Origin of the sequence: Enterococcus xiangfangensis (genome assembly GCF_005405365.1) — a bacterium.
Lineage (GTDB): Bacteria > Bacillota > Bacilli > Lactobacillales > Enterococcaceae > Enterococcus_A > Enterococcus_A xiangfangensis.
In genome coordinates this window covers 115343-165034 of the sequence record NZ_BJDX01000007.1, presented here as the reverse complement: position 1 = coordinate 165034, position 49692 = coordinate 115343, and the positions used below count along the sequence as shown (strand labels likewise).

41 protein-coding genes and 1 other annotated feature (1 of these 42 running past the window's edge) are annotated in these 49692 nt (G+C 39.5%); of the genes, 22 read left to right on the top strand and 19 right to left on the bottom strand.

The genetic code is table 11. The features are described 5' to 3' along the window. The first annotated feature begins 371 nt into the window (after positions 1 to 371). From FFM68_RS09940 to FFM68_RS09915, 6 genes are all read left to right on the top strand, one after another. Complete coding sequence (locus FFM68_RS09940) at positions 372 to 818, top strand: MarR family winged helix-turn-helix transcriptional regulator (RefSeq protein ID WP_137619181.1); 447 nt, start codon at positions 372 to 374, stop codon at positions 816 to 818. Then, on the top strand, positions 818 to 3202 hold the full coding sequence (locus FFM68_RS09935) for an ABC transporter ATP-binding protein (protein WP_137619180.1): 2385 nt from the start codon (positions 818 to 820) through the stop codon (positions 3200 to 3202). The genes FFM68_RS09940 and FFM68_RS09935 overlap by 1 nt, the downstream gene beginning before the upstream one ends. 16 nt (positions 3203 to 3218) lie before the next feature. Further along, on the top strand, positions 3219 to 5063 hold the full coding sequence (locus FFM68_RS09930; protein WP_137619179.1) for an ABC transporter ATP-binding protein: 1845 nt from the start codon (positions 3219 to 3221) through the stop codon (positions 5061 to 5063). Between the two features lie 245 nt (positions 5064 to 5308). Beyond that, positions 5309 to 7183 carry a BglG family transcription antiterminator gene (locus tag FFM68_RS09925; RefSeq protein WP_167483476.1) on the top strand — a complete coding sequence of 625 codons (1875 nt, stop codon included), beginning with the start codon at positions 5309 to 5311 and terminating at the stop codon, positions 7181 to 7183. Further along, complete coding sequence (locus FFM68_RS09920; RefSeq protein WP_137619177.1) at positions 7180 to 9114, top strand: PTS fructose transporter subunit IIABC; 1935 nt, start codon at positions 7180 to 7182, stop codon at positions 9112 to 9114. Before FFM68_RS09925 ends, FFM68_RS09920 begins: the two co-directional genes overlap by 4 nt. Further along, positions 9086 to 9925 carry a class II fructose-bisphosphate aldolase gene (locus FFM68_RS09915; protein ID WP_137619176.1) on the top strand — a complete coding sequence of 280 codons (840 nt, stop codon included), beginning with the start codon at positions 9086 to 9088 and terminating at the stop codon, positions 9923 to 9925. Before FFM68_RS09920 ends, FFM68_RS09915 begins: the two co-directional genes overlap by 29 nt. Before the next feature lie 201 nt (positions 9926 to 10126). On the opposite strand, the gene FFM68_RS09910 is transcribed toward FFM68_RS09915, so the two are convergent. From FFM68_RS09910 to FFM68_RS09880, 7 genes are all read right to left on the bottom strand, one after another. After that, positions 10127 to 10726: a hypothetical protein gene (locus FFM68_RS09910; protein ID WP_137619175.1), complete on the bottom strand. Its 600-nt coding sequence runs from the start codon at positions 10724 to 10726 to the stop codon at positions 10127 to 10129. Further along, positions 10716 to 11711: a DUF4947 domain-containing protein gene (locus tag FFM68_RS09905; RefSeq protein ID WP_137619174.1), complete on the bottom strand. Its 996-nt coding sequence runs from the start codon at positions 11709 to 11711 to the stop codon at positions 10716 to 10718. Before FFM68_RS09905 ends, FFM68_RS09910 begins: the two co-directional genes overlap by 11 nt. 177 nt (positions 11712 to 11888) lie before the next feature. Further along, positions 11889 to 12551 carry an ABC transporter permease gene (locus FFM68_RS09900; RefSeq protein ID WP_137619173.1) on the bottom strand — a complete coding sequence of 221 codons (663 nt, stop codon included), beginning with the start codon at positions 12549 to 12551 and terminating at the stop codon, positions 11889 to 11891. 8 nt (positions 12552 to 12559) lie between these two features. After that, positions 12560 to 13477 carry an osmoprotectant ABC transporter substrate-binding protein gene (locus FFM68_RS09895; protein WP_137619172.1) on the bottom strand — a complete coding sequence of 306 codons (918 nt, stop codon included), beginning with the start codon at positions 13475 to 13477 and terminating at the stop codon, positions 12560 to 12562. A gap of 3 nt (positions 13478 to 13480) precedes the next feature. Continuing rightward, on the bottom strand, positions 13481 to 14116 hold the full coding sequence (locus FFM68_RS09890; protein WP_137619171.1) for an ABC transporter permease: 636 nt from the start codon (positions 14114 to 14116) through the stop codon (positions 13481 to 13483). A 2-nt stretch (positions 14117 to 14118) separates the two neighbouring features. Beyond that, positions 14119 to 15291, bottom strand: coding sequence for a betaine/proline/choline family ABC transporter ATP-binding protein (locus tag FFM68_RS09885; RefSeq protein WP_137619170.1), 1173 nt, complete (start codon positions 15289 to 15291; stop codon positions 14119 to 14121). Between the two features lie 241 nt (positions 15292 to 15532). Continuing rightward, positions 15533 to 16420, bottom strand: coding sequence for a VOC family protein (locus FFM68_RS09880; protein ID WP_137619169.1), 888 nt, complete (start codon positions 16418 to 16420; stop codon positions 15533 to 15535). Positions 16421 to 16546: 126 nt separating this feature from the next. Here FFM68_RS09880 and queA point away from each other — a divergent pair, with 126 nt between their 5' ends. From queA to FFM68_RS09850, 6 genes are all read left to right on the top strand, one after another. Continuing rightward, a complete protein-coding gene (queA, locus tag FFM68_RS09875) occupies positions 16547 to 17578 on the top strand; it encodes a tRNA preQ1(34) S-adenosylmethionine ribosyltransferase-isomerase QueA (RefSeq protein ID WP_137619168.1) in 1032 nt (343 codons plus the stop codon). A 333-nt stretch (positions 17579 to 17911) separates the two neighbouring features. Continuing rightward, on the top strand, positions 17912 to 18676 hold the full coding sequence (locus FFM68_RS09870) for an IclR family transcriptional regulator (RefSeq protein ID WP_137619167.1): 765 nt from the start codon (positions 17912 to 17914) through the stop codon (positions 18674 to 18676). Between the two features lie 469 nt (positions 18677 to 19145). After that, complete coding sequence (locus FFM68_RS09865) at positions 19146 to 19952, top strand: gluconate 5-dehydrogenase (protein ID WP_218023621.1); 807 nt, start codon at positions 19146 to 19148, stop codon at positions 19950 to 19952. A gap of 102 nt (positions 19953 to 20054) precedes the next feature. Beyond that, the gene (locus tag FFM68_RS09860) at positions 20055 to 21404 is read left to right on the top strand and encodes a PTS galactitol transporter subunit IIC (RefSeq protein WP_137619166.1); all 1350 of its coding nucleotides are present in this window, start codon (positions 20055 to 20057) and stop codon (positions 21402 to 21404) included. A 26-nt stretch (positions 21405 to 21430) separates the two neighbouring features. Then, positions 21431 to 22081 carry a bifunctional 4-hydroxy-2-oxoglutarate aldolase/2-dehydro-3-deoxy-phosphogluconate aldolase gene (locus FFM68_RS09855; protein ID WP_137619165.1) on the top strand — a complete coding sequence of 217 codons (651 nt, stop codon included), beginning with the start codon at positions 21431 to 21433 and terminating at the stop codon, positions 22079 to 22081. A 3-nt stretch (positions 22082 to 22084) separates the two neighbouring features. After that, positions 22085 to 23107 carry a sugar kinase gene (locus FFM68_RS09850; protein WP_137619164.1) on the top strand — a complete coding sequence of 341 codons (1023 nt, stop codon included), beginning with the start codon at positions 22085 to 22087 and terminating at the stop codon, positions 23105 to 23107. Between the two features lie 115 nt (positions 23108 to 23222). Here the strand turns inward: FFM68_RS09850 and FFM68_RS09845 are convergent, their stop codons facing one another. From FFM68_RS09845 to FFM68_RS09835, 3 genes are read right to left on the bottom strand one after another with little or no spacing between them, the layout of a single operon-like run. After that, positions 23223 to 23882 carry a potassium channel family protein gene (locus FFM68_RS09845; RefSeq protein ID WP_137619163.1) on the bottom strand — a complete coding sequence of 220 codons (660 nt, stop codon included), beginning with the start codon at positions 23880 to 23882 and terminating at the stop codon, positions 23223 to 23225. 14 nt (positions 23883 to 23896) lie between these two features. Beyond that, on the bottom strand, positions 23897 to 24544 hold the full coding sequence (locus tag FFM68_RS09840; protein WP_137619162.1) for a potassium channel family protein: 648 nt from the start codon (positions 24542 to 24544) through the stop codon (positions 23897 to 23899). 14 nt (positions 24545 to 24558) lie between these two features. Then, a complete protein-coding gene (locus FFM68_RS09835; protein WP_137619161.1) occupies positions 24559 to 27354 on the bottom strand; it encodes a cation-translocating P-type ATPase in 2796 nt (931 codons plus the stop codon). Positions 27355 to 28203: 849 nt separating this feature from the next. Between FFM68_RS09835 and FFM68_RS09830 the strand changes: the two genes are divergently transcribed. The 3 genes from FFM68_RS09830 (at position 28204) to FFM68_RS09820 (ending at position 31670) form a co-directional block, all read left to right on the top strand. After that, on the top strand, positions 28204 to 30846 hold the full coding sequence (locus FFM68_RS09830; protein WP_137619160.1) for a cation-translocating P-type ATPase: 2643 nt from the start codon (positions 28204 to 28206) through the stop codon (positions 30844 to 30846). Positions 30847 to 30985: 139 nt separating this feature from the next. Further along, positions 30986 to 31450 carry a DUF2975 domain-containing protein gene (locus FFM68_RS09825; protein ID WP_137619159.1) on the top strand — a complete coding sequence of 155 codons (465 nt, stop codon included), beginning with the start codon at positions 30986 to 30988 and terminating at the stop codon, positions 31448 to 31450. 10 nt (positions 31451 to 31460) lie between these two features. Beyond that, a complete protein-coding gene (locus tag FFM68_RS09820; protein WP_137619158.1) occupies positions 31461 to 31670 on the top strand; it encodes a helix-turn-helix domain-containing protein in 210 nt (69 codons plus the stop codon). A gap of 47 nt (positions 31671 to 31717) precedes the next feature. On the opposite strand, the gene adhE (FFM68_RS09815) is transcribed toward FFM68_RS09820, so the two are convergent. Further along, a complete protein-coding gene (gene adhE, locus FFM68_RS09815) occupies positions 31718 to 34318 on the bottom strand; it encodes a bifunctional acetaldehyde-CoA/alcohol dehydrogenase (protein WP_137619157.1) in 2601 nt (866 codons plus the stop codon). 401 nt (positions 34319 to 34719) lie between these two features. Between adhE (FFM68_RS09815) and tgt the strand changes: the two genes are divergently transcribed. The 4 genes from tgt (at position 34720) to FFM68_RS09795 (ending at position 39945) form a co-directional block, all read left to right on the top strand. After that, positions 34720 to 35865, top strand: a complete 1146-nt coding sequence (gene tgt, locus FFM68_RS09810) for a tRNA guanosine(34) transglycosylase Tgt (protein WP_137609932.1) — start codon at positions 34720 to 34722, stop codon at positions 35863 to 35865. A gap of 84 nt (positions 35866 to 35949) precedes the next feature. Beyond that, complete coding sequence (gene yajC, locus FFM68_RS09805; RefSeq protein ID WP_167483475.1) at positions 35950 to 36303, top strand: preprotein translocase subunit YajC; 354 nt, start codon at positions 35950 to 35952, stop codon at positions 36301 to 36303. A 307-nt stretch (positions 36304 to 36610) separates the two neighbouring features. Further along, entirely contained in the window at positions 36611 to 39211 is a 2601-nt protein-coding gene (gene adhE, locus FFM68_RS09800; protein WP_137619156.1) for a bifunctional acetaldehyde-CoA/alcohol dehydrogenase, read from the top strand. Between the two features lie 266 nt (positions 39212 to 39477). Then, positions 39478 to 39945 carry a hypothetical protein gene (locus FFM68_RS09795; RefSeq protein ID WP_137619155.1) on the top strand — a complete coding sequence of 156 codons (468 nt, stop codon included), beginning with the start codon at positions 39478 to 39480 and terminating at the stop codon, positions 39943 to 39945. Between the two features lie 80 nt (positions 39946 to 40025). Here FFM68_RS09795 and fni read toward each other — a convergent pair whose 3' ends face one another. From fni to mvk, 4 genes are read right to left on the bottom strand one after another with little or no spacing between them, the layout of a single operon-like run. Then, on the bottom strand, positions 40026 to 41069 hold the full coding sequence (gene fni / locus FFM68_RS09790; protein WP_137619154.1) for a type 2 isopentenyl-diphosphate Delta-isomerase: 1044 nt from the start codon (positions 41067 to 41069) through the stop codon (positions 40026 to 40028). Continuing rightward, positions 41059 to 42147 (bottom strand): phosphomevalonate kinase, encoded by a 1089-nt coding sequence (locus FFM68_RS09785; protein WP_137619153.1) that lies wholly within the window; start codon positions 42145 to 42147, stop codon positions 41059 to 41061. Before FFM68_RS09785 ends, fni begins: the two co-directional genes overlap by 11 nt. 41 nt (positions 42148 to 42188) lie before the next feature. Further along, positions 42189 to 43190: a diphosphomevalonate decarboxylase gene (mvaD, locus tag FFM68_RS09780; RefSeq protein ID WP_137619152.1), complete on the bottom strand. Its 1002-nt coding sequence runs from the start codon at positions 43188 to 43190 to the stop codon at positions 42189 to 42191. Further along, a complete protein-coding gene (mvk, locus tag FFM68_RS09775; protein WP_137619151.1) occupies positions 43183 to 44124 on the bottom strand; it encodes a mevalonate kinase in 942 nt (313 codons plus the stop codon). The genes mvaD and mvk overlap by 8 nt, the downstream gene beginning before the upstream one ends. A 354-nt stretch (positions 44125 to 44478) precedes the next feature. On the opposite strand from mvk, the gene FFM68_RS09770 reads away from it, so the two are divergent. Beyond that, complete coding sequence (locus tag FFM68_RS09770; protein WP_167483478.1) at positions 44479 to 45135, top strand: deoxynucleoside kinase; 657 nt, start codon at positions 44479 to 44481, stop codon at positions 45133 to 45135. Between the two features lie 127 nt (positions 45136 to 45262). Here FFM68_RS09770 and FFM68_RS09765 read toward each other — a convergent pair whose 3' ends face one another. After that, positions 45263 to 45814 carry a hypothetical protein gene (locus FFM68_RS09765; protein WP_137619149.1) on the bottom strand — a complete coding sequence of 184 codons (552 nt, stop codon included), beginning with the start codon at positions 45812 to 45814 and terminating at the stop codon, positions 45263 to 45265. Further along, positions 45814 to 46146: a PadR family transcriptional regulator gene (locus FFM68_RS09760; RefSeq protein WP_137609940.1), complete on the bottom strand. Its 333-nt coding sequence runs from the start codon at positions 46144 to 46146 to the stop codon at positions 45814 to 45816. Before FFM68_RS09760 ends, FFM68_RS09765 begins: the two co-directional genes overlap by 1 nt. Before the next feature lie 153 nt (positions 46147 to 46299). Between FFM68_RS09760 and FFM68_RS09755 the strand changes: the two genes are divergently transcribed. Further along, complete coding sequence (locus FFM68_RS09755) at positions 46300 to 47205, top strand: magnesium transporter CorA family protein (protein ID WP_137619148.1); 906 nt, start codon at positions 46300 to 46302, stop codon at positions 47203 to 47205. A 79-nt stretch (positions 47206 to 47284) separates the two neighbouring features. On the opposite strand, the gene FFM68_RS09750 is transcribed toward FFM68_RS09755, so the two are convergent. Then, positions 47285 to 48094: a Cof-type HAD-IIB family hydrolase gene (locus tag FFM68_RS09750; protein WP_137619147.1), complete on the bottom strand. Its 810-nt coding sequence runs from the start codon at positions 48092 to 48094 to the stop codon at positions 47285 to 47287. A 125-nt stretch (positions 48095 to 48219) separates the two neighbouring features. Continuing rightward, positions 48220 to 49257: an FUSC family protein gene (locus FFM68_RS09745; RefSeq protein WP_137619146.1), complete on the bottom strand. Its 1038-nt coding sequence runs from the start codon at positions 49255 to 49257 to the stop codon at positions 48220 to 48222. 135 nt (positions 49258 to 49392) lie between these two features. Then, positions 49393 to 49521: a sequence feature (ribosomal protein L20 leader region), on the top strand. 27 nt (positions 49522 to 49548) lie between these two features. Between FFM68_RS09745 and infC the strand changes: the two genes are divergently transcribed. After that, a protein-coding gene (gene infC, locus FFM68_RS09740) for a translation initiation factor IF-3 (RefSeq protein WP_137609944.1) crosses the window boundary here: on the top strand, positions 49549 to 49692 show its start. 381 nt of this gene lie beyond the right edge of the window; only the first 144 of its 525 coding nucleotides appear in the window; its start codon is at positions 49549 to 49551; the stop codon falls past the right edge of the window.

Genomic DNA, 49692 nt, shown 5'->3' with positions numbered 1-49692 from the left:
CCCAAAAAGCACTAGAAAAGGACGTTTTCACGTCGTTTCTAGTGCTTTTTTTTTTGAGACTTATGTCACAGCCTCTTCTTTTTTATTTGCAAGGATTAAAACTGCCGGTTTGATCTGCTGCATTTGCACGGTGAATAAAATGCGAAAAAGCATTTTTTTCCGTTTGAAGAAATAATTTTTAAATCGTCATATCGAGCGATTTAATCTTTGTTTTTAAGAAAAAAACAAGAAATTTTAATGTGAAACGCATTCATTTTTTTTTTGATCCAAAAAGGTTGATTTTCACTTCTATTAGCAGTAATATCAAACAGCATTAATTACTAATACTATTAGGTATTATGTGGCGTATGTTTTTTGAAAGGAGGAAATTGATGACTTTTGCAGAAGATGCTGAGCACGAATTAACACAGATGATGGTCAAAAATCGTCATGGTGCATTCAGCAAGATCGAAAAAAGCAGTAAAGGCGCAAATATCGTCATTAAAGTGCTTGATCGATTAGAGGAGCCTACCAATCCAAAGTATCTGGCTGAGGCGCTTAATTTATCGACGGCTCGAATCGCTGCTGTGCTTGGAAATTTAGAAAAGCGCGGATTGATTCTCCGAACGATGGATCCAGATGATCGGCGACGAATCAATGTCAGCTTGACAGAAAGCGGGAAAAAGATCGCAAAAGCTGAAAAGCAGGAGATGCGAAACAAAGTTGTTCGAGTATTTGAAATGATGGGCGAAGAAGATACTAGAAAATACCTCGAATTGACTGCGAAGTTTATTAGCTACTCTAAGAAAATATCCATGGAAGGGGAAAGTGATCAATAGTGAAGATTTTTAAATATCTTGGTAAATACTGGTATGCGATTATTGCCGTGTTATTACTATTAATTGTACAAGCGTCGAGTGATTTGAGCTTGCCAGGCTTAACGTCGGATATTGTCGACGTCGGTATTCAACAAGGAGGACTTGAACGGTCAACTCCAGATAAAATCAGGAAATCAACGCTTCAAGGAATCGAGTTGTTTATGACCGATGAAGAGAAGCAGATCGTCAATGATAATTATAAAGAAGCAACCCGAACCGTTGACGGGAAAAAAGTTGCTATTTATGAATTGGATCTTCAAAAAGGCATGACTAAAGATAAATTGGCTAAAATCTTTAATTTGCCGATGCTGATGATTGCTTCCACTCAAGCAGAAGATTCAAGTAATACGAATAAAGAAATAAAAGATGTTGTCACCAGCTACACCGTACTTTCAAAAGATGCTAAAAAAGCGCAAGCACTAGGCAAAGAAGCTAAAACGCTGGGCGAACAAGCACAAGCTGCAGGCAAAGAAGCCGCTGCAGCAACGAATGCGGCAACTGCCGCTGCTAAAGGGGCCGAAGCACAGAAATTAGCAGCTGAAGCACAAGCAAAAGGCGCCGAAGCTCAAAAACTTGGTGCATCAGTCAAAGAAACCAATGCTGCAATGCCTGAAAAAGTTGCAACCGCACGTGAAGCGACAAAAGAAGGTTTAGGCAGTGTCGGCGAAGACACTTTGAAATCAGTCGGGATCCAACTGACATTAGCTGAGTACAAAGATCTGGATATGAATACGAAAAAAATTCAAACAGATTATATCATTAAAACCGGCGCTAAAATGGTCGGTTTGACCTTGGTATCTGCAGTTGCCGCGATTATTGTCGGCTTGATCGGTTCATTGGTCGCCGCGACAGTTGGGAAAAACTTGCGGGTCGGTCAGTACGAACAGACATTAGCCTTTTCAAATAATGAAATGGAAAAATTCTCACCCGCTTCATTGATTACTCGAAATACCAACGATATCCAACAAATTCAAATGGGACTTGTTATGATCATGCGAATCGTTTTATACGCACCGATCTTAGGGATTGGTGGTATTTACAGGGTATATCAAACCGGAACTGGCATGGGCTGGATCGTCGGAGTTGCGGTGGCGGCAGTCTTAGTTTTAGTTTTGACGTTGTTGCTGACAACGATGCCGAAATTCAAAGCTTTGCAAAACTTAGTTGACCGTGTGAACTTGGTTTCTCGTGAAATCATTACCGGTCTACCTGTTATTCGAGCGTTCTCTCGGGAAAAATATGAAAACGAACGTTTTGATGTTGCAAACACTAAATTGATGAAAACACAAATGTTTGTCAATCGTGCGATGTCACTATTGATGCCAATCATGATGTTGTTAATGAACGGTATTTCAGTCTTGATCGTGTGGGTCGGTGGACAAAACATGAGCAATGGTCAAATGCAAGTCGGAGACATGATGGCTTTCATTACTTACACGATGCAAATCGTCATGGCTTTCATGATGCTATCGATGGTTTCGATCATTTTACCGCGGGCAAATGTTGCAGCCGCTCGTGTCGATGAAGTATTGAACACTGAACCAACGATTAAAGATCCTGAAAATCCAGAAGATAATCATGACTTTAAAGGCGAAGTGAAATTTGAAGGGGTCCAATTCCGTTATGGCGATGCCGATGCCGATGTTTTACATCACATCAATTTCACGGCGAAGCCTGGTGAAACGACTGCCTTGATCGGTTCGACTGGTTCAGGAAAATCAACAATCGTTAATTTGATTCCGCGGCTGTTTGATGTAACTGGCGGACGGATCACGATCGATGGAGTCGATATTCGCAAAATGAGCATGCACAAACTGCATGAGATCATGGGCTTTGTACCGCAAAAAGGCGTCTTATTCTCTGGCGATATCGCTTCGAATATCAAATTTGGCGATGCGGATATATCTGATGAACAAATGAAAAAAGCTGCTGAGATTGCACAAGCAACGGAATTTATCAACGCCAATGAAAAAGGCTTTGACCGAGAAATCTCACAAGGCGGAACAAATGTCTCTGGTGGACAAAAACAACGGTTGTCGATTGCTCGAGCGTTAGCGAAAAATCCTAAGATCTTGATTTTCGATGATTCATTCTCAGCACTTGATAATAAGACAGATGTTACATTGCGCCGAGCATTGGCAGAAAGTGTCAAAGATGTGACTCAAATCATCGTTGCACAAAAAATCTCAACGATCTTGCATGCAGATAACATCATCGTCTTAGATGAAGGCCGTGTCGTTGCCCAAGGTCGTCATGAAGAATTGATGAAATCATCAGCGGTTTATCAAGAAATCGCTCAGTCACAATTAAGTAATGCTGAACTAGGCATAGAAGAAGCGGATTAAGGAGGAGCGAAAAAGAATGGCAGATAAACAACAAAATCGCCCTCGTGGTGGCGGACATGGACATATGGGCGCGGCACCAGTAGAAAAAGCCAAAGATTTCAAAGGAACGATCAAAAAATTAATTTCCTATCTTGGCGCATATAAAATTGCAGTTTTTCTAGTAATGATTTTTGCGATTGCCTCAACGATCTTCAATATTTGGGGACCAAAAATCTTATCAAAAGCAATTACTGAACTGTTTACTGGTTTAACTAAGAAGTATGAAGGAACCGGCGATATCAACTTTGAAAAAATCGGCGGCGTCTTGCTCTTTATGCTTGGACTATATGTCTTGTCCTCTCTATTTGGAGTCATCCAAGGGTGGATCATGTCGACGATTTCTCAAAAAATCACGTATCGGATGCGGAAAGAAATTTCTGAAAAAATCAATCGGATGCCGATGAATTATTTTGAAAGCCGTACGACAGGTGAAGTGTTATCACGGATCACTAACGATGTGGATACTTTGGGACAATCCTTGAACCAAAGTTTGACGCAATTGATCACCTCGACATTTACGATCGTCGGGGTCATCGTCATGATGCTTTCAATCTCAGTACAAATGACAGGGATCGCAATTTTGATCGTACCGATTTCATTAGTACTGATTATGGTCGTCGTAAAAAATTCACAAAAATATTTCCAGACACAACAAGAATATCTTGGTGTCATCAACGGGAAAGTCGAAGAAACAATCGGCGGCTATACGATCGTCCGTTTATTTAACGAAGAAGAGAATTCATTGAATGAATTTAAAAAACAAAACGATGTCTTGTTCAAATCAGCTTGGAAGTCACAATTCCTTTCTGGTTTGATGCAGCCAATCATGAACTTCATCGGTAACTTAGGTTATGTCGGTGTAGCGATTGCCGGTGGGATCATGGCTTATAATGGAGCCATCACTGTTGGGGATATTCAAGCGTTCATCCAATATGTTCGTAATTTGACTCAACCAATCGCCCAACTTGCACAAGTATCAAATATGTTGCAATCAATGGCGGCTGCCGCTGAACGGGTCTTTGAATTCTTGAACGAAGAGGAAGAAGATCAACTAGCTGAACATCCAGTTCAAATTGACAAAGCCGCAGGAATGGTCGACTTTGATCATGTTCAATTCGGTTATACACCGGATAAAATTATCATCCAAGACTTTACTTCCCATGTTGATCCCGGTCAAACGGTCGCTATCGTTGGACCGACAGGCGCCGGAAAAACAACGATGGTTAAGTTGTTGATGCGTTTTTATGACGTCAATTCTGGAGCAATCAAGATCGACGGACATAACATCCAAGATTTCAATCGTGCTGATCTGCGCAAAAATATCGGGATGGTCTTGCAAGATACATGGTTGTTCAAAGGAACGATCATGGACAACCTTCGTTATGGCCGATTGGATGCGACTGATGAAGAAGTCTATGCAGCTGCGAAAGCTGCACGTGTCGACCACTTCATCAAAACATTGCCGGGCGGTTATGAGATGGAATTGAACGAAGAATCATCTAACATCTCACAAGGTCAAAAACAATTATTGACAATTGCGCGTGCAATCTTAGCTGATAAACCAATTTTGATCTTAGATGAAGCAACTTCATCCGTTGATACACGGACCGAAGAATTGATCCAAGAAGCCATGAATAATCTAATGGATGGACGAACTTCATTTGTTATCGCACATCGCCTATCAACGATCAAAGATGCAGATAAGATTTTGTACATGCAAGATGGCGATATTAAAGAACAAGGGACCCATGAAGAATTAGTCGCTAAACATGGACTCTATGCATCATTATATAATTCTCAATTTGAAGAATTAGCAGAATAAACATTAAACATGAAAAGCTGTACTAGTTGAAAAATTTAACTAGTACAGCTTTTTTATTTATTTTTTTACAGGAATCGATCGATAGCTTTTGTCTTTAAATAACTAAAGGTATCGTATCAGAGTATAAATTGATATAAAGTATTTATATACTACTCTAATCATTTTCCTAACGAAAGGGTATATATATATGTTTGTTAGGAAATTAGAAAGCGTTTACTATAAATGTATAAAGGATGTGATTCTTTTTGAAAGAGAAATATCTAAGATTGATTGCCATGTTGCAAGAAGAACACAAGTATCTTAAAGGAAAGGAGATCGCAAAAAGATTAGGAATTTCTGATAGAAGTGTTCGTAATTATGTAAAAGATTTAAATGAAAATTATTTGATTGATTCAAAGATACTTACCAATAAAAATAAAGGATACATTCTTAGCGGAGCTGTTGAAGATATAAAAGTTAGTGAGCATTTTGAATTTGAAGAGAGAATGTTTTTCATAGTTAAATTTTTACTTGACGCTCATGATTGGATCACATATGAAGAGATAGCAGAATCCTTATATTTTTCTAATCAAACAATCCGATTAGATGTAATTAAAATCCAGGGCATGATAGAGAATCAGTACCAGCACTTGAGGATTGAAAGCGTCATATTTAAAGGCGTGAGACTAATAGGAAGTGAAATTGAAAAAAGGCTTCTTCTAGAAAGTTTATCAAAAATTACTACACTTAATAAAACCAATTTTATTGATTCTTTAGCCTATCATTTTAAAAATTGGATAGAACGAGACTCTTTGGAATCATTGATGGCTTTTTTTCAAAATAAATCTGCTAATTTACAGATTCCAGAGAACTCCGAAACGACATTGTCAATTTTATCCTATTTGATTATCTCGATGCGAAGAATATCTCAAGACCATATTTGTGACTATAGTTTTGACTCTTTAGATTTAGTAGAGATTGAGAGTACTAAAGAATTTGAAGTTGCTAAATCAATTATGTATGACTATGGCAGCCAATTAAGAATAATCATTCCAGACGTAGAGATTATTTATTTTAGTTTTTACTTGATTAGTCAACGGCTGATGTTTTCAGCAAAAGATGATCATATGTTTACTATCCCGCAAGAATTAAGTAACGGGGTAAAAAGGTCATTAAAAGTTCTGGATCAAATGTACTCAATGAATCTCTCTGAGGACGAACAGTTATATTCGGGATTATTGATGCATCTAGCAAGGGATATGTACCCATTGATGTTTAATTTTTATATTGAGAATTCTTTTATTACAACAATTAAGAAAGAATTTATTCAAGGATATTATATGGCGATTAGTTTTGCCAATGACTTAAAAAAATCTATTTACTTACAGCTGCCAGAAAATGAAATTGGATATATCGCCATTCATTTTTCTTCTTTTTTAGAAAGATATAAAACGAAGAATGTAAGCATTGTTGTTTTATTAGGACGGCATCAGTCAGTAGGCTATCTATTAAAAAAAGAGTTAGAACGAAGATATTCAAATGTTTCAATAAAGACGGTGATTAGCCAAACGAGTGACAGTGATAATATTTCTAAATTTGATTTGATTATATCATTTGGATCAATAGCAATTAGTCAATCTAATGTGATAGTGATGAACGGTATGCCGACTGAAGAAGATTATCGAAAAATCGATCGATTTATGCGGAAAATGAATTATGTTTTTGGAATAAAGATTGATTATTTTACAAGAAAAAGTTTTCAGGATAAAGAAAAACTTCTATTAGAGCTGTTATCTGGAACGGGAACACCAGAGATGTTTGAAAGTATTTTAGAGCGAGAAAATTTCTCGACAACTGATATTAGTGATGGTATCGCTATACCTCACCCGCTATTGACAAGTAAGCTAGAAAAAACAAAGATAGCAGTCGCTATACAAGATAAACCAATTTATTGGGGAAGCCAATTTGTAGATCTAATAATCATGATTATTCCCGGAAAAAATGATCAGAAAATCACTAGTCGAGTGATGGAGGAGATTTACAACATTATTAAAGATCCAGAATTATTGATTGAAGTAAAAAAAGCAAATAGTTTAGAAGAATTTAATTCTACTATAGAGAATAGGGAGATGAGAACATGAAAATATCCGAGCTGATTACTGAACAGAATATAATTCTTCATTTAGATGCAAAAAATAAAGAAGAAATTATTGATTCCTTAGCCAATCGTTTAGAAGAGAATGGGTTTTTAGAGAATTTAGAAGAATTTAAAAAAGATATTTGGGAAAGGGAAGAAGCTGTATCAACAGAAGTTGGTTATGGGATTGCTATGCCACACACAAAGTCTGCTCATGTCAATCAACCAGCCGTTATTTTTGGAAGGAACCTTGAGGGGATTACGTATGATAAAGAGAAGTGTAACTTGTTCTTTATGATTGCTGCTCAGGCGGATGCAACAGATGAACATCTAAAAACTTTATCTAGATTATCCACATATCTAATGGATGAATTATTCCGGGCAAGACTGATTTTAGCTCAAACAGTAGATGACGTTATTTCTGTTATCAATGATAAGGAACAAGAGGAGGTAGAAGAAGAAAAAATCGAAGAATCAATTAGTAATGAGTTGGACACTCCTTCATTAGTTGGGGTAACAGCGTGTACAGCTGGGATTGCTCATACTTATATGTCCGCTCAATCCTTGAGAGATGCAGCTGAAAAACGTGGAATTAAAATGAAAGTCCAAACGGATGGTTCAAGCGGTACTGAAAACCGGCTAACGGATGAAGAAATTGCTCAAGCTGATGGAGTTATTATTGCGGCAGATCGAACTGTAGATATGAGTCGTTTTGATGGTAAAAAGGTTGTGGAAACATCAACAAAACGTGGAATCAATAATGCAGATGAGTTAATTTCAGAAGTTTTATCTAAGAAAGAGTTATACAAAGCAACAGACTCAGTGAAATCTGATAGTAATTCTAATGATGCTAAAAAAAGTGGTGTGTTTGATATCTATAAGCATTTAATGAATGGTGTATCATTTATGCTTCCTTTTGTAGTTTCTGGTGGAATTTTGATTGCTATTTCATTTATGTTTGGCGTTAATTCTGCTAATCCAGATTCAAGTCAATATAATGAATTCGCAGCTTTTTTAAATTCGGTTGGAGGCAGTGCAGCTTTCGGATTAATGGTTCCAATTTTTGCGGGTTATGTAGCATTTAGTATTGCGGACCGACCAGGACTAGCACCAGGCGCAATTGGTGGCATGATCGCATCTACTGGTGGATCAGGATTTCTTGGTGGTTTAATTGCAGGGTTTGTTGCAGGATACAGTATTTTACTATTGAAAAAAATCTTAATCAAATTACCTAAGTCTTTACATGGATTGAATCCTGTTTTGCTTTATCCAGTGCTGGGAACATTAATAACTACGATTATTATTCAATATGTAATCAATACACCTATTAGTTCATTTAATGATACTTTAGTAAGATGGTTAACAGACATGAATGGGTCAAATGCAATTTTAGTTGGTGCTTTATTAGGCGGTATTTTAGTAAGTGATATGGGGGGCCCATTAAATAAAATTGCCTATGCTTTTGGTATTCAAATGATTACAGCTGGTGTTTATGAACCTATGGCAGCATTAATGTGTGGGGGAATGATTCCTCCTATTGGATTAGGTTTAGCGACGACATTCTTTAGAAATAAATTTACAGAACAAGACCGTGAAACTGGAAAAATTGCCTATGTATTGGGTTCTTGCTTTATTACTGAAGGGGTAATTCCTTTTGCAGCAGCAGATCCAATCCGGGTCATTCCAGCAAATATTATTGGAGCAGCTGTTGGTGGGGCATTATCTATGGCATTTGGCATTGAGTTGACTGCACCACATGGTGGGATATTTGTTATTCCAATTGCGATAAATCGGCCATTTCTATACATTGCTTGTGTATTAGCTGGAAGTGCAGTAACGATGCTGATAGTTGGACTTACAAAAAAATCTATTGTTCCGAATAAAAAAACTAGTGGAGGGATTACAAATGTTAGTGACGTCGAAGGAGCTATTTAAAGTTAGTAGAGAGAAAGGATTTGCAATTCCTGCACCAAATTTTATTGATGCTCAGTCAATGAAAGATTATGTTGCAGTTGCGGAAGAATTGAATCTTCCGGTAATTTTAGCATTAGCAGAAGTACACTTAGAGTTCATTTCTTTAGAGGAGGCTGCTTATTTTGGAAAATTCTATGCCGAAAATGCAAAAGTTCCGGTAGTTCTTCACTTAGATCACGGAATGACTCCAAGTATTATCAAAAAAGCAATTGATGTAGGATTTACTTCTGTTATGATTGATGCTTCTCAGGATAGTTTTGAAACAAATGTGAAAAAAACAAAAGAAATTATTGATTATGCTCACCCTAAAGGTGTAGTTGTTGAAGCAGAGATTGGTCATGTGGGTTCAGGCGTAAATTATGAAAATCATGAAGAAACCGATTCGCGGTATACAACAGTTGAAGATGCAATTCAATTTGTTAAAGAGACTCAAGTAGATTCGCTAGCAGTTTCAATCGGCACTGCTCATGGCATGTATAAAGGTGTTCCAGAAATTAATTTTGATAGACTTCATGAAATTGCCGAAGCTGTGGATACACCATTAGTTTTACATGGAGGTTCATCGTCAGGGGATAGTAACTTGAATCGATGTGGCTTAGAGGGGATCAGTAAGATTAATATTTTTTCTGACCTTGTTAATGCTGCTCAAAATGGCATAAATAGTGAGAAGCCTGAAAACTATTTAGATTTGAAGCATGTTGTTTCAACTAATATGAAAAATTGCTTGAGACACTATTACGAAGTTTTTTGTACAAATAGAATCAATGAATAGTATTTGTATCTACTTTCTAGATAGTTAGACTAGATTAAAGACTATACGTTAAGGTGCTAATAGAAAAAGAAATTGAGCTTTGGAAGTCAATAGATGATTTCTGAAGCTCAAATTTTTGTTGATCAGGTGGTATTTTTTTATATTCAAAAGATAGTTGTTCTCGTTCTCATAGCTTGTCTATCGTATCACTCGAAGCGACAGTTAATAGCTGTCTTTATCAACGATCATCATTGTATTTTTTTCATAGGTCACGCTAATTGAATTTTCAGTGTATCCACCGTCGCTTGTCTTATCCCAAGTTGCTTGAGTTCGCGGCGGCATGCCGTAATCTTCTTTTTCCCAACTGATAACTGTATCAGGTTTGCCGACTAATTTTTCTAATTCTTCATAGCTTGAGCCGCCTTCAAAAGTATATTTCTCAGTGTCGTCATGGTAATGTTCTGTTGCGACTTTTACTGATTCATAAATACTTTGTGTCCATTTCCCTGGAAAGTTTTTTGGGGTTGAAGAGTCGGTCACCTCAGGATCGAGGGGTTCATACGAAACGGCATCTCCGCTATCAGAGGTATCGGATTTAAATACAAAGTAACTCAAAGACAAACCGACCAAAATAATGACAACGGCAACGAGTCCGTTAATGCGCCGTTTTTTATGTTGGTGCGGCTGATAGAGAGGCTGTTTTTGTTGCGGTGTAATAGTTTCAGAATCTAAGTAGAGTGTCCCGCAGTAATCACATTTCCAACCATTTTCTACTTGATGAAATTCGGTACTGCCACAGTTTACACATTCTCTATTTCTCATGATAAAAGCCATCCGATCCATAATTTTCTGGGAAGTCGTCGGGGTATTTTCCTAGCCCAGTGCGCGGATATTTTTCAGGCTGCCGAGTAAACGAAAGGTATCGTAATATCGGTGTCGTGTACCCAACATGTCCATCTGTAAAATAAACGTTTGGTTTTCCTTGTTTTTCGTAAACAAATTCTTTCGAGTAGCTGCCAGAAGCACTGTCTTGATTTATCGCAAGAAAAGCTCTAACTTCTCGCCAAGTCAACTGACCGTGCATCCACTGATCTTGAAGTACTTTTGCTTCATAGTTTAGCGGATTGCCTTTTTCATCTTGTTTCAGCAACATATTTTCTTTGATCTGGTCAGCATCGGTAACAATCTTATCCGGCTGTCCCCAAATTCGTAAAATATCTGAGACAGAGTATTGGGTAAAGTCGGGTCCATAAGCTAAAAAGAGACCAGCTTCACGATAATAAGTCACAACACCAAAATCAGTATCTGGATTTTCGATGAGCATATCAGCTTTAGGCGCGACTTTTAAGCGGTTTTGTTTCAGCGAATCATGTTTTGCCTGCGCATCCTTTACTCGTTTCTTTAACTTTTTAGTATTTTCCCCACCATATTCTTTAACAGAAGCCGCCGCTTGATCAAGATCTGCTTGATTTAAAGACAATTCTGCAATTCGAACATTTTGTTCCGGATTGTTTAATTGTTCGTTAGAATAGTCAGAATTGCTTGAACCGTTTAATTCTTCAGTCAACGGATTTTGCGTCAGCAATTCATCTTTATGAGCGTATCCCACCAAAAAAGCACCGCTTAAAATCAATACTGGAACAGCAATCAGTGCAATCCGAGCCGCACGTGTTTTATTCAGCGATCGTTTACTTTTTTCCGCGACCGGCTCAAGTTCATAGACAGCGTGACAATATGTGCACTTATAGCCTTTTTCTGTTTTATCAAACTGGTTTCCGCCACAATACTTGCAAACCAACTCTTGCATTTTTTCACCAACTTCAATCTTCCTAAAAGTACTTAACTAAATCAATTGTTTGATAACACTAACTTTCAATAAATAATACCACAGAGATAAGCGAAGATTAAGATATAGATGGCTGTAATACAAAATTCTTTCAAGAAAAAAAGTCCCTCCAGCTAGATCAGCAGGAAGGACGAAAGTTTATTTACTTGTTTTAGTCGCTGGATCTAATTTGCGTTCAACGATACTTAGAATCCAGTCGGTCAAGATAGCCATCAAGGCAGTCGGCAAGGCGCCGGCTAAAATCAGGGACGTCCCGTTAGTAGCATTGGTTCCCCGGATAATGATATCACCCAAGCCGCCAGCGCCGACAAAGGCACCGATTGCCGTGATCCCGATTGCGACAACCAATGCGTTTCGAATTCCCGCCATAATAACTGAAACTGAAAGCGGAAGTTCAATCATGTGTAGGCGTTGCCAGGCAGTCATGCCCATTCCGGTTCCAACGTCCAAAGCATTTTTATCCACTTGCCGCATGCCGGTATAAGTATTTTTGATGATCGGCAGTAATGAATATAAAAAGACGGTCAAGATGACGACGTTCACACCAAGGCCTAAACCAATCATTAAAATCGAGATCATGGCTAGTGAAGGGATCGTTTGGATTACATTAGCGATCCGAATCACCCAGTTAGCTAATTTGTAATGTTTCGAGATGAAGATCCCAATTGGAATCCCAACGATCGCCGCAAAAAGCACGCCGTAGATCGAAATCAGGAAGTGACGAACAAACTGACTGAAAACATAGGCGCCATTAGTTTGGAAATAGGTGATGAATTGTTGAAGGGTATTCATGTCTTCCATTGTTAACCTCACTCCTCTTCGAAATAATTGTGCTGTTTCAAGAAGTCTTCTGCGATAACAGAAGGTTCTACTAAATCATTGTCGGCACGATAGTTTAATTTTTGCATTTCTCTTGTATTGATCGTTCCTGCTAATCGTTTCAATGCTGTCTGAATCTTTGGATTTTCTTTTAGAGCTTTGTCTGAAGCAATCGGAGCCGCATCATAAGGCGGGAAGAAGCTTAGATCGTCTTCTAACATGACCAAGTCATAGCTGGCGATCCGTCCGTCTGTCGAGTAACCTAAAACGATATCCATCTTTCCTGCATTGACCGCGTCGTAGACCAGTCCGATCTGCATTGGTAAGATTGAAGAAAACTCAAAGTCGTATGTTTCTTTAAAGCCGTCATAACCATCCCCTTCACGAGTAATCCAAGCAGTATCGACACCGGCACTTAATTCATCCGCATGTTCTTTTAAATCGCTCACTTTTTTCAAGTTATATTTTTCAGCAGTCTCTTTACGGACTAAGAAAACATAGGTGTTATCAAATCCGTAGGAAGCAAACCAAGTTTGATTATAGCGTTTTTCGAATTCATTTTTGACGATATTAAAGGCCTTTTTCGGATCTTTTTCCGCTGGCAGACCTAGAGTAGTCGTTAAGTCCGTTCCGGTGTAACGAGCGGCAGAGATCGAGGCATCTTGGTTCATCATTGCTTGATGATTGATCGTTGTTGTCGCCAAATTATTAATGATCGTCGTATCTAGATCAGTATAATGTTTGATCATCCCAGAGACTATGCTGGCTAAAATCTGTGTCTCCGAAGTGATACCGCCGGTGATCCCAATCGTGTCTTCGCTGTCGTTTGACGCTAGTCCGGGAAAGGAACAACTACTTAAAAAAAGTAATGAAAGACTGAGTAAAGTCAAAATTTTTAATTTTTTCATTGGTTATTCCTCCTTCCTTAGTGCGGATGACGTCATGTGATCTTCTAAAAAGCCTAACAACAAATCGACGATCAGCGCCATCAAAATGACAGGAACCGTTCCTGCAACGATCAACGGCGGTTGGAAATTATTCAACCCACTAAAAATCAAGTCGCCCAATCCGCCGGCACCAATATAAGAAGCCAGCGTTGCCCAAGCGATGACATAGACAGCGGCTAAACGAATTCCTGCCATGATCGTTGGAATAGCAATCGGCAATTCTACCGTAAAGATAGATTGGAGATTCGTCATTCCCATTCCTTTGGCAACATCGCGATAGTTACTGTCGACATTTTTCATCCCAACGAAAGTGTTTCGCAAGATTGGTAGTAAAGAATAGATGAACAGCGCGATGATCGCCGGGAATTTTCCTACACCGAAGAAAGGGATCATCAGTGCTAAAAGAGCTAGTGAAGGAACCGTTTGTAAAACGCTGGCGATCCCGATCACAAAGCTTGATATTTTTGGCAGGCGGGTCAGTACAACGCCTAAAGGAACGGCGACTAAGATACCTAGACCTAATGCGATGGCCGAGATATATAAATGTTCGGCGCTTTTTGTCAGCATTTGCCCACCATATTCATTGATGAATGCTTGCATGCTCACGCCTCCTCGCTTGTAATATTTTCCGCCGCATCTCCGAAGGTTTCTTCTTCGCCCCAAAGAACATCATAAATGATATCTACTAGTGAGACTCTCGTTAAGATACCGACAAGATGGTTTTTATCATCTACGACGGGAACATATTTTACGCCGCGTTTTAAGATCCGTTGTAAGCTGTCTCGCACTAAAGCAGACTCTTTTACATAAAAAACTTTTGGATTTACGATATCGCCAATGCTCGTTGCTTTTCCATGGCGACGTTCGCGATCAATCGTTTCGACATCAACGAATCCTTTTAAGACCGCATCTTCGTCAACGACTAATAACGTATCCACACGTTTTTCCCGCATCAAACGAATCGCGCTTTGTAAACTTTTTTCCGGAGTAATGGATACAGCCGTTTTCGACATGATCTCACCAACAGTCGTAGTATCCGGTTTTGCTTGCAACAAGCGGTCCTCGCCTAGTAGTTCTTCTACGAACTCATTAGCTGGTTGTTGCAAAATATTTTCTGGTGTATCGTACTGGATTACTTTTCCGTCATCCATGATTGCGATTCGATTCGCTAATTTTAGTGCTTCATCCATATCATGAGTTACAAAGACGATCGTTTTACCTAACCGCTCTTGTAGATCTTTCACAAGATCTTGCAGGGAATCGCGAGTGATCGGGTCTAAGGCACCAAACGGTTCATCCATCAAAATGACATCTTGATCTGCTGCAAGCGCACGAACAACACCGATCCGTTGTTGTTGTCCGCCAGATAATTCATGGGGATAACGATCCAACATTTCGCGCGGTAATTCAACGAGGTCGATCATTTTTTCCGCTGTTTTGTTTTGCTCTTCTTTGCTTACCTTCAATAAACGCTGGACGAGGGTGATATTTTCTCGGATCGTCATATGCGGCATAAGTCCGATATTTTGAATGACGTAGCCGATTTGGCGGCGCAATTCAACGGGATTTTTCTTTTGGATATCTTCGCCATTAATGGTGATCGTTCCTTTGGTTGGGTCGATCATCCGATTGATCATCCGCATCGTTGTTGTTTTTCCGCTACCACTGGTTCCAATCAAACAAACAAATTCGCCTTTATTGATCGTAAGGGTGACATCTTCTGCTGCCACTTTGTTTCCAGGGTATATTTTAGAGACATGGTCAAATTCAATCATTTTCTCACTCCTAAATGTCAATAATTTAACATAGTTATAATTTTAGTATGCTACAAATAGTGATAAAAAAGCAAATGACAGGCTCGTAAAAGGTACTAAATAACTGACACAAGCAGAAAAATAAAAAATAAAAATAACATATTAATATTTTTTATAACTATTTTATCTCTAATAATCGATCAATTAGCGGCCGTAAAAAAAACAACTTCTCAAATATATTTGAGAAGTTGCAGAGAATTGATCATTTTTCGGGATAGAGATTCTTTTCGATATCCGCACGTTGCGCAGCTAGGAACGGCGGGAGGGCTAACTGTTCGCCTAAGTGTTCCAAAGGTTCATCGATCGTAAAACCAGGAGCGACTGTAGCAAATTCAACGCGATTTCCGCCAGGTTCGCGAATGTAAAGACTTTTGAAATAGCCGCGTGAAATCATTTTCTCAATCTGCCATTTTTGGCGACGAGCTTTTTCACGGAGCTGTTCTAACGCTTCGTCGCTCTCAACAGCAAAGGCAACGTGATCGATACTGCCGCGACCCATTCGAGTCTTTGTTAGCGAATCGCTAGCAGTAAGAGTAATCGCTTCTGTAGGGCTTAATTGGATATGGTTGTCGTCACCAGTCCAGCCTAATAATTTTTCAAAAAAATCAGCAGTTTTTACAGGATCAGCAACTTGAAAATTGATTGCGGCTAACCCTAAGATTTGTTTTTCAGCAGGAATATCATTTTTGACAATGTTGGCACGTTCCGGAGTTGAAATATTTGTTTCGTTAAAGATCAAAGTAACCTGGTCCGGATCTTGAACGATCAATTGATCTGCGGTTCGTTCTACAGGAACGGAAAATTTTTCAAACCGTTGTTGCCAAAAATCTAAACTATGTTTTGGGACGTTCAACCCGATCTCTGATAAAAATTGCGACTCATCACGACGCTGACCTAAGTGAGGGACAATAAAAAAAGTAATGACAGAACCGGGACTGCCTTGATAATCGCCATAATAATAATGAAGCATCCGAGTATTTTCTTGATTGACCGTATTTTTTACAAAACGCAAGCCTAAAATTTCTGTGTAAAAAGTTAAATTTTCTTGCCGCTGTGAAGTCAATAAAGAAACGTGATGAAAATAAGACATAGAAAAAGCCTCCAGTGTTTTTACTAATTTTAAGTAAGCATAAAGGATTTTTTGTTTTTAAGCTAGTACTTGGCTTTTCAAGAAAAGTCTCACATGTTAGAATAGCCGAGGAAAAGAGGAGAAGCTATGTTAACTACAGAAGATTTTGATTTTGATTTACCAGAAGAATTAATTGCCCAAACCCCTCTAGAAAAGCGCGACAGTTCACGTTTATTAGTGCTGGATCGGGAAACTGGCGAAATTGAAGATAAACATTTTGATGAAATAATTGAAGAACTGAACCCAGGAGATGCCTTAGTGATGAATGACACTCGGGTTTTACCTGCTCGATTGTACGGTGAGAAGCCTGAAACTGGTGGGCATCTAGAAGTATTGTTACTAAACAATACGCAAGGAGACGAGTGGGAAACTTTGATCAAACCTGCCCGTCGTGCCAAAGTCGGTACCCAGATCATTTTTGGTGACGGCCGTTTGCGGGCAGAAGTAAAAACTGAATTAGAACACGGTGGACGGATTGTAGAATTTTCTTATGAAGGAATCTTTTTAGAAAATCTAGAATCACTAGGCGAAATGCCGCTGCCTCCTTATATAAAGGAACGACTAGAAGATCCGGAGCGTTATCAGACCGTTTATGCCAAAGAAAATGGTTCGGCGGCGGCACCGACTGCCGGATTGCATTTCACTCCTGAATTGTTGAAAAAAATTGCGGAAAAAGGTGTGAAACTTGTTTATTTGACTTTGCATGTAGGATTGGGAACGTTCCGACCAGTCAGTGTGGAAAATATTGCTGAACACCAAATGCACAGCGAGTTTTATCGTTTGACAGAAGACGCTGCCGCTCAATTAAATAAAGTTCGCGCTAACGGCGGAAAAATCGTTGCTGTTGGAACAACATCGATCCGAACTTTAGAAACGATTGGGACCAAATTCAATGGTGAACTTAAAGCTGACAGCGGTTGGACAGATATTTTTATCACACCGGGCTATGAATTTAAAGTTGTTCAAGCCTTTTCGACAAATTTCCACTTACCAAAATCAACACTCGTAATGTTGGTGAGTGCCTTTGCTGGACGGGAAAAAACGTTAGCCGCCTATCATCATGCGATTGAAGAGCGCTATCGCTTCTTCAGTTTCGGCGATGCGATGTTCGTTAAGTAATTAGTAGAAAGAATAGTTTCTTCTATAATAGTGAAAGGGGGATGGCAAAAATTTTGTCATGCTCCTTTTTTTGCATAAATGGTATCCTGGTTTCTTTGGGAATAAGTCGAAATTTCTGGAAGCCGTCTGATTTTGTCGCAATTTTTTTTGTTAAGAACAGATAGTTATCACAAGAAAATTAAATGAGCAGATTTGTGAGACTTGTCGTGGACTTTTCTCAGCTACAAAAAGACTTAGTTTTTTTTGCGGCGGCTCGTGCTATACTGTTAAACGATAAAAGCCGTCGATCAAAAATATTGAATCTAGACAATCGTTTAATTCGGAGGGAACAAGTTGGAAAAAAATACGGAAAAGAAACTATACGGCAGTGTACTGTTGAAAGCAGCTACAATTTTAGATACTCTTGCTGAAGATGGAGGAGAAACGATTCAAACGCTATCAAAAAAGACAGGGATCACGCCTTCAAATCTTTCAAAAATCCTAGAGACGTTGATTTATATCGGCTATGTCATTCGCGATGAGTCAAAATTGTATTACTTAGGGACTAAGTTTATGGAATATAATACGCAAAACATCGAAGCAGAACGTTTGCTGGCTATCAGTAAACCGTATCTGGAAGAGCTGCGAGTAGCATTGAATGAGACGATTCACTTATCGGTTTTAGAAAATAATAAAGTCGTATACATTGATAAACTAGAACCGCAAAATCAAGGAATATATATGACTTCACGAATCGGCTTGTCGCGTCCTTTATATAGTTCAGGGATGGGAAAAGCTATTTTGAGCACATTTACGAAACAGCAGTTAGATGCTTATCTTGATCAGACGGAGTTGGTTCAATTAGCAAGAAATACCATTACTGATCCAGCAGTTTTAAAAGCAGATTTAGTTGAGATTCGTAAAAGAGGTTTTTCAATCGATGATGAGGAACAAGAAGATGACGGTTATTGTGTAGCCGTTACGATTGAAAAAAATCGTAAGGTTGTTGGCGCCATGAGTGTCAGCTTCCCAAAATTCAGATTTTCCACGGATTATCGGCAAAAAGTTGTAACTGAATTGCAAGTTACGAAAGAAAAAATAGAAAAACGATTACGATAAGCTTGTTGTCATCAGATTTAAGACCAGAGAAGGGAAGACTCTCTGGTCTTTTTTTATCGCTTTTTTTAAATAGGCAACTGCAAGACAACAAAATAAAAAAATCGCTTTTTTTATTTTGTTATTGTAAAACTTTGTTTTAGAAAAAAAGATCGTAACTCTTTGTGATTTATTTCATATGATCAATGAATGTTTTGAAAACCATTTTTCAAAAAAACATTTATTTGATACTGCTAAATTAACATTGACTAAATAATTTCACTGTGTTTTCCAAAATGAGCACCAAAAAATTCGTTCTGCACAATTTGCGAAAAAAGAGAATTTTTGATAAATAAATAAGTTATTTCAAGCTGGAACCGAATACATTTTTTGTCGAAAACGCTTGATTTTTTATTTCTAAGCGCCTATACTCACAAATGTAAAATACTTTATTTGGAAAACGTAATTTCCAAATAGGAAAAGAGGGAATGAGATGTCAGATTTTTCAATGGATTCATTTAGTTTAAAAGGAAAAGTTGCACTTGTGACTGGAGCGTCTTACGGAATTGGTTTTAGTATTGCCTCTGCATTTGCTAAAGCTGGTGCAACAGTTGTATTTAATGATATTAAACAAGAATTAGTAGATAAAGGCATTGCCGCATATAAAGAAGAAGGAATCGATGCTAAAGGATATGTCTGCGATGTTACGAACGAACAAGAAGTAAATGATTTCGTTGCTCAAGTAGAAAAAGAAGTTGGTACGATCGATGTTTTAGTAAACAATGCAGGGATCATCAAACGTGTTCCAATGTTAGAAATGTCTGCAGAATCTTTCCGTCAAGTTATTGACGTAGACTTGAATGCACCATTTATCGTATCAAAAGCAGTAATTCCAGGCATGATCAAAAAAGGTCATGGAAAAATCATCAATATCTGTTCAATGATGAGTGAATTAGGAAGAGAAACTGTTTCTGCTTATGCGGCTGCAAAAGGCGGATTAAAAATGTTGACACGGAATATTTGTGCAGAGTTTGGTGAAGCAAATATCCAATGTAATGGAATCGGACCTGGTTACATCGCAACACCACAAACAGCACCATTGCGCGAAAAACAACCAGATGGTTCTCGTCATCCATTTGACCAATTTATTATTGCTAAAACACCAGCTGCACGTTGGGGAACAACAGCAGATTTACAAGGACCAGCAGTTTTCTTAGCATCTGATGCTTCTGACTTTGTAAATGGACATGTGTTGTATGTTGATGGCGGAATCTTAGCTTACATCGGTAAACAACCATAATTTGTTGAAATTTTGTAAGGCTGGTTTAAGCCAGCCTTACTCTAACTTGTACATTGTGAATTTATGAATTAATCGATTGGGATGTTTAAGGAGGAAAAGGCCATGGTAGTTATCAATTATGTCATGAGTTTGGGCGCTAGTGTTATGATGCCGATTATCTTTACAATTTTTGGAATTATTTTAGGGTTAGGTGTCGCTAAATCTTTACGAGCTGGGATCTCTGTTGGGATTGGTTTTGTTGGATTAAGTGTAATCACGAAATTATTAGCAGATAATTTAGGACCAGCCGTCAGCAAGATGGTTGAACTGTATGGATTAAATTTAAAAACATTGGATATCGGCTGGCCAGCAGCTGCGGCCGTTGCTTACGGTACCGAAGTTGGTGCGATCGTCATTCCGTTAGGCTTGTTGGTCAACATTATTATGCTCTTTACTAGAACAACGAATACTGTCAATATTGATTTGTGGAATTATTGGCATTTTGCATTTATCGGATCGATTGTTTCGATCGCTACCGACAGTTTCTTATGGGGACTTTTTGCAGTTGTTGTAACCGTAGCTATCACATTGATCGGTGCGGATCGTTCACAGAAAAAAATGGAAGCTTTTTATGGCAAAGATCTCGAGGGAATCTCGATTCCGCAAGCGTTTTGTGTAGGGTTCATTCCGTTTGCGATTGTTACTGATTGGATTATTGAAAAAATCCCTGGATTGAATAAAGTGGATCTTGATGCTAAAAAAATGCAAGACAAATTTGGTGTTTTCGGCGAACCACTTTTCTTAGGAGTCATCGTTGGGATCTTGCTAGGGTTGATTGCTCAATACACAGTTGCTCAAATGTTGACATTAGGAATCACAATGGCAGCAGTAATGGTCTTGATTCCTAAAATTACTGGTCAATTTATCGAAGGATTAAATCCTATTTCTCAAAGATCACAAGAGTTGATCGGTTCTAGATTAAAAGGCGGACGGAAACTAAATATCGGTATGACACCAGCCTTAGTCATCGGTCATCCAGTAACTTTAGTTTGTTCATTGTTATTAGTTCCAATTATTTTATTCTTATCAGTAATCATTCCGGGAAATAAATTTTTACCATTGGCATCATTATCTGGTTTGATCTATATTTTCCCATTAGTATTGCCTTATACTAAAGGAAATGTGTTGCGTTCATTGATAACTGGAATCTTAACTCTTGTTACCGGTGTATTATTTGCAACTTCATTGTCAACAATCTTTACTAAAGCGGTTCAAATCGTTGACAGTTCACTTATTCCAAAAGGAACTGAATCAGTAGCATCAATTGATTTTGCAGCAAGTCCATTCTCTTGGATCACATATCAATTAACTGCTAATATTGGAGTAGTAGGAGCGATCATCTTAGGTGTAGTAACGATTGCTTTTGCGCTATTCAATAGAAAGAAAATAACTACAGAATTATCAAACAGTTAATATCGTAGTTGAAAGGGACAGATGAAATGAAAAAAATGAATATTTTGAATAAACTAGAAAATGCCGGTGTGATTGCCGTTGTTCGAGGAAAAAATAAAGAAGAGGCGTTCAAAGCGACAGATGCGATTATTGAAGGCGGGATCAAAGGAATCGAATTGACCTTTACTGTTCCTAATGCGGAAGAATTAATCGGAGAATTAGTTGAAAAATATTCAGCACGCGAAGATGTCGTGATTGGAGCAGGAACCGTTTTAGATGCCGTTACAGCAAGAATCGCGATTATGGCTGGTGCAGAGTATGTCGTTAGCCCATGTTTTGATGCTGAAACAGCAGAGATTTGTAACTTATACCAAATCCCTTATTTACCAGGCTGCATGACGATCACTGAAATGAAGGAAGCTTTAAAATCAGGCGTTGACATCGTCAAATTATTCCCAGGCAGTGCGTTTGGTCCAAGCATCATCAAAGCGTTCAAAGCACCGTTGCCGCAATTGAATATTATGCCAACAGGCGGTGTCGGATTAGAAAATTTAGCAGATTGGTTCAAAGCTGGAGTCATTTGTGTCGGTGTCGGTGGGAATTTATTAGCACCAGCTGCCAAAGGTGATTTCGCGGCTGTTACTGAAGTAGCAAAAGAATACGCAGCGAAACTTGAGTTGATCAAAAGCGAGGTGTAAGCGATGAAAGTTTTATCTTTTGGTGAGATGTTGTTGCGGCTGAAGACACCTGGGAATGAACGAATTATCCAAGCACAAGCGTTTGAAGCAACGTATGGCGGGGCAGAAGCAAATGTAGCTGTATCGTTAGCTCTATTAGGAAATGAAGTCAGCTATTTAAGCAAACTTCCTAACAATCCGCTAGGGCAAGGGGCAAAAAGTACTTTGCGAAAATATGGCGTGGATACATCAGAATTATTGATTGGTGGAGATCGGTTAGGCATTTACTTTTTTGAAAAAGGTGCTAGCGTTCGTTCAACTAATGTAGTATACGATCGTGCTTATAGTGCTTTTTCACAAGTTGAACGCAACGAATTTGATTGGCCGACTATTTTTAAAGATGTTGATTATTTCTATTTTTCTGGGATCACGCCAGCGATCTCATCTGATTTGGAACAAGCCGTTTTAGATGCATGCGAGTACTGCAAGCAACAAGGGATTCCCGTCGTTTGCGACTTGAATTATCGCGCGAAAATGTGGAGTCCAGAACAAGCCCAAAAAGTGATTTCTAAAATCATGAATTATGTGACGATTTGTATCGCGCACGACGAAGATTTTGAAGCAACTCTAGGGATCAAAGCTTTTGACGGCGACAGTTCACGCGGAATCGAACAAAAAGAATCATTCAAAGCGGCGATGAAACAAGTTCAAACTGATTACCCAAACTGTAAAATGGTGGCAAGTATTTTGCGAAACATCTATTCAGTCGAGTCGAGTCAATGGACTGCGTTGCTGTTAAAAGATGGAACATTCCATGAAACAGCGGCTTATGACATGCATGTCATGGAAGGCGTTGCAGCAGGCGATGCTTTTGGAGCAGGCTTGCTTCATGGGTTACTGCATGACTATCCAACAGACAAATTAGTAAAATTCGCACTAGCAGCTAGCGTTTTAAAATTAACTGTCACAGGAGATCTAAACTTAGTTTCAGAAGCAGAAATCAATCAAGTTATGGAGACTACCGGCGGTTCACGCTTAGCACGTTAATGAGAGATTAAAAGAACCTAAATAAAACGTGGCACAGAAAAATCAAAAGCTGATTTTTCTGTGCCACGTTTTTTATCATCTTAAGCTAGAAGTTGATGTCTGTTTACTACAAGTTTTAACGCAATAATTTCAGCAAATCTTTTTCGCCCTGTTCGCCGGTATACAGCAACAAGCGATCACCAGAAAGCAATTGCGTATCGCCTTTAGGAATGAGGGCCTCTTTGTTTCGAGTGACAGCGATGATAACAGTATCAAGGGGGATCTCAAGGTCCTTGATGAAAGAGTGATCTGCTTGAGCATTTTCGCGAATCGTCATTTCAACGATCGCATTGTTTCCTTGATTCAAGTGAGCCAAGGTCACCATATCTTCCAGGCTGATTTGATCGATGATAACGCTGGACAAGATGTCTGCTTGACTGACTTTTATATCGACGCCCATCTCATCATTGAACAGCCACTCATTTTTGGGGCTGTTGACGCGGGCGACTACTTTTGCAACGCCAAATTCAAATTTGGCGATTGTTGCACCGACGACGTTTGTCTCGTCTGCACCGGTCACAAACGCGACAACATCGGAATTATTTATTTCAGCATATTCCAATATTTTTGGATCGGTTCCATCGCCTTCGATCACATCCGTTGCTGGAAAAAGATCTCTTAGCCGGGCTACATTTTTTGAACGTTTTTCAATGATTTTTACTTGGTTGTGGGAGTCTCGCAATTTCTTGCCAACGTATGTCCCGACCTGTCCACCACCGACGATCAATACTTTCATAAGAAATTCTCCTCTCACAGTTCCATGATTTGTCTAATTCTGTTCAGTGATTCCGGCATAGCCGATACATATAATTGATCGCCTTGCTTCAAGATAGTTCCATTCGAAGGGATGAACGCCTCGTTTTCACGCGCTAGCGCAACGACATGGATCTCGTTTAGCGGAAAGGCATCAATCAAGCGGGAATTGTCTAGTAAACTTGGAATGACCAGTCGCAAAATCTCTACGGGTGTATTGCCGATTGTCATGACACTGTCTAGTCTGCTGAATGTCAGCAATTCTTTTGTTCTGGCAATTGACCATTTCGTCGTAGCAATCACTTGGATCCCTAGGGCATTGTAAACATCGACTTTTCGTTGATCGTATAAGCGGGCGATTGCTTTGGGAACGCGATACTTATTTTTGGCGATTCGAGCAACCAAGGCATTGATGTCATCACTTTCGGTACAGCCAATCAAACTATCTGTTTTTTCAATCCCAGCTTTTTCGAGCAGCTCTTTATCGAATTCGATCCCTGTCAGTGTTTCTCCGGTAAAATCAGCATCTAGCTTTTTGAACAACTCTGGTTTTGAACTGATCACCGTCACGTCGTTACCATCTCGAGACAGCTCAGAAGCTAAGCCGGAACCTAAGCGGCCACAGCCGACAACAATAATTTTCATCTTATTTCCTCCTTCTAAATACTTTTTTTTCGTAGCCAAGCTTTTCTAATTTCTTCCAAGCCGATAATCGGGATCGGACAAAGGATCAAATAAATCCATTCAGCCAATGCGATGGGTGCGGTATTGAACAATGAGTGGAAGATCGGAACATAGGCTAATAGACAAAATAGAAAAATTTCAAACAGCAAACCAAAGTTGATCGTTCGATTTGAAAATAATTTTGTTTTGAAAATCGATTGTTTTTCGGTCCGACAGTTCATTGCGGCACCAATCTGGCAAAAGATGATCGCCCCTAGCGTCATGGTTGTTGCTTGGCGATAGATCAATCCGGAAGCTGCAAGTTCTTGACCAAACCCGCCGTTGAGCCAATAAGAAAAGAAGAAGGCCCCCATCGCAACCGTTGCTTCTAACAATCCGTACCAAATGAACGACTTAACTAGCAGTTTTTTGTTTAATAATGGTGCTTTTCTTGAACGAGGCGGGCGCGACATGATTCCTTCTTCAGGAGATTCGATTCCAAGACCTAAAGCAGGTACCATATCTGTTCCAAGGTCGACAGCTAAAATCTGCATCACCGTTAATGGCAATGGAACAACACCACGAGAAAATAAAAATGCGGCAGAAGGGACGGCTTCTGATGTATTGCTGTTAAAAATGTATGCTAAAAATTTTTGAATATTAGTATAAACAGCTCTGCCTTCTTCTACTGCACGAACGATCGAGGCGAAATTATCATCGGTCAAAATCATATCAGCAGATTCTTTAGCAACATCGGTTCCGGTTATTCCCATCGCAACCCCGATATCTGCTTTTTTAAGTGCAGGAGCATCGTTTACTCCGTCACCGGTAACGGCAACGACATTACCCATCTCCTGTAAATTTGTGACTACACGGAATTTTTGTTCCGGAGCAACTCGAGCAAAGACGATTTCATCGGATAACGCTTTTTTCAATTCTTCATCGGTCATCGATTCTAACTCAATCCCAGTAACTACACGAGGATTTTCTTCTTTAACGATCCCGATACGTTTTGCAATGCTGACGGCAGTCAAGCCGTAATCACCTGTGATCATGATGATACGAATACTTGCACGGTGACATTTTTCAACAGCTGCTGAAACCTCCACTCTAGGCGGATCAGCCATTACAACTAGCCCAAGAAAAATCATATCTTGTTCGATCATTTCCGGTGTGTAGCTAGTCAGCCCTTTAGGCAAGCCATCAACTTGATCCAACAGGCGGCAAGCAACTGCTAAGACCCGCAACCCTTGACGTGCATATTGGTCGTTGGCTTCCATGATTTTATCGCGGTCTGCCTGGGTGATTTCTTGGAGCTCTCCGTTTGTCAACGTGTATTTGCATAAATCAACGGTTTCCATTGGTGCGCCTTTAGTGAAAGAAACTTGTTTGCTGCCAAGAAAGTTTTTCTTCATGGCATGGATCGTTGTCATTCGTTTTCTATTTGAATCAAAAGGCAATTCGCGAACTCGTTTAGCAATCGCTTCATTATCGGTCAAATCGATGCCTGCTTTTTCAGCGACAACGTTTAAACAGGCTTCGGTAGGATCGCCCAATACAGTGTAGCGGAGGTTTTCATCGTCTGGCGGCAAGACACGAGCGTTGCTGCACAAACTTCCACCACGAATGACCCATTCTAATGTTTCATTATCAAAGGCCGTGATCGGCTGATCATTTTTTAGTAGTTTTCCTTTTGGCGCATAGCCTAATCCAGTCACTTCATATTCTTGGTCTAACAGCCAGACGTGATTGACGGTCATTTCATTTTGTGTCAGCGTGCCGGTCTTATCGGAACAAATAACGGAGGTGGCACCCAAAGTTTCAACTGAAGATAATTTTTTTACTAGGGCATGTTCTTTCGCCATTTTTTGAACGGCCATCGCTAGCGACAATGTAACGGTTGGCAATAATCCTTCTGGAATAAACGCCACGATCATACCAAGCGAGAAAATGAAGGCTTTCGCAACTGGTTGATGGACGAAAAAGACCGCAGCCACTAAGAAAAAGAGACCTACAGAAATAGCAATCAGCGAGATTTGTTTCGTTAGCCGATCCAGTTCAAGTTGCAAAGGACTTTTTTCTTCACCAAGTGATTGGGTCAATCCAGCGATTTTACCAAATTCTGTATTCATACCGATTGTCGAAACAACAACTTTTCCGCTGCCGTTTGAGACACTCGTTCCTGCAAAAATGATATTCTTAAATTCTAATTTGGTAGCATGGGAATTAATAATGGCTTCGCTGTTTTTTCTTACGGGATTTGATTCACCGGTTAATGCCGATTGATTGACTTGAAGATCCGTTGCCTGGATCAGGCGCCCATCAGCAGAAATTCGATCGCCTTCTTCAATCAATAAAACATCTCCAGGAACAAGATCTTCTGTTAAGATTTGTTCCTCTTTGCCGTTACGAATCACACGAGCATAGGAGGGAAGCATCTTTTTTAAAGCTTCCGTTGCTTTGCTTGCTCGATTTTCTTGAAAGAAACTAAACAAACCGTTGATAATATTTACCAACCAAATTGCGACTCCGAGTTGCGGAGTATCAGTGAAAAATAGCGCAACCGCACCGCCAACCCACAATAAGATCGCCATTAGACTGATAAAATTTTTGATAAACTTGATAAAAATCGACTCACCCTTTGCTTCCTCGATTCTATTGATACCAAATTCCGTTCTCTTTGCTAATACTTCTTTATCTGTCAGACCTTCAGGACGACTCTCAAGTTTTTGATAGACTGCGTCTACTTGCAGACTTTCGATCCCTCTAGAAGTTTGTTCTTTTTCATTCATTTAAATCCCTCCTTCTTTATAAAAGCCAATGTTTTTGAATTCGATTACAAGCCAATCAAACAAAAGACTTATATGCTGTTAGTATAGGACTTATCACAGAAACTTCAAGTAAGAGCAATGAAATCAAAGGTAAAGATTTGAACGGCTTGAATTGATCTAAGTAGAAGAAGCCACTCGCTTTTGATAAATGCTAATTGGACGGCATGTGAAAAAGAGGATATGGAGCACATGGCAATCAATAAAAATCAAACTGAACCATTCACTAGCAATAAGAAATACTGAAAAGTGATCCAAACTTAAACACAAAAAAAGCCGGGCTCTCGACGGCCCGGCTCTTAGAATATCGGAAGGATTAGTTCATTCGAATTTATATTACTTTATGGTACATGCAAAGTACTACACGAATTTCTAGACTATAAACATAAATATTTGTTTTTACTACGTTTTCACTTCTATTCAGTTTTAAAAAACTATTTTTCATTTACGTATCATTTTACTTGTGTGTTTGATGAACTACTCAATCTCGGATACGCATTCACTATTTTAAAAGGAAATACTTCACACATACTGCTTGACGATTTTCTGTGAATCTTGTATTACTAACAACTTTATTGTTTACTTTTTTCTACTTTCTTATCGAGAAATCCTTCGAATGATCTAAGTTCCTCCTTCATTGTATCTATAATATAGCACAGATCCGCCTGTTTTGGAAGCGTTTTACGCTATTTATTTTAACTTTTTTATTTATTTATTTTTGATCAAAAAACGAGATGTATACTTTGGAAACCATATCTTTTCTATGTTATAGTAATAATATAAGCAGTTTTTTATAACATTAGGAGGAATAGGATGGATCCATACAAAGAGAAGGTAGATCGTGTAATAAATGAATATGATGCTGATATAACTAATGGTCTGACAAGTGATGAAATCGAAAAGAAAATAAAAAATAACGGTAGAAATAAATTTGAGGAAGCACCGAAAGAATCATTAGCAAAAAAATTCTTTCACAGCTTAACGGACTTTACGACGATCATTTTATTAGCTGCCGCAGTGATCTCATTATATACTGCAATCGCTACAGATCATGGGGACTATTTTGAAAGTTTTTTGATTATCGCAATTGTAGTGATCAATTCTGTTTTAGCAATTGTTCAAGAAGGAAATGCTGAAAAAGCGTTATCTGCATTACAAGATATGAACAAACAGACGGCTACAGTTATGCGCGACGGGAAGCAAAAAGAAATCGACGCTGAAGAATTAGTTCCTGGTGATACGTTGTTGTTGGAGTCAGGTTCGATGATCACGGCTGACGCACGAATCGTTGAAGCTTCGCAACTGCGGGTGGAGGAATCGGCATTGACTGGCGAGAGTGAGCCGGTGATCAAAGATCCTGAATACTTGGGCGAAGACGGGGCGGCTTTAGGTGACCGGTTGAATATGCTTTATAAAGGATCGACTGTAGTGAATGGCCGTGGAAGAGCGGTTGTTACGGCAACAGGTATGAAGACTGAGATGGGGAAAATCGCGGGTCTGTTAAACAGCGATGAAAACCAAAAAACACCTCTGCAAAAACGATTAAATCAATTAGGCAAACGAATTAGTTTGATCGCTTTGGCAGCTGCGGCTTTTGTGTTTTTCATTGGAGAAATGCAAGGCGAACCAAAATTAGAAATGTTCATTATCGCTATTTCCTTAGCAGTTGCTGCGGTACCAGAAACGCTGATGGTCATCGTGACGTTGACCTTAGCTTTTGGCGTGCAAAAAATGGCGAAAAAACATGCGATCATCCGAAAGTTGCCGGCTGTTGAAACTTTGGGTTCTGCAAATGTCATTTGTTCAGATAAAACCGGCACACTGACACAAAATAAAATGCGCGTTCGTCGAGTCTGGGCGCATGGCGATTCGGTAATAGATACGGAAGAGGGCATGACCGAAGAAGCAATGGAGGTTTTGAGTATCGCTGCGTTGTGTACCGATGTCGTAGTAGAAAACGATGACAATGAGTTAGTGATTAAAGGCAATCCGACAGAGGCGGCAATCGTTCGTGCGGTAGAAGAAAATTATCATACAAAAGCAGAACTAGAAGAAAAATATCCGCGTATTGGTGAGATACCATTTGATTCGGAACGGAAGATGATGACGACTGTACATAAACGCGGAAAAAAATTCATCTCGATCACTAAAGGTGCGTTCGATGTCTTACTACCTAAATTTTATTATGGAGACGTGGATCAAGCCGCGATCGTCAATGATCGATTTGGTAAAAAAGCGTTGCGAGTGATTGCTGTAGGCTATGCGATCCATGAAGAAGAACCTACCGAGTTTACTTCGGAAGCATTAGAGAAAAAACTCCGTTTGATGGGCTTGATCGGGATGATTGATCCCCCGCGGCCTGAATCAAAAGGAGCAATCGCCCGCGCTAAAAAAGCTGGGATCAAAACTGTGATGATCACTGGAGATCACGTTGTGACAGCTGGAGCGATTGCAAAAGAGTTAGGCATCATGAAGTCGCGCAAAGAGGCGTTGTCAGGTGCTGAACTGCATAAAATGAGTGATGATGAACTAGATGCTCGTGTTAAAGAATTATCTGTCTATGCTCGAGTGACCCCAGAAGATAAGATCAGAATCGTTAAATCATGGCAGCGTACTGGTGCAGTCGTTGCGATGACTGGTGATGGTGTCAATGATGCGCCGGCATTAAAAGCCAGTGATGTTGGTTGTGCGATGGGGATTGCCGGAACCGATGTCGCTAAAGGAGCTGCCGATATGATCTTGACAGATGACAATTTTGCGACGATCGTTGATGCGGTTGCGCGGGGACGTTCGGTTTATCAAGGAATCAGAAAAGCAATCAATTTCTTATTGAGTTGCAACATCTCAGAAGTTTTTATCGTAGTGATCGCCATGTTGCTAGGCTGGGGTGCACCATTTACTGCGGTTCAGCTTTTGTTTGTCAACGTAGTAGCTGACGGTTTGCCAGGTTTTGCACTGGGCAGAGAGCCAGCAGAAGCAGGGATCATGGATGAAGCACCGATTCCGCGTAATGAAGGGGTCTTTGCGCGCGGTCTTTGGAAGAAAATTGGATTGAATGCTTCAGTATTTACGGTTGTGACGTTGATTGGTTTTTATGCAGGCGCTTTTGTTGAACAGATCAGTTACTTTACCCCGCCAAGTTTAGAAGTTGGACAAACAGTCGCATTTTTAGTGTTAGCTTACTCTTCCATCTTGCATGTTTTCAATGTACGAAGTAGTAAATCAATTTTTAAAGTAGATTTAGCTACGAATAAGTCATTGGCTCAAATGGCATGGTTAGCGATTGGAATCACGACAGCGATCACTTTGATTCCGCAAACACAAAAATTATTCTATCTCGTTCCAATCAGCTTGAATCATTGGGCAATCGCGATCGTTCTTTCGATCGTGCCGATCATCGTCAATGAATTGATCAAGTTCCATAAAGCACCGGAAATTGACACAGAAACAATTTGATCTATCTGAAAGAGGATGCGGCAAGACGTTTGTCACATCCTCTTCAATTTCATTTAATATATCGTTTTTCGATAAAAAAGTATTGATTTTCAATTTGTTCGATGCTAAGATAAATTTACAAAAATTTTGAGGTGGTTGTATGAATAGGAAAGTCAATCTTCTTAGAGCAGCGCTAGTAATGATCGCATTGCTCGTGGCATTTATAACAGTGATATTTACCATTCAATTCTTTTCGGAGGGGAAAGTACCGTTATTTGTGAGCAGCTTGTTTGTTTCTTTTATTGTAGTGGTTCTCTTAGGATTTCGTGTGCTGTTTTTACTTGCTAAAATTTTAAGTTATATCAAAAAGTCTGAAGCCTTTTCAATGAAAACATTAAAAGTAGTATCTTCTATAAAGCAGACGATTCTTGCGATGAGTATCGTTTTCTTAGGAATCTTGCCATTTTTCTACACAGTTGCAGATCAAGATGATGCACCGGGTTTTCTCGTGATTGGTTTCGCCCTTGTTTCAATTCCTTTTACGGTATTTATTTTTTCTCAAATCGTGGAGGAACTTTTCAAAAGTGCAACTGAACTGAAAGCAGACAATGAATTAACGATTTAGGAGCGGAAAAATGGCAATTATCATTGATTTAGATGTTATGTTAGCGAAAAGAAAAATGAGTGTGACTGAGCTTTCAGAAAAAGTCGGGATAACACTGGCGAATGTATCGATTTTGAAAAACAATCGGGCAAAAGCGATCCGTTTCTCAACATTAGATAAAATTTGCAGTGTATTGGAGTGCCAACCTGGCGATATTTTGAAATATAAAGCCGACCAGTAATAAAAAAGTCTTCAAGGATAATCCTTGAAGACTTTTTGTGAAGTGACTTATTGTTTGTAATCGTAAGAAGTCACGATGATTTCTTTCAGCTCGCTGATCAATGGTTCTTTTGGATTTGCTGTTGTACATTGATCTTCGTAAGCTAATTCCGCCATGCGATCAACGGTTGTATCCAATTTTTCTTGCGCAACGCCTTGCGCTTTCAAGTTCATGTCGATACCGACCGATACGCCCAGCTCATAAACTGCAGTAGCCAAAGCTTCGACCAATTCGGCAGTGGTGTTGCCTTTCAGACCTAAGAATTTTGCAATATCGGCATAGTCGGTATCAGCACGGAAGTAATCGTATTTAGGGAACATCGCATGTTTTTGCGGATCTTTTGCATTGTAGCGAATGATATGCGGCAACAAGATCGCATTGGTACGTCCATGAGGAATCCCGTATTCTCCACCAATCTTATGAGCAATCGAGTGAGAGATTCCCAAGAATGCGTTGGCAAAGGCCATCCCAGCCATCGCTGAAGCGTTGTGCATTTTTTCCCGTGCTTCTTCATCACCAGTTTTTACTGATTTTTCTAGATAGTCAAAGGCGATCCGAATCGCTTGCAAGCTCAAGCCGCGAGTATAATCTGATGCCATTACTGAAACATAGGATTCAAGAGCATGGGTCAAGACATCCATTCCTGTGTCTGCTGCGATTGAAGCAGGCAGTGTCAATACAAATTGTGGATCGATGATCGCAACGTTTGGAGTCAACGCGTAATCTGCCAATGGGTATTTTACATGCGTTTCGCTATCCGTGATAACCGCAAATGGTGTTACTTCAGAACCAGTACCAGAAGTTGTTGGGATACATACAAACTGAACTTTTTCAGAATCTGCAATTTTATACGTCCGTTTACGAATATCCAAGAATTTTTGTTTTGCGCCAAAGAATGAAGTGTCTGGGTGTTCAAAGAACATCCACATTCCTTTCGCCGCATCCATCGCTGATCCGCCGCCTAGAGCGATAATTGTATCTGGTTGGAAGTCTACGATCATTTCCAAACCTTTGTAAACGGTATTGGTTGTTGGATTTGGTTCAACTTCAGAAAAGACTTCAACTTTCACATCATTTTTTCGACGGCCTAAAGCTTCACGTACGATATCTGCATAACCGAATTGGACCATTCCTGGGTCGCAGACCAACATGACACGTTCCACGTTTTCCATTTGAGTTAGATACAATAATGAATTTTTTTCAAAGTAGATCTTTGGCGGAAGTTTAAACCATTGCATATTATTTCTCCGTTTCGCTACAGTTTTGATGTTGATAAGGTCAAGGGCAGATACGTTATGAGAAACTGAGTTTTTCCCATATGATCCGCAGCCAAGAGTTAATGATGGAATTAATTCATTGTAAATATCTCCGATCCCACCTTCAGAGGAAGGGGAGTTGACTAAGATCCGACAGGCTTTCATGCGTAAACTAAATTCTAATTCAACAACTGGATCTTCAGTGTGGATCACAGCTGTATGCCCTAATCCGCCTAATTCCAACATTTTTTCGGCTAAGTCTAATCCTTGTTGTGTGTTGGTTGCTTTAACCATGGCTAAAACTGGAGAAAGTTTTTCACGTGATAATGGATAGTCTGCACCAACGCCGTCTAATTCAGCAATCAACATCTTCGTTCCATCTGGAACACTGATACCGGCTAATTCAGCGATTGCTTTAGCAGAAAAACCAACAATTTTTGGATTCACCGCATATTTGCCTTCATTCATTACAGCATCTTCTAATTGACGCAATTCGTTTTTCTTAACAAAATAAACTTGATGTGCCTGGAATTCTTTTTTCACGTCATCGTAGATTTCTTTGTCGACGATAATCGCTTGTTCAGACGCACAGATCATCCCATTATCAAATGTTTTCGACACGATCAAGTCGTTGACTGCTCGTTTGATTTTCGCTGTTTTTTCGATATAGGAGGGAACATTTCCCGGTCCAACTCCTAAAGCTGGTTTACCCGTCGAGTAGGCCGATTTGACCATTGCGCTTCCGCCGGTCGCTAAAACGATGGCAATTCCTGGATGATTCATCAGACCTTGCGTTGCCTCAAGAGAAGGCTGCTCGATCCATTGAATACAATTTTCAGGAGCGCCGGCTGCAATGGCTGCATCACGAATGATTCGTGCGGCTTCTGCTGAAGATTTTTGTGCGCTTGGATGAAAGGCAAAAACAATCGGATTCCGTGTCTTGATTGCGATCAATGATTTGAATACAGTTGTTGAAGTTGGATTGGTGGTTGGTGTTACTCCGCAAATAACGCCCACTGGTTCAGCAATTTGAACAAGATGTCTTTGCTTGTCTTCATAGATGATGCCGGCAGTCTTGTCATGTTTGATGCTGTTCCAAATGTATTCAGAGGCATACATGTTTTTGATTGCTTTGTCTTCAACGATGCCGCGGCCAGTTTCTTCAACTGCCATTTTCGCCAACAACATATGTTTGTCTAATGCAGCCATCGCCATCTCATGGACGATGTGATCGACTTTTTCTTGATCAAAGCGAGATAAAATTTTTAACGCGTCGTTTCCTTTTGCCGCTAGTTCGTTGATCATGTCCCCAACATTGATTGCTTCCTTCTTTTTCTCAGCTGTCTTAACCATTTTTTTCCTCCCAGTACTTTTTTTGATAACCTAATCATAATCGGTCTATCATTTAATGTAAACGCTTTCTTAACTAAATATTCATTTCACAATGAAGAATGCTGAATAAAATATAATGAGGGTTCTCTTATGAATTTGTAAATATAATTCATTAAAAGAGCTGCAATGCACGTTAGTGAATAACTTTTGGCTAAAAATATATTTTCACGAGATAAAAAATGTCATTTTATTTTGCTCAAAAAAATAAAACTAACAAAACTTTGTGTTGATCTGATCAAATCGTTTAGTTCACCTTAAAATAAGAAGTGTTAAGCTCTGCACAGAAAGTTGCAAAAGCCGATTAAAACCAGTATTATGGTACAAGTCGCGAAATACATACATAGAAGAAAGTAGGAAATTAAATGACTGAACCTGCCATTTCTTATCGTTTAATAAAGAAAGAAAAACATACAGGAGCGCGTTTGGGAGAAATCATTACCCCTCACGGAACGTTTCCAACACCGATGTTTATGCCAGTAGGCACTTTGGCTACCGTGAAAACAATGTCACCAGAAGATTTAAAAGAGATGGGTGCGGGAATCATTCTGAGTAATACATACCATCTTTGGTTGCGTCCAGGAGAAGATCTAGTTGCCGAAGCAGGAGGATTGCACAAATTTATGAATTGGGATCAACCAATCTTAACAGATTCTGGCGGTTTCCAAGTTTTCTCACTTGCTGATATGCGAAATATCGTTGAAGAGGGAGTTCATTTTAAAAATCATTTAAATGGTTCAAAAATGTTCTTATCACCAGAAAAAGCGATCGACATTCAAAATAAATTGGGTTCAGATATTATGATGAGTTTTGATGAATGTCCGCCATTTGATGAAAGTTATGATTATGTCAAAAAATCTGTGGAACGCACATCGCGCTGGGCTGAACGCGGCTTGATCGCTCATGCGAATCCAGCAACACAAGGATTGTTTGGAATTATCCAAGGTGCTGGTTTTGAAGATTTGCGTCGTCAAAGCGCCAAAGATCTAGTCAGCATGGATTTCCCAGGTTATTCTATCGGCGGCCTTTCCGTTGGTGAACCAAAATCAGAGATGAATCGAGTTTTAGAATTTACAACACCGTTGATTCCAGAAAACAAACCACGTTATTTGATGGGCGTTGGCGCGGCAGATTCCTTGATCGATGGTGTGATCCGCGGCGTGGATATGTTTGACTGTGTATTGCCAACACGTATCGCCCGTAATGGAACGTGTATGACTTCAGGTGGTCGCTTAGTTGTTAAAAATGCAAAATACGCGCACGATTTCAGACCGTTAGATGAAAAATGTGATTGTTATACTTGCCGCAATTATACACGGGCATATATCCGTCACTTGATTCATTGTGACGAGACTTTTGGGATCCGTTTGACTTCTTATCACAACCTGTATTTCTTGATCAACTTGATGAAACAAGTTCGTCAAGCAATCATGGATGATAATTTGTTAGAATTCCGCCAAGCATTTTTTGAAGAATACGGCTTTAACAAGCAAAACGCAAAAAGTTTCTAAAGACTAGACAAAAAAGCTAGTGAAACATTGGAAACTTTGATACAGTTAAAAGTGGATTACTAAGAATGCGAGGGGAATTTTAAAATGGGAAACTTTTCAATGATTATCTTACTTGTGTTGATGCTGGGAATGTTCTTTATGATGAACCGTTCTCAAAAGAAACAACAAAAAGAACGTCAAAATTTATTAGATGCAATGAAAGTTGGAGACGGTGTAGTAACGATCGGTGGTCTGCACGGTGTGATCTCTGAGGTCAACACGAGCGACAAAACTGTTACTTTAGACTGCGAAGGCATTTATTTAGTGTTTGACCGTTCTTCAATTAAAACAGTTAAAGCCGGCGTTGGTCCAACAGCTGCACCAGTTGAAACAAAAACGGTTGAAGCAGAGCCGACTGAAACAGTCGTTGAAGAAACAGAAAAAACTGAAGATAAGTAATCATTCTAATATTTTCTGTAAAAGAAGCTATGACAAGATTTCTGTCACAGCTTCTTTTTTGTATGCCAGATCAAGTGAATGAAGATCTCTAATGGAAGTACAACGGTTTGTGAAAAAAGTTCTATAATCGTAATGATTTCAATTTGCTGATAGAAAAGAAAACAAATTGTTTTGGCATTGAAATAATGGGATTTTAAATAATTTTTACTAGGTGTGAAAAAAATCACAAAAAATTGTTTACAAACGTTTTTCGATATTGTATGATAATCATGTGAAAAGGAACACAAAAATTTCTAGGAGGATACACATGGCTAAAGCGATTGAAAAAGAAAAAGACGTAATCAGCGTTGAACAGATAATTGACGAATTAGCGGTAAAAGCAAATGTTGCTCTGAAAGAAATGGAAGATTTTGACCAAGAAAAAGTAGACCATATCGTTCATGAAATGGCGATGGCTGCATTAGACAAACATATGTTGTTGGCGAAAATGGCAGTTGAAGAAACTGGCCGCGGTATCGTTGAAGACAAAGCAATCAAAAACATGTATGCATCTGAATACATTTGGAACAGCATCAAACATGATAAAACAGTAGGTATTATTGGTGAAGATAAACAAAAAGGTTTGATCGAAGTTGCCGGACCTGTCGGCGTTGTTTGTGGGGTCACTCCTACGACGAACCCAACGTCCACGACAATTTTCAAATCAATGATCGCATTAAAAACAGGAAATCCGATCGTATTTGCTTTCCATCCAAGTGCTCAAAAATGTTCGGCAGAAGCCGCACGGATCGTTCGTGATGCAGCGATCGCAGCCGGGGCTCCTGAAAATTGTATTCAATGGATCGAAAAACCATCGATCGATGCAACCTCAATGTTAATGAACCATCCAGGTGTAGCGATCGTTCTTGCGACTGGTGGACCTGGAATGGTCAAATCAGCTTACTCAACAGGTAAACCAGCTTTAGGTGTTGGTGCAGGAAATGCGCCTTCTTATATCGAAAAAACCGCGAAAATTAAACGAGCAGTCAACGACTTAATCGTATCAAAAACATTTGATAACGGGATGATCTGTGCGTCTGAACAAGGGATCATCGTAGATAAAGAAATCTATGATGAAGTAAAAGCAGAATTCCAAGCGCATCAAGTTTATGTAGTGAAAAAAGCAGAATTGAAGAAATTAGAAGATGCCGTAATGAATGAAGGAAAATACGCAGTCAACCCTGCGATTGTTGGTCATTCAGCTGAGGATATCGCGCAACGTGCAGGGATCAAAGTTCCTGTCGGGACCAAAATTCTAATTGCAGAATTAGATGGTGTCGGTGCAGATTATCCATTATCGCGGGAAAAACTTTCTCCAGTATTAGCCATGGTCAAAGCAAACGATCATGCACATGCATTTGATCTGTGTCAAGGGATGTTGGAATTAGGCGGATTAGGGCATACAGCAGTGATTCATACAGAAGATGAAGACTTACAAGTGAAATTCGGCTTACGCATGAAAGCTTGCCGGATCTTAGTCAACTCACCATCTGCTGAAGGCGGGATCGGTGATATCTACAACGAAATGATTCCATCATTGACTCTTGGTTGTGGTTCATACGGTAAAAACTCTGTATCTAAAAACGTATCTGCTATCAACTTGATCAATGTTAAAACTATCGCGAAACGGAGAAATAATATGCAATGGTTTAAACTTCCGCCAAAGATCTATTTTGAAAAGAATTCATTATTGTATCTAACAAAAATGCCTAAAGTTGAACGTATCATGTTGGTCTGCGACCCAGGAATGGTTCAATTCGGTTATGCAGATATCGTACGCGAAGTTTTAGGCCGTCGTAAAAATGATGTGAAAGTTGAAGTCTTTTCTGAAGTTGAACCAAACCCTTCAACAAACACTGTTTACAAAGGTCTGGAATTGATCAACGATTTCAAACCAGATACAATTATTGCACTAGGCGGCGGGTCAGCAATGGACGCGGCGAAAGGAATGTGGATGTTCTTTGAACACCCAGACACTTCATTCTTTGGCGCAAAACAAAAATTCTTGGATATTCGTAAACGGACGTATAAAATTGCAGATTCTGAAAAAGTTCAGTTTGTATGTATCCCAACAACTTCTGGTACTGGTTCTGAAGTAACACCATTTGCGGTTATCACGGATAGCGAAACGCATGTAAAATACCCATTGGCAGATTACGCGTTGACTCCAGATGTAGCGATCATCGATCCGCAATTTGTAATGACGGTGCCTGCATCAGTTACAGCTGATACTGGTATGGATGTATTAACGCATGCGATCGAATCGTATGTCTCAGTAATGGCATCAGATTATACTCGCGGCTTGAGCTTGCAAGCCATCAAACTTGTCTTTGAATACTTGGAAAAATCAGTGAAAACAGCAGATCCAGAAGCGCGGGAAAAAATGCACAACGCTTCAGCAATGGCTGGGATGGCCTTTGCCAACGCATTCTTGGGAATTTCTCACTCAATCGCTCACAAGATCGGTGGAGAATACGGGATTCCTCATGGACGTACCAATGCGATCTTATTGCCACATATCATTCGCTACAATGCAAAAGATCCGCAAAAACATGCGATGTTCCCTAAATATGATTACTTCCGTGCAGACACAGACTATGCTGATATCGCAAAATTCTTAGGTCTGAAAGGCAATACGACAGAAGAGTTAGTCAAAGCGTTAGTCGAAGCAGTGTACAACTTAGGTACGACGGTTGGTATCGAAATGAACTTGAAAGCGCAAGGCGTTACACAAGAGAAATTAGATTCAACCGTTGATCGGATGGCAGAATTAGCTTACGAAGATCAATGTACAACAGCAAATCCAAAAGAACCATTGATCAGCGAGCTGAAAGAAATCATCTTAACAGCTTACGATTACAAAGCTTAATACAATCAAAAGAAGTTGTGACAAATAGTCGCAACTTCTTTTTTTAAAAATTTTTGATTTTTTTGAAGCAATCCACTTCGATGGCGATTTTTTTACCGGGGATGATTCGGTATTCTTTATTTTATAAAATTTTGTGAACGATGAAGAAACCTTTATTTATTTTTGTTTAAAAGAGCCGACTTTTTAACTAAAATGACTCTCTTTGATTGTTATAGTCTGTGAAAAACGATAGACTAGGATTAGGATGAGAGGAAAGGTTCGAGAGTATGGAGAAACTGAAACGAGAGATCCAAGAATTAGCTGAATCGAATGCACGATTAGGTGCTGTAATCGACTATTTGACGACGGAAAAAAACTTGATGACAAGTAAGGTAAATCATATCTTTATGTTGGATATGCAAGATTATGTCGCCGCACTGAAGCAATTAGCTCCTTCAGATTCAAAAAGCTCTGCGATGCCGGCTGAAATCAAGCAAATCAATCATCTGCTTACACAGCAATATGAATTAATGAAGATCATCCAAAGAGATTTTGCTCGAAATAAGGAATTTGAACACGATGAGCAAGAACTTTATGACCAAAAAGTACGGAAAATCAAACGTTTGAAGATTATCAATCAATTGTTGCTGCAAGATAATATCCTTTTTCAATCGATGCTAGACGAGAAAAAAGTCAGTGGAAATATTCGAATTGGGGAAAAGAAGAATTGGCTGCAACGTTTGTTTAGAAAGTAACTACAAAGTTTTATTAGCATAAAGGGCTGCGACAAATGTCGCAGCCCTTTATATATTCGATTTAGTTGAGATTTTACAACTTATTTTCGTACGGCTAATTTTTTATAATCGATTCCTCGAGCTTGGCACCATTCTTTAGGCGCGCCGCTCAGAATCAGCGGGTTACGAATCAAATCGGCAGTCGTTGTTTTATTGGTCATCAAATACAATCGGTGAAGCTGCACTTTCCAGTCTTCGATCATTTCGATCGCCGCTTCGATTCCGTGGCTTAACAGCCTATCTAAAATCGTAGCAGAAATCCCAACAGCTTTAGCCCCTAAACAAAGCGCTTTGAAAATATCAAAGGCATTTCGAATGCCGCCAGAAGCAAGTAAAATCATCTCTGGATCATTTTGTGCTTCCAGTAAAGAAATCACCGTAGATTGTCCCCAGTCGGCTAAGTAGTCTAATTCTTTTTTGGGACGTCGAGCATTTTCAATTTGAGAAAAACTCGTGCCGCCGCGACCGGAAACGTCAATAGCTGCTACACCGAGTGTTTTCAAACGTTGGATCGTCTCGTAATCCATCCCAAAACCGACTTCTTTAACGATCACAGGAACGGTAGAATGTTGAAGCGTTTCTTGGATATTTTGTGACCATGTATGGAAATCACGATCGCCTTCAGGCATAACCAATTCTTGCGGCACATTCAAATGAATTTGCAGACCGTCTGCTTGAAGCAAATCGACAATTTTTTTTGCGTCAGCGCTTGTTCTGCCAGCGCCCATATTTCCTAAAATCAAACCGTTGGGGTTGACTTGGCGAATGATCGTATAAGAGTCTGCTACGGTGGGATCTTTGAGCGCGGCACTGACAGATCCTGTCGCCATCATCAAATTGGTCTCGCGAGCAATGATAGCTAAATCATGGTTGATCTGTTTCGTTTTCTCACTACCGCCAGTCATCGCATTGATGTAAAAGGGCACACTTAGTTTTAAACCGAGAAATTCGGTGCTCAGATCGATCGCTTTGGGACGAGTGGTCACTAAAGGTGAATGAATCAAACGAACGGCATCAAAATCATTTTCCTTGATTTTATGATGAAAAGCGCGAGCTAAAGAGACATGTTCATCTTTACGATTCATGGTGCTCCTCCTTGAAATGATAGACATGTAAAGGAAGCGGCGTGATACCGGCTTTTTCCCATGAGCTCATCAAAGGTAAGATGCCGGCGCGTTTGTCGATGATTACGATTCCGCAATCACCGCCACCAGCACCTGATGATTTTGCGGCACCGCCGTAATTTTCAGCAAGATCATTCAAGCGTTTCAATTCTTCTGTCTCGATCGATACATTGCTCAAACTGGTCAGCTGATTCAATAAATAGCGATTTTTTCGAATCATTTTTTGAATCAACGCCACATCTTTTTGTTTGAAGCCTTGAATCATCTGATCGACACATTGTTTACTGTCACTTAAAAAATTTTCATAAGAAGTTTTTTTATCTTGACGGGATTGATGGACTTGATCGACTAAATCAGAAGTCGAAGCTGGACTGCCCGTCCAACCAATCAGTAAGCGCAGATCTTCTGGCACTTGTAGTGGTTCAATTTGCAAACTTGGCCAATCACTTTCAATCAAAGACGACAACTTTTCGGTGGCTAATTTGTTTAAAACCCAGTCGTGATCAAAAGTAGAAAAGGCCAGCCAACCGCCATAACAACTTGCAGCGATATCGCCGCAAGAACCGTTGCCTTGTACATTTAAATGCGCTAAAGTGGCTAATTTGAATAATTCCAACTGTGAAAGTCGTAAATCATAAAAAGCATTCAACGCTTTGACAGTAGCGACCGTCACCGCACCACTAGAACCGAGTCCATATTTGCGGCCGTTGGAATTATCCAACTCGCTAGTTACTTTTAAATCGAAGAAGGCGAGTTTTTTTCCGTTTTCTTGCGCAAATTTTTCGGTGAAGTGGATCGCGGCTAAAATATAATGGAATGGATTGTCGCGGAGATCCAAGACTAATTCATTGTTGCGGCGAGTCCACCGCACTGGCAGATCACTATATTGAGCAGATTGAATGCTACCGATTTTTTTGGCAGGCCCAATTGAGATCGAGATAAATTGATCAATCGCAACAATAATCGCTGGATGTCCAGGTTCGACTACAGCATATTCGCCGGCAATGTATAATTTTCCTGGTGCAGAGACTTCGATCATTTGCTGACTCCTTTTTCATTTTTACATACTAATTTTACAAACTAAAAAGATGGAAGGGGAGCATCTTCTGGTAAGATTTCAATTGCTGGACCTGCATGAGCGACCACTAAATGTTGATAGTTGAGCTGGCTACTTAAAGCATGGAGCAATGCGTTCTCATTTTTTCGTTCCACTAAAATTTTAACATTGGGACCTGCGTCCATTGTGAAGTAACAAGGCAAACCGTTATTTCTGAGTTGACGGACAAGGTCCATGACTTGCATGCTTTCAGCTGACCAATAGGTAAACGGTGGATTAGCCGCTAGAGTTGTTCCGTGCATCTTCAAAGCGCTAGCTTCAGTTACTTTCCCCAGCGTGTTAAAATCTTTTTCAATAATCGCTTTTTTTGCGCGCGCTAGGTCTTGCGGCACAGTTTGCAACCAACCGTCATAAAACGCGGAAGTTTCAACGGTTCGCTGCATACCGTCACGACTAGAGATATCTTTTTTAGCATCGTTGACGACAACAAAAATCATACTTAAATCGTTCTCGAAATTATTGCTAGGAACTTTTACAGCACGAGAAGTCTGATCAGAATTTCCTTTTTGCCATTCCGCAAAGCCGCCGTAGATACTGCGGCAGGCTGAACCAGAACCGCGACGTGCTAAACGCGATAAATCTTCCGGTGCTAAATCTAACTTCAATGCGGCACTGGCCGCACCAGCTAGAGCTGCCAATCCGCTTGCAGAAGAAGCTAACCCAGCGGCTGTTGGAACAAAATTTTGACTCTTAACGACCGCATATAAGGAAGAGCGGGCCTGAGAACGGACGAGATCAAGAAAGCGACTCACTTTTACAGTCGCTTTCGAATCTTGCAATTGATTGTCTAAATAGAAGCAATCTTCAGTCAGATCTTCTGAAAAGATGACTTGAGTTTCAGTATAAAAAGCATCCAATGTCAGCGATAAGCTGCTGTTCATCGGGATGATCAGTTCTTGATCTTCTTTGCCCCAATATTTAATCAAGGCGATGTTAGTATAAGCTCGAGCTTTGCCGCTAAACATGCGCATACACCCCTAACCCTTCGATCCATGTATTTCGTGCCCCAGCGTCTAATAGAATCTGCTGCAACTGCCGACCGCTCGTTTCATTTTCTGCTAAAGCGATCATGCAACCGCCGCGACCGCCGCCGGTCAGTTTTGCCCCAAGCGCCTGATTGTCTAAAGCAGTTTTGATCAAATGATCCAAATGCCGATTACTGGTGCCTAATAAGCGCAACAACCCTTGAGCTTGATTCATACAATCGCCTAAAATTCTAGGTCGGTTTTGTAAGATCGCCTGTTGAGCTTGGCGAGTTAATTTACCCAGTGTTTGGATTTGTTTATTCGTTTCATAAGGACGCAGCTTCATTAACTGAGCGATGTCGCTGACTGCTTTGCGAGTCTGACCTTTGATCCCAGTATCAGCAACGACTAAAAAAGCATCCATATTCAGTTGGAAAGGTTGAAAACCAATCCCTTTTTGATAAAGAATGGGTTCGGTTCCGCTAATCGTTGTCGCGTCGATCCCACTAGGATTTCCATGAGCAACAGCTTCAGCCTGATTGACAAAATGGAGAACTTTTTTTTGTGTTGCTGGTTCTTCCATCCAATCAAAAACCGCGCGAGTAATCGCAACAGCGACGGCAGCACTGGAACCCATGCCGCGTTCTGCGGGAATCGAGCTGTCGATTTTTAAGTAAAATGGTTCTGGAATTTTAAAATATTTAACTAAATACCAAAGCAAGACCGTAACATTTCGCATCGTATTTGGTGCTTTTGAAATTGGTCCGTGAAAAAAACTAGATTCGATCCACGATTCTAATTTATTCGCGCGAATAGTCGCTTGAATGCCTGTTCCAGAAAAAGGAAAGGCGATCGCCGGTTCCCCGTAGACAACCGAATGTTCTCCCATTAATATGATTTTCCCGCTGGCATAACCGGTGCCAATCGATTTCATATAAAAACCCCTATTTCGTTTTAGAGTGATTATTTTTCCCTCCAGAGAAAAATAGCCGATTGCCGCTTAATGAAACGCGCAATCTTGTGTTAGCCCCGCCTGAAAAACAGGGGATAATTTTTATTTAATAATAGTTATTCATTTCAATCTCCTTTACATTTTACTCAGAGAACGCCGACAAGTAAACGAAACTACTGAAAAGTTTTTGAAAAACAACGATTTTTTAAACATTCCTTAGAAGAAAAAAAGAATCAAATTTTTCGAATTTTTTGTTTGACGACACCAGATATTGGGGGTATATTGTATAAGTTGAAAAATACGCACTATATTTTGTATGAAACGAGTTGGGGGTTTATGAGCGTGATCGTATTAGCAGGAACCATTGGAGCAGGGAAATCAAGTTTGACCGCAATGTTGTCAGAGCATCTAGACAGTCAAGCTTTTTATGAATCAATTGATGATAATGAAGTATTGCCATTGTTTTATGCCGATCCAGAGCAATATGCATTCTTATTGCAGATTTATTTTTTAAATAAACGTTTCGATAGTATCAAAAAAGCTATGCAAGATGATAACAATGTCTTGGATCGTTCAATCTATGAAGATTCTTTATTGTTCCATCTAAATGCCGATCTTGGTCGAGCAACAGAGACAGAAGTAAAGGTTTATGATGAATTATTGGCTAACATGATGCAAGAGTTGCCATATGCGGCTCATAAAAAACATCCGGATCTATTAGTACATATCCGTGTTTCGTTTGAAACGATGATGGAACGTATCCAAAAACGCGGCCGTGAATATGAACAATTAGAATCTGATCCAACTTTATATGATTATTATAAAGAATTAAACAGCCGTTATGATCAATGGTATGAAGACTACAATGAAAGTCCTAAGATCCAAATCGATGGTGATCGTTTAAACTTTGTTGACGATGAACAAGCACGCGATGAAGTGCTTCAGATTATCGATGAAAAAATCTTAGAAGTTCAAGCGGTACCTGCTGAATAATAAAAGTGGTCGTGACAGAAGTAAGTAGCTATAAGAAATTTTAGCTTATTTTCTAAAGAAGATTCTGGAGCACCGCATAAAAAAGAGCGATGACAAAAATTTTGTCATCGCTCTTTTTTTGCGTGAACTATTTCATTCGATGCTGACTGATAATGCGATTGTGTTTTTTCAACCCTAAGGCGATCCCCAGCAGTAAACCTAGTCCGATCATCAAAAATAAGACGATCCCAATCAAGTCACCGGTATATAAAATCTGTCCGAAAATACCGATGATTGCACCAATCACGATTCCAATGAATAAATTGCTGGCATAACCTAATCCGATTGACTCCTCGATTTGCGGATCGATGGATTGATAATAAGCTTGTCGTTCCAGATTTTTTTGTTCCTCATCTGAAAGTGGACGATCTGCTTGGAAAACAGCGATCGTTCGATTCAAAGCATCTTCTTCGCTTAAATTTTCTTCAGTCATCAATTGAGTCAAGTAATCTTTGACATACCCTGCAATCTCATCTGTTTCTTCTTGGCGATTTGGTTTTAGATTTTGGATTGTTTTTTCGCGAAGTTCTTGTAATTTCAAGGACATCCGTTCGGGGTAACTCAGCTGATCTTTGCTCAAACTTTCTCTGACCATTTCTTCTGCAAATTTTTGGATTTTATTATCGGTTGATGTGTTCATTAGTTTTCGTCTCCTTTATAAAAAGTGTCCATTAATTGTTTGATAAATTGCCATTCCTGTTTTTTGTGCTGCAAAAAAGTCCGGCCTTTTTCTGTTATATGATAGTATTTACGTCGAGCCGCTTGGCCTTCTTGCCAATAGCCGACTGCATACCCATTTTTTTCTAAACGTTTGAATGCAACGTATAAAGTTCCTTCTTTCAATTCGAAAGTTCCATGACTCAGTTCCTTTGCTTGGCGCGCAAGATCATAACCATAGCTGTCAGCTTTAGCCAGAATACTTAGAATGATTGGATCGATGTATCCGCGTAAGACTTCTTTATCGATTTCCAATTTTTTACCTCCTTATAAATGATACCTCGTGTCATAAAGATAATAAAGCGAGGTATTAAAAAAGTCAATAAAAAACTTCTAACGTGTGTGAAATTAATAGTGAATGATGATTTTTGGTATACTGTGAGCAAGAATCAGTACAGGAGGTTTTTGATGGACAGCGAAAAAACATTCAATCAAGCGAAGTGTACTTGGATCAATGTGGATAGTACACAATCGCATGAAATAAAAAAATTACAGGCCAGTTATGCGATCAGTGATGAGATGTTGACGTATGCTCTTGATGACAACGAGCGGGCGCGGGTGGAATATGATCCCTTAGAAAAAGCATTTTTGTTGATTTTTAATGTACCGAATCTTTTGAAAAAAGATAATCACTATGAGACGAGTCCAATGGCCTTTATTTTAAAAGAGCATTATTTTTTCTCTTTTGTAAATGAGCGGACAGACTATGTTGAAAACATCATTGAAAATTTATTAGCAAATGAACCAGATCAAAGCACAGCGAGTTTGTTGTTCCACACCTTGTTTTTGATTTCTGATTATTATTTTCCTTTAGTAGAAGAAGTAGACAGTCAGCGAATCCATTTGAACAAAAGACTGCGCGAAAAGACAACCAATAAAAATTTATTGGCACTTTCTGATTTAGAAATTGGGCTAGTTTATTTAGTAACTGCGACTAAACAAAATGCGGTGCTGTTGGAACAAGTCAAAGCACAGACGCTTTTTTCAAGCTTTACTGCTAAAGAAAAAGAAGAGTTAGACGATGCATTGATCGAGGCAAAACAAGCGGTAGAGATGACGAAACTTTCCAGTGAGGTTTTGGATCAATTGTCGGGGACCTATAATAATTTGTTGAATAATAATTTGAACGACACGATGAAAATTTTGACGATCTGGTCATTGTTGTTGACGATCCCAACGATCGTGACGGGCTTTTTTGGAATGAATATGCCATTGCCTTTTGCCCATTCTGAAGCCGGCTGGTTCATAACATTGATCATCAGTTTAGGACTATCTGTATGGTTGATCTTGATTTTATGGCGCAGAATACGTTAAAAAGGGATAACAGAATTTTTTTGAAAAAACAGTCAGTTTAAAACAAGGGAGTGTGAGACTAATTCACACTCCCTTGTTTTTATAAAATAAACGTTTCGATGACTTCAGCTACAGCACTTTGTTCATGAGTGGCAATCGTTGTATGCTGGGCCGCCGCTTTAACGGCAGGGACCGCATTAGCGACTGCAACACCTAACGCAGCTGTGTGGATCATCGCTAGGTCATTTGTGTTATCGCCAATAGCGATTGTTTCGCTCATAGGAATCTTCAGCTGATCTGCTAGCACTTGCAATGCCGCGCCTTTGCTGACGCCTTTTGGATTGAATTCGATATAACGGTTGGAAGAGTAGCTTATTTCTAAGACTGCGCGCAGTTCAGCAGGTAGTTCTTGTTCTAATTTTTCTAAATAACTGCGATCCGTATTTTGGAACAAGGCTTTATAGCAAGTTTGATTTTTTAGAAAACTAAAATCATCATCTAGCCTTTTTTCGTGAGGAATCGTCGACAAGTAAGCATCTTCTTCAGGATTGCTGTGATAAAGATACGTTTGTTCAAATGTATAAAGATGGATCGCTACGTCATATTTGGAACCAAATTCAAATAAGCGAGTAAGTAGTTCGAAATTCAAAGGAAAATCTTTGATAATCACTGGTCCTTGATTTTTGACAATTACGCCGCCATTAAAACCGATCATGTAATGGTTGTCTTTATTTTTAGCAGTTAATTCTTCCAATGTTTGCTTGATTGAATAGAATCCACGACCAGTCGCCGGCACGAATACCAATCCTTGGGCTTCGGCCTTTTTTATTGTTTCTTGTGTCTTTTTGGACACATGCCGATTTTTATCTAACAATGTTTCATCCAAATCACAAGCAATCAATCGATACATAGTAGGAACTCCTTTTATGTTTAATATCCTTAGTATAACAAAAAAAGAGCAGTCTGTAGTGCTCCCAGAAGTTAGATTTTTGGTCTAACTTTTAGAGGACACTACAGACTCACTCGGTCTGATCATTATTCGTTTGGTCGGAATTTACGATTGTAAAAGTTGAAACTAATATGCATCAAGTAAGCAGCAAGCAGACCTAATAAACTGCCAATCACAATTCCGAGAAAGCGAAATTGGATCAAGGTGTAAATGTATTGCTGTTTTGCCAGCATCGCCAACATTAGCGACATAGGTGTGGTAAAAAATTGCGCGATTGCGTAATTGCGTTTGATAAAGTATTCGACGGTCACAAACAGCAAAGTGATCACGATCAATGTTTCAAAAACAGTTAGAGACAAATTCAGTAAAAAGGCAGCGATCAACAGACCAATGATCGTACCAAAGATCCGTTGAATATTTCGATGAGCCATTGCCCGCAGCGTGTCGCCTTGTAAAATCGCTGCACAAGAGACGATGAGCCAGTAAGGATTTTCTAAACGCAGTCCCATACTTAAATACACAGCAAAAAATAAAATAGCGCTATAAAAAAGACTTTCGATGATCACAGCCGGATCATCAGCAATTCGTGATTTCAGTGTGGCAGCTGTTTTGGTTGTTGGCAAGGGTGCTTTTTCTATAAAGTGTATGATAACCGCAAAGACGATGGCAAAGAGTACGCCGATAAAAAAGTAGCCGCTCATTAAGGGGATCTTAGTTAAAGGAATCTTTGTGCTTGTGCCCATTGCTGTAACCATAACGATGAAAAAAGGACCTGGTTTGGCAATGCCGTGCAGTCGGAAAAAGAAACGACCTAAAAAGCCGATAAGGGCAACGACGATAGGAGCAGTCCAATCTGCGTGGGTTGAAAGCATACCAAGAAAATTTCCTAAAGTTAAGAAACTACCGATAATTGATAAACGCAGCACTAACTGTTTTAGAGGGAGATTTTGATAATAAAGAAAGGTAAAGATACCTAGTGAACCAAAACTAGCAACTGCTAGTTGATGAGATAAATAACCGGTGAATAAGATGCTGATCATACAAAGGCCCGCGCCGATTAAACGAAAGGGGGATTCCTTTGGTTTGTTGTAACGAATCAATTCTTTAAAAAAAGATTGTTCCATTCTATCACTTCCTTCATATTATACGGTAGCATACTTATTAAAGAAAACTCAACAGAAAGTTTCTGAAAACGATTAGAAATAAAAACTAAAGAGGTTGACATCTTAGAAGATAGCTTGTATACTATTAAAGTTGAGAAATAAAAGCAGAAGCACCCGCTTCTCGCCTTATGCGAATATCTCGCTGGGCTAGATAGTTATTGACTAATCTTTTCGATAAGTCAAACTACGTGCGGGTTCGTAAAGAACTCGTTTTTTTATTCGCTTTTTTTCTCTCAAAAAATTTGGAGGTGAATGACCATAGCAAAGGATATGATGGTTAACGACGGCATTCGTGCGCGTGAAGTACGTTTGATCGGACAAGATGGCGAACAACTAGGTGTAATATCGAAAGTAGAAGCCTTAAAAATTGCTGAACAAGCTAATCTTGATGTAGTC

Bases quoted from the DNA above. Each gene is read 5' to 3' on its own strand.
- FFM68_RS09865 (WP_218023621.1), top strand. From the start codon at position 19,146: ATGTCAGATTTTTCAATGGATTCATTTAGTTTAAAAGGAAAAGTTGCA.
- FFM68_RS09940 (WP_137619181.1), top strand. From the start codon at position 372: ATGACTTTTGCAGAAGATGCTGAGCACGAATTAACACAGATGATGGTC.
- FFM68_RS09750 (WP_137619147.1), bottom strand. From the start codon at position 48,094: ATGTATCGATTGATTGCTTGTGATTTGGATGAAACATTGTTAGATAAA.
- FFM68_RS09895 (WP_137619172.1), bottom strand. From the start codon at position 13,477: ATGAAAAAATTAAAAATTTTGACTTTACTCAGTCTTTCATTACTTTTT.
- FFM68_RS09900 (WP_137619173.1), bottom strand. From the start codon at position 12,551: ATGGAAGACATGAATACCCTTCAACAATTCATCACCTATTTCCAAACT.
- FFM68_RS09745 (WP_137619146.1), bottom strand. From the start codon at position 49,257: ATGGAACAATCTTTTTTTAAAGAATTGATTCGTTACAACAAACCAAAG.
- FFM68_RS09845 (WP_137619163.1), bottom strand. From the start codon at position 23,882: ATGAAAGTATTGATCGTCGGTGGTGGACAGGTCGGGACATACGTTGGC.
- FFM68_RS09785 (WP_137619153.1), bottom strand. From the start codon at position 42,147: ATGATCGAAGTCTCTGCACCAGGAAAATTATACATTGCCGGCGAATAT.
- queA (WP_137619168.1), top strand. From the start codon at position 16,547: ATGTTAACTACAGAAGATTTTGATTTTGATTTACCAGAAGAATTAATT.
- FFM68_RS09885 (WP_137619170.1), bottom strand. From the start codon at position 15,291: ATGATTGAATTTGACCATGTCTCTAAAATATACCCTGGAAACAAAGTG.
- FFM68_RS09850 (WP_137619164.1), top strand. From the start codon at position 22,085: ATGAAAGTTTTATCTTTTGGTGAGATGTTGTTGCGGCTGAAGACACCT.
- FFM68_RS09880 (WP_137619169.1), bottom strand. From the start codon at position 16,420: ATGTCTTATTTTCATCACGTTTCTTTATTGACTTCACAGCGGCAAGAA.
- FFM68_RS09755 (WP_137619148.1), top strand. From the start codon at position 46,300: ATGGACAGCGAAAAAACATTCAATCAAGCGAAGTGTACTTGGATCAAT.
- FFM68_RS09855 (WP_137619165.1), top strand. From the start codon at position 21,431: ATGAAAAAAATGAATATTTTGAATAAACTAGAAAATGCCGGTGTGATT.
- FFM68_RS09920 (WP_137619177.1), top strand. From the start codon at position 7,180: ATGAAAATATCCGAGCTGATTACTGAACAGAATATAATTCTTCATTTA.
- FFM68_RS09860 (WP_137619166.1), top strand. From the start codon at position 20,055: ATGGTAGTTATCAATTATGTCATGAGTTTGGGCGCTAGTGTTATGATG.
- yajC (WP_167483475.1), top strand. From the start codon at position 35,950: ATGGGAAACTTTTCAATGATTATCTTACTTGTGTTGATGCTGGGAATG.
- FFM68_RS09890 (WP_137619171.1), bottom strand. From the start codon at position 14,116: ATGCAAGCATTCATCAATGAATATGGTGGGCAAATGCTGACAAAAAGC.
- FFM68_RS09905 (WP_137619174.1), bottom strand. From the start codon at position 11,711: ATGCAAGAGTTGGTTTGCAAGTATTGTGGCGGAAACCAGTTTGATAAA.
- FFM68_RS09840 (WP_137619162.1), bottom strand. From the start codon at position 24,544: ATGAAAATTATTGTTGTCGGCTGTGGCCGCTTAGGTTCCGGCTTAGCT.
- mvaD (WP_137619152.1), bottom strand. From the start codon at position 43,190: ATGTTTAGCGGCAAAGCTCGAGCTTATACTAACATCGCCTTGATTAAA.
- mvk (WP_137619151.1), bottom strand. From the start codon at position 44,124: ATGAAATCGATTGGCACCGGTTATGCCAGCGGGAAAATCATATTAATG.
- FFM68_RS09835 (WP_137619161.1), bottom strand. From the start codon at position 27,354: ATGAATGAAAAAGAACAAACTTCTAGAGGGATCGAAAGTCTGCAAGTA.
- FFM68_RS09770 (WP_167483478.1), top strand. From the start codon at position 44,479: ATGAGCGTGATCGTATTAGCAGGAACCATTGGAGCAGGGAAATCAAGT.
- adhE (WP_137619156.1), top strand. From the start codon at position 36,611: ATGGCTAAAGCGATTGAAAAAGAAAAAGACGTAATCAGCGTTGAACAG.
- FFM68_RS09830 (WP_137619160.1), top strand. From the start codon at position 28,204: ATGGATCCATACAAAGAGAAGGTAGATCGTGTAATAAATGAATATGAT.
- FFM68_RS09915 (WP_137619176.1), top strand. From the start codon at position 9,086: ATGTTAGTGACGTCGAAGGAGCTATTTAAAGTTAGTAGAGAGAAAGGA.
- FFM68_RS09910 (WP_137619175.1), bottom strand. From the start codon at position 10,726: ATGAGAAATAGAGAATGTGTAAACTGTGGCAGTACCGAATTTCATCAA.
- FFM68_RS09820 (WP_137619158.1), top strand. From the start codon at position 31,461: ATGGCAATTATCATTGATTTAGATGTTATGTTAGCGAAAAGAAAAATG.
- FFM68_RS09795 (WP_137619155.1), top strand. From the start codon at position 39,478: ATGGAGAAACTGAAACGAGAGATCCAAGAATTAGCTGAATCGAATGCA.
- FFM68_RS09825 (WP_137619159.1), top strand. From the start codon at position 30,986: ATGAATAGGAAAGTCAATCTTCTTAGAGCAGCGCTAGTAATGATCGCA.
- adhE (WP_137619157.1), bottom strand. From the start codon at position 34,318: ATGGTTAAGACAGCTGAGAAAAAGAAGGAAGCAATCAATGTTGGGGAC.
- fni (WP_137619154.1), bottom strand. From the start codon at position 41,069: ATGAATCGTAAAGATGAACATGTCTCTTTAGCTCGCGCTTTTCATCAT.
- FFM68_RS09765 (WP_137619149.1), bottom strand. From the start codon at position 45,814: ATGAACACATCAACCGATAATAAAATCCAAAAATTTGCAGAAGAAATG.
- tgt (WP_137609932.1), top strand. From the start codon at position 34,720: ATGACTGAACCTGCCATTTCTTATCGTTTAATAAAGAAAGAAAAACAT.
- FFM68_RS09930 (WP_137619179.1), top strand. From the start codon at position 3,219: ATGGCAGATAAACAACAAAATCGCCCTCGTGGTGGCGGACATGGACAT.